The sequence below is a fragment of the Bacillus sp. CH_70 genome (assembly GCF_038007045.1).
Lineage (GTDB): Bacteria > Bacillota > Bacilli > Bacillales > Bacillaceae_G > Bacillus_A > Bacillus_A cereus.
This window is the reverse complement of record NZ_JBBOWL010000001.1, coordinates 5209043-5266713: the sequence shown is the minus strand read 5'-3', so window position 1 is coordinate 5266713 and position 57671 is coordinate 5209043. Positions and strand designations below refer to the sequence as shown.

Genomic DNA, 57671 nt, shown 5'->3' with positions numbered 1-57671 from the left:
GGTCGTGAAATTGGATTAATTAAAGAAGAGCGATATGAGCGATTTACAAATAAAAAATTACAAATTGAACAGGAAAAGGAACGTTTAAGCAGCATTATTATTAAACCACGTCCTGAAGTTCAAGAATTAATTCGCAATATTGGCGGAAGTGAATTGAAAGATGGAATACGTGCAAGTGACTTATTACGTCGTCCAGAGATGACATATGAGCATATTCATCTTTTAGTACCAAGTGAAGTAGAATTAAGTGATGAAGTTACAGAACAAGTTGAAATTCAGATTAAGTACGAAGGATATATTGAAAAATCTTTACAGCAAGTAGAGCGAATGAAGAAAATGGAGAGTAAAAAAATCCCTGTAGATATTGATTATGACGCGATTTCTAGCCTTGCTTCAGAAGCTAGACAGAAATTGAAAGATGTTCGTCCACTTTCAATGGGGCAGGCTTCACGTATTTCTGGCGTAAATCCAGCGGATATTTCCATTTTACTTGTGTATATAGAACAAGGAAAAATTGCGCGCGTATCGAACCAATAACATAGTAAGGAGATATTGCTAGATGAACATAGAACAATTTCAATCTATGCTAGAAGAGAAGGGAATCACCCTCTCTTCTAGACAATTAGAGCAGTTCAAAATCTACTTTGAAACATTAGTAGAGTGGAATGAAAAAATGAACTTAACGGCTATTACAGAAAAAGAAGAAGTATACTTAAAACACTTTTTTGATTCCATTACAGCTGCTTTTTATTATGATTTTTCAAAACCATCCTCAATTTGTGATGTTGGTGCAGGGGCTGGATTCCCAAGTATTCCTTTAAAAATCTGTTTCCCGCACTTAAAAGTAACAATTGTAGATTCATTGCAAAAACGTATTAATTTCTTAAATCACTTAGCACAAAAGTTAGAATTAAGTGATGTTGCATTTTGTCATGATCGTGCTGAAACATTTGGGAAAAAAGAAGGTGTACGTGAATCATACGATATTGTAATGGCACGTGCAGTTGCGCGTCTTTCTGTATTAAGTGAGCTATGTTTACCACTTGTAAAAGTTGGAGGAACATTCATTGCAATGAAAGGTGCAGCAGCAAACGAAGAAATCGAAAATGGCAAGTATGCTTTAGAGGTTCTAGGCGGAGAGTTAAAAGAGATGTCTACGTTCCAATTACCGTTTGAAGAGAGTGAACGTAATATTTTATTAATCGAGAAAAAGCGCAAGACACCAAAGAAATATCCACGCAAACCGGGAACACCCAATAAATTACCTATTGAAAAATAAATCTTATTAGACGTAAGATTAAATTATATAAATGAAAACGTAAATGTTTCATAGGAAACATTTTATGGAGAATAGTCAATAGGCCTAAAAGGTGGTGGAATATGTATGAAAAATACGTTTTCTCGTTTATTTGGCTTTGGAGATAAAGAGAGCGAATTCGAATTACAAGACGAAAGCCATGAAGAGATAGATAAAAAGGTATATGAGGAAATACAAGAAATTCCGATAGTAAATATTACCCCTAACCGTTATCAACCAAGAACAGTTTTTGATGATGCGCGTATTGATGAGCTAGCATTAACGATTCGTACACATGGACTTATTCAGCCAATTGTTGTAAGGCAATATGAGGACGATAAGTATGAGATTATTGCTGGAGAAAGACGTTTTCGCGCGGCAACAAAGTTAGGTTGGGAAAAGGTTCCTGCAATTATAAAGAACTTAAATGATACAGAGACAGCTTCTGTAGCTTTAATTGAAAACTTGCAACGTGAGGAACTAACGGCAATCGAGGAAGCTGTGGCATATCAAAAGCTGATTGAGTTACATAATTTAACACAAGAAGCATTGGCACAACGACTTGGAAAAGGACAATCTACAATCGCAAATAAGTTGCGATTGTTAAAGTTGCCTGAAGAAATAAAAAGTGCATTATTAGAAAAAAGCATTACAGAACGTCATGCCCGCGCTCTCATTCCTTTAAAAAATGAGGAATTACAACTGAAGGTTTTACAGGAAATTGTGGAGAAACAACTGAATGTAAAGCAAACAGAAGAACGAATTGCGAAGTTACTAGAGGAAGCAAAACCGAAGCGTAAGGCAAAGCAAAAAGCAGTAAGTCGAGATACGAGGATTGCTATGAATACAATTAGACAATCTTTACAAATGGTTACTGAAAGTGGTTTAAATGTTAATTCTGAGGAAGAAGAATTTGATGAGTACTATCAAATTACAATTAAAATTCCAAAGAAAAAATAATAATGACGTGTTAGAGACCTTATCCTATTGGAGAGGTCTCTTTTACTATATTTTCTTGTTAAATGAAGAAGGAGTTTAGAAATAAATTTTGAAGTTTAATAAAGGACGTAAAAGAAAAAGTTTTATTTCATGTTACAATAAACGTAATTGTTACTAGAATAAGATAGAAAGGTTGAAAGTAGGTGACATCATGGGAAAAATCATTGCTATTGCTAATCAAAAAGGCGGTGTTGGAAAAACCACAACATCTGTTAATTTAGGGGCTGGATTGGCGCAAGTAGGTAAAAAAGTCCTTCTTGTAGATATTGATGCTCAAGGAAATGCAACGACTGGTGTGGGAATTGAAAAATCTGAATTAGATCAATGTATTTACAACGTTCTTGTGGAAGATGCAGATGTTCAAGGGGTTATACAGAAAACCGCAACTGAAAACTTAGATGTTCTACCCGCTACAATTCAATTGGCTGGTGCTGAAATTGAATTGGTACCGACTATTTCCCGGGAAGTACGTTTGCAAAGAGCATTACAGCCAGTTCGTGATGAATATGATTATATTATTATCGACTGTCCCCCGTCTTTAGGGTTATTAACGATTAATGCATTAACAGCAGCAGATTCTGTTATTATTCCTGTACAGTGTGAATATTATGCACTAGAAGGATTAAGTCAGCTATTAAATACAGTTCGACTTGTACAAAAACATTTAAATAAAAATTTAGCAATTCAAGGCGTATTGTTAACAATGTTGGATGCTCGTACAAATTTAGGGATCCAAGTTATAGATGAAGTGAAAAAGTATTTTAGGGATAAAGTATATCGCTCGATTATTCCGCGTAATGTACGCTTGAGCGAGGCTCCAAGTCATGGGAAACCTATTATGCAGTATGACGCTAAATCAAGAGGAGCAGAAGTATATATAGATTTAGCAGAGGAAGTGATTGCAGGTGGCTAAAGGATTAGGAAGAGGAATTAATGTGTTTTTTCCTGATTTAGATGTGAAAGAAGAGGAAACAATTCAGGAGATTATTGTAACTGAATTAAGGCCAAATCCATATCAACCGCGTAAACACTTTAATAAAGAGGCTATTCAGGAATTAGCAATTTCGATTAAGGAACACGGTATTCTACAACCATTAATTGCTAGAAAGAGTATTAAAGGATATGAAATCGTTGCAGGTGAAAGACGATTTCGTGCTGCAAAAGAGGCTGGTTTAGAAAAGGTACCTGCGGTTGTAAGACAATTAACTGAACAGCAAATGATGGAATTTGCTTTGTTAGAAAACTTACAACGAGAAGATTTAAATCCTATGGAAGAGGCAATGGCATACCAGATGTTAATGAATGAGCTAAATGTAACGCAAGAACAATTAGCGAAACGTCTTGGCAAAAGCAGACCTTACATTGCAAATTATACTCGGTTATTAAGCCTCCCTTCGTTCGTCCAAGATATGATTGCAAATGGTCAACTTTCAATGGCTCATGGGAGAACTTTACTTACGATAAAAGACGAAGAACAATTGAAGTCCTTATTGAAACGCATTGAAAAAGAAGGATTAAATGTTCGTCAATTAGAGAAAATCGTCCAAGAGATTAATCAACACGTTTCACGTGAAACAAAAAAAGTGAAAAAAGAGCGAAATATATTTTTCGTAGAACGTGAAACGTTCTTAAGAGAAAAGTTTGGCACAGATGTGAAAATTAAAGAGACGAAAAAAGAAAAAGGTAAAATCGAAATTGAATTTTTTAATAAAGAAGATTTAAATCGTATTTTAGAACTATTAGCACAGAAAAATTAAAAAGCAAACCATCTTATTATTTATAGATGGTTTGCTTTTTTTAATGCGGATAATTTTTGATCCGTCTCTTTTATACTTTGTGCGATTACATCAGCCATTTTCATGACTAAACTTAATCTTGTATTTTGAAGAACGAAAAACTCCATAAACCCATTTAGATTGACGATACCGTGTATATGCAGATCACCAACTGCAGGTAATTTCTTATTCATAGCAGCACCAGGTTTACTAGGTCCCTTTCCAGTAGTGATTGACCCAATATTTTGGGACTTTCCTAAACATGCATCAACAGCAATTATAAATGCAGTAGGATGTTCTTTCTGTATATTCTGAATTTTTTCTTCTAAATTTAGTGCATGTACTGGCTCATCGAGTGTACCGAATATTTGGAGGTTTTTGATGTCTATTTGTTCAAGTTTTGTACCAACTAACGGGCCGAGTGCGTCACCTGTAGAACGATCTGTTCCGATACAAACGAGAATGAGTGGTATATTAGTTTTAATAGGAATATGGGTAAGTAAGAAATTACTGATTATCTCAGAGGCTTCTAGATCTTGGTGCATAACGTTTTGAGTTTCTTTCTCAAAAAATGGTAAGCGAAAACTTCCAATGTTCATGAAGCACCCATCCTTTTAATAAATTTTCAATATATGTTATATGGTGAGAAAAATGGAAAGCTATAAGTGCGTAATTTTTGCAAAATGTGAATGAAAACGGAAATAATAGTACTAGTATATATATATTCGTTCCATTTTATACCTGAATGGCGGGGATAAAATAGGATTAAAATCATAAAATTTTTTCAGCAATTAGAGGACTTCTGATACAATAATAAGGATAACTAAAAAGAAATTTTAGCTAGAGAGGTAGAGGTACATGGATTTATTAACGAAGTGGTTTAATTCTACGAAACAGTATTTATTAGATGCTGATCGTTGGGCTCATATTGGAGTTGCGACATTAAAAATATGTATTATTTTAATAATTGGTGCAGTTGTTGTGCGAATTGCAAGAGCGGTTGTACGAAATGCGTTTCGTATGGGGAGTCGTTCTCCAATTCAAATTTCAGAACGTCGTACAGTTACAGTGGCGAAATTACTTGAAAATATTGTAGCGTATGTTGTTATGTTCATTATGCTAATTGCGATTTTAGGTGTGTTTGATATTAATGCATCAGGTTTATTAGCGGGTGCTGGGGTAATTGGTTTAGCAGTCGGATTTGGTGCTCAAAGTTTAGTGAAAGACGTTATTACAGGTTTATTTATTTTGCTAGAAGATCAGTTTTCAGTTGGCGATTATGTTAAAATCGGTCAATTTGAAGGAGTCGTTTTAGAAATTGGACTTCGTACAACGAAAGTAAAGAGTTGGACAGGTGAAATTCATACTTTACCAAATGGAAGTATTATTCAAGTTACTAACTACTCAGTTAGTAATAGTGTAGCGTTTGTTGATATATCTATTTCATATGAGGCTGATATTGCGAAAGCAGAACAGGTTATTGAAGATTTATTAGTAGAGTTACCTTCAAAGTATGAAAAAATGGTAACAACACCTCAATTATTAGGTGTGCAAACGTTAGCTGCATCAGAAGTTATATTACGCGTTATCGCTGAAGTAGAGCCGATGCAACATGCAGTTATTGCAAGGGCACTTCGTAAAGAGATTAAAAATCGTCTTGATTTACATGGAATTGAAATTCCATATCCACGTATGGTTTTATACAATCGTGAAGAATTGGTTAGTGGAAAAGCAATTTAGTATGGAGAGGAGTTTGAAGAGTGGAGCAAAAGGAATATAACTTGTACGATGTTGTGGAAATGAAGAAAGCACATCCATGTGGCGAGAATCGTTGGAAAATTATTCGTATGGGAATGGATATCCGCATTAAGTGCGAGGGATGTGACCATTCAGTAATGATTACTCGAAGAGAGTTTGATCGTAAGGTGAAAAAAATACTTGTGAAGCACGAAGAATAGAGGGAGAGTAACAGTTACAGTAGGTAACTGTTACTTTTTTTCGTTTGGCGGAAACTTGTCATTTTTTTCGTTACTATCTATAATGATGAAAGATTGAGACATAGGAGTGAAAAATATGGGATTAACGGCTGGGATTGTTGGATTACCTAACGTAGGTAAGTCCACTTTATTTAATGCAATTACACAAGCAGGAGCAGAATCTGCAAACTATCCATTCTGTACAATTGATCCAAACGTAGGGATTGTAGAAGTACCAGATGAGCGTTTAAATAAATTAACGGAATTAGTAGAACCGAAAAAGACTGTTCCGACTGTATTTGAGTTTACTGATATTGCAGGTATCGTAAAAGGTGCTAGTAAAGGTGAAGGTTTAGGAAATAAATTCTTATCTCACATTCGTCAAGTAGATGCAATTTGCCAAGTTGTTCGTTGTTTTGAAGACGAAAATATTACGCACGTTTCAGGGAAAGTAGATCCAATTGATGATATCGAAACAATCAACTTAGAGCTAATTTTAGCGGACTTAGAGTCTGTTGATAAGCGTATCGAGCGTGTTGCGAAATTAGCAAGACAAAAAGATAAAGAAGCTGTATATGAGCATGAAATTTTAGTTCGTTTAAAAGAGGCTTTTGAAGAGGGGAAACCGGCTCGTACTGTTGAATTTACAGAAGAGCAGATGAAGATTGTTAAAGGCCTTCATTTACTTACAACAAAAGAAATGTTATACGTAGCGAACGTAAGTGAAGACGATGTTATCGATCCTTCGGAAAATAAATACGTACAAATGGTAAAAGAATTTGCAGAAAATGAAAATTCTCAAGTAATCGTTGTATGTGCAAAAATCGAATCAGAAATCGCTGAATTAGACGAGGAAGAGAAAAAAGTATTCCTTGAAGAACTAGGTATTGAAGAGTCTGGTTTAGATCAATTAATTCGTGCAGCATATGACTTATTAGGACTTGCTACTTACTTTACAGCTGGCGTTCAAGAAGTACGTGCTTGGACATTTAAACAAGGTATGAAGGCACCACAATGTGCTGGTGTTATTCATACAGACTTTGAGCGTGGATTTATTCGTGCAGAAACAGTTTCTTACGATGACTTAATGACAAACGGTTCTATGACAGCTGCAAAAGAAGCTGGAAAAGTACGTTTAGAAGGAAAAGAGTATATCGTAAAAGACGGAGATGTTATGCACTTCCGTTTTAACGTTTAATCTAATATTTCCTAGGAAAAATAAAGATATGAGCTTGGCGAATATATTATATGTTTGCCAAGTTTTTTATGTATTGGTGAGTTGATTCATATAACTTACTATGATATAATCTAAACTCGTGAGTAATTACTATAAATTAATTGCTCCTTGCCCATTATGGGCCGTTTAGACCAAAAGGAGGTGAAAGTGTAATGAGAAAGTACGAAATTATGTACATCATTCGTCCTGGCGTTGAAGAAGAAGCTCAAAAAGCTTTAGTTGAACGTTTTGCAGGTGTTTTAACAAACAATGGTGCAGAAATCATTAACACGAAAGAGTGGGGTAAGCGTCGTTTAGCTTACGAAATCAACGACTTACGTGAAGGTTTCTACATGATCTTAAACGTGAACTCTAACGCAGAAGCGATTAACGAATTCGACCGTTTAGCTAAGATCAACGAAGACATCCTTCGTCATATCGTTGTTAAAGAAGAAGAAAAATAATTGATATATAAGGGAGAGTGGTTCGATTGATGAATCGTGTTATCCTCGTTGGTCGTTTAACTAAGGACCCTGACTTACGTTACACGCCCAATGGTGTTGCAGTAGCTACTTTTACGTTAGCTGTGAATCGCGCATTTGCGAATCAACAAGGTGAGCGTGAAGCTGACTTTATTAATTGTGTAATATGGCGTAAACAAGCAGAAAACGTAGCAAATTATTTGAAAAAAGGAAGCTTAGCAGGCGTAGATGGACGTCTTCAAACTCGTAATTACGATGGACAAGACGGTAAACGTGTATATGTAACAGAAGTTCTTGCGGAAAGCGTACAATTTTTAGAGCCGCGTAATGGCGGTGGGGAGCAACGTGGTTCATTCAATCAGCAACCATCAGGAGCTGGTTTCGGTAACCAAGGCTCTAACCCATTTGGTCAATCTAGTAATTCAGGTAACCAAGGTAATCAAGGGAACTCTGGATTTACGAAGAATGACGATCCATTTTCAAATGTAGGTCAACCGATCGACATTTCCGACGACGATTTACCGTTCTAATACAGTAAATTTGTTAGTTTTAACAAAGAATGGAGGGAAATAGACATGGCAGGACGCAAAGGTGGACGTGCGAAACGTCGTAAGGTGTGTTTCTTCACAGCTAACGGCATCACTCGCATTGACTATAAAGATGTTGATTTATTAAAACGTTTCGTTTCTGAGCGTGGTAAAATTTTACCTCGTCGTGTAACAGGGACAAGCGCAAAATACCAACGCAAACTTACAGTTGCAATTAAACGTGCTCGTCAAATGGCACTTTTACCATATGTTGGTGAATAATAGCGTATGAAATGCACAGTAGAGTCGGACTCTACTGTGCATTTTGCTATGCTTTTCTTTTTTGAAAGAGAGGTTAAAATGTGAAACAAACAAAGTTTATTACAGAAGGCGCAGCGTTATTAGCTATATATGCAATTTTATTGCTTATATCTATGTATGTTCCGATTTTAGGTACTGTTGTAACTTTTGCGTTGCCGTTACCATTTATACTATTAACGATAAGACATAAACTATCTAATGTGCTTGTGATTTTTGTAGTGGCACTTTTTGTTACTGTTATTGTGAGTCAACCTATGAATTTAGTGAAGACAATTATGTTTGGATTGATAGGGATTGTTTTAGGATATACGTATAAAACAAGAAAAAAGCCAATGGAAATCTTAATAGCGGGGACGCTTGCATACTTAATTGGTTTTGTACTTATTTATGTTGCGAGTATAAAGTTTTTCAACATAGATATAATGAAGCAAATGCAAAGTGTGTTTAGTGAAAGTATGGTGCAAAGTGAAAAGATAGTAAGTGCTATAGGTATGCCGATTAGTAAGGAACAAAAGAGTTACTTACACAAATGAATGATATATTACAATTGTTATTTCCAAGTATACTTGTTCTAGTTTCAGTATGTTTTTCTTGGATTACAGTGATAATATCAGGTAGTGTTTTGAAAAAGTTAAAACACGACATTATACCTTGGCCTAAATTTAAAGATCTACAATTACCAAAGAGTATTGTTTGGTATTACGTTATATTTATTTTGTTAGCAACTTTTATAAAAGTAGATCCAACATCATATTTACATATGGTATTTTCTAACCTATATGTCATATTTGCACTATTGCTTGTACTGCAAGGGCTGACATTCATTTCCTTTTTAGCGTATAGAAAAGGTTTTACAAAAGGGGTTCCTATTATTAGTTTTATTGTATGCATGTTTATTCCGATGCTGTTTCCTCTTGTGACAATCTTAGGTATAATTGACTTAGGGATTTCGTTGCGTTCTAAAATAGGGGAATAAAATAATATTCCTTATACTATTTTAATCTGTTTAACTAACTGGAAGGTGAGTTAGTTTTACTTTATAGGAGTTGTATACATGCCTGAATTTGATAAGAAACAGTGGTTTTTATATCCTGTTTATGTATTGGCATTTTTTGTGTTTGTGCTCATTTCAATTCTCTGTTATTTTCATTTAATTATGGGGATAGCTGCTTTTATCATTTTTTGTATCGTGTTCTTTATCGTTATACGATTTGAACTTAATTTTCAAAGGAATTTCGAAAAGCATACGACAGATATGATTACGAGGGTAAAGAAAGTCAGTAATGAAGCATTTAACCAAATGCCGATTGGTATTTTGTTATACAATAAGGATTACGGGATTGATTGGGCAAATCCTTATTTATCTTCATGCCTGGGACAGCATGCGTTAGCTGGATGGCACCTTTACGATGTATCAGAAACATTACTTCTTTTCATTAAAGGAGAAACTTCTGATGATATAGTCTCTTTAAATAATCGAAAGTTTCGTGTTTTTGTAAGGAAAGAAGAAAAGTTAATTTATTTCTTTGATGTAACGGAACAAACGGAAATCGAAAAGATGTATGAGGATCAACGCACTGTTTTAGCTGTAATTTATTTGGATAATTATGATGAAGTTACACAAGGATTAGATGATCAATTACGTACGAATATAACAAGTCTTGTGACATCGCGACTAAATGAATGGGCACTTAAGTATGGTGCGTATTTAAAACGTGCATCTTCAGAAAGATTCTTCGTTGTGCTAAATGAAAGTATTCTGACGCAGATGGAGAAAGGGAAATTTAGTATTTTAGATCAGGTGCGTGAAGAAACATCTAAAAGGAATATACCACTTACATTAAGTGTAGGTGTCGGATCAGGTGATTTACCTTTGTCAGAGCTTGGGGCAATGGCTCAATCTGGTTTAGACCTTGCGCTTGGGCGCGGGGGAGACCAAGTAGCTATTAAACAAGCGACAGGTAAAGTTAAGTTCTATGGAGGTAAGACAAATCCGGTTGAAAAGCGTACCCGTGTACGTGCTAGGGTCATTTCGCATGCGTTAAAGGATTTAGTATTAGAAAGTAGTAATGTCATTATCATGGGGCATAGGGCTCCTGATATGGACGCAATTGGTGCTGCGATTGGTATTTTAAAAGTGGCTCAATTAAACGAGCGTAAAGGATATATTGTATTAGATGAAAATGATTCTGATAAGGGAATTAAACGCTTGATGGACAAAGTGAAACAAAATGAGGAGTTATGGTCTCATTTTATTACTCCAGAGCAAGCGATGGAATTTGCAAATGATGAGTCGTTACTTGTTGTTGTTGATACGCATAAACCTTCTATGGTGATGGAGCAAAAACTGTTACATAAAATTGAAAATGTAGTAGTTATTGATCATCATCGTCGTGGGGAAGATTTTATTGAAGACCCATTGCTAGTTTATATGGAACCATATGCTTCTTCAACGGCAGAATTGGTTACAGAATTACTTGAGTATCAACCTAAAAATTTAAAGATGACAATGCTAGAAGCGACGGCATTGTTAGCAGGTATTATTGTCGACACGAAAAGTTTCACATTCCGGACAGGGGCTCGTACATTTGATGCTGCTTCTTATTTACGCTCACATGGTGCAGATACTGTACTTGTACAAGAACTTTTAAAGGAAGATATGGATCAGTATTTACGGGTTGCAAAAGCTATAAAAAATGCGTACATTTATAAAAATGGAATTGCGATTGCTAAAGTTGATAGTGATGATTACTACGATCAAGTGCTTATTGCGCAATCGGCAGACACGTTATTAACGATGACAGGGATTATTGCATCATTTGTTGTTGCGAAACGTGGTGAGAATCTCATTGGAATTAGCAGCAGGTCTTTAGGTGAAGTGAATGTGCAGCTAATTATGGAAAACTTAGGCGGTGGCGGGCATTTGACTAATGCAGCCACACAAATGAAAAATGTTACAGTAGATGAAGCTGAGGAGAAGCTTCGATTTGTTATTGATGACTATTTACAGGGAGGCACACAATCATGAAAGTAATTTTTCTAAAAGACGTAAAAGGTAAAGGTAAAAAAGGAGAAATAAAAAACGTACCGGATGGCTATGCAAATAACTTCTTACTAAAACAAGGATTAGCTGCTGAAGCAACAAATAGCAGTATGAAAACTTTAGAAGCTCAAAAGCGTAAAGAAGAAAAAGATGCAGCAGCAGAGCTTGAAAATGCAAAAGAGTTAAAAGAGACTTTAGAGAAATTAACTGTAGAATTAAAGGCGAAATCTGGAGAAGGTGGCCGTTTATTCGGTTCTATTACGAGCAAACAAATCGTAGATGCGATGCAAAAATCACATAAAATTAAACTTGATAAACGTAAATTTGAAATGGATGATGCAATTCGTGCATTAGGCTACACAAATGTAACAGTGAAATTGCATCCGCAAGTAACAGCGACAGTAAAAGTTCATGTTAGTGAACAATAAAAATAAATTAAGCAAGGAGGATTGCGTATGAGTGATGTACTTGCTGATCGTACCCCTCCGCATAATATAGAGGCCGAGCAGGCGGTTTTAGGTGCCATATTAATTGATCAAGATGCGTTAACGTCAGCATCGGAGTTATTGGTACCTGATTCATTCTATCGAACGAAACATCAAAAGATTTTTGAGGTCATGCTTGGATTATCTGATAAAGGAGAACCGATCGACTTAGTAATAATGACATCAGCGATGGCTGATCAAGGATTACTAGAAGAAGTTGGTGGAGTGTCTTATCTAGCAGAGTTAGCAGAAGTTGTTCCAACAGCTGCTAACGTTGAATATTATGCACGTATCATTGCTGAAAAGGCACTTTTACGCCGTTTAATTCGAACAGCGACTCATATAGTGTCGGATGGATACGAGAGAGAAGATGACGTGGACGGCCTTTTAAATGAGGCCGAGAAAAAAATATTAGAAGTATCCCATCAAACGAATGCAAAAGCATTTCAAAATATTAAAGATGTTCTTGTGGATGCTTATGATAAAATTGAACTTTTGCATAATCAAAAAGGTGAAGTTACTGGGATACCAACTGGATTTACTGAATTAGATAAGATGACGGCAGGTTTCCAGCGAAATGATTTAATCATCGTAGCAGCACGTCCGTCAGTAGGGAAAACTGCATTTTCATTAAACATCGCACAAAACGTAGCGACGAAAACGGATGAAAATGTAGCGATTTTTAGTTTGGAGATGGGCTCCGATCAGCTTGTTATGCGTATGCTTTGTGCAGAAGGAAATATCGATGCGCAAAGACTTCGTACCGGGTCACTAACTTCTGATGATTGGGCGAAATTAACAATGGCGATGGGGAGTCTTTCAAATGCCGGTATATATATTGATGATACACCGGGAATTAAGGTAAATGAGATTCGAGCAAAATGTCGTAGACTAAAGCAAGAACAAGGTCTTGGAATGGTTTTAATTGACTACTTACAGCTTATTCAAGGAAGTGGGAAATCAGGTGAGAACCGTCAGCAGGAAGTATCTGAGATTTCTCGTACTTTAAAAGGGATTGCACGTGAATTGCAAGTGCCTGTTATTGCCTTATCACAGTTATCTCGTGGTGTAGAATCTCGTCAGGATAAACGCCCGATGATGTCTGATATTCGTGAATCTGGAAGTATTGAGCAGGATGCTGATATTGTAGCTTTCCTATATCGTGAAGATTACTATGACCGTGAAACGGAAAATAAAAATACGATTGAAATTATCATTGCAAAGCAACGTAACGGTCCAGTAGGTTCAGTGGAACTTGCATTCGTCAAAGAGTTCAATAAGTTCGTTAACTTAGAACGACGCTTTGAGGATGGGGCATAAAGGCAGTATAAAAAAGAAACACATTTCTTATAATAAGATGTGTTTCTTTTTTTATGGGGTAAAGATAAGGCTTTCATAAGGTGAAAACATAATTCTTACGAACGAAAATGATTTTTAATAAAAAAATGTTCGCTTTTTGGTTGACTTCTTTTTCGGTTTTGGTACAATTATATTGTTTGAATAGATCGTTTGAAAATTGCGGAGGTGCTTTAATAATGTCTTCAGTAGTAGTTGTAGGAACACAATGGGGCGACGAAGGAAAAGGTAAAATCACTGATTTTCTTTCTGAGCATGCGGAAGTAGTTGCAAGATATCAAGGTGGAAATAACGCGGGACATACAATTGTTTTCGGCGGAGTTAAATATAAGTTACACTTAATTCCATCTGGTATTTTCTATAAAGAGAAAATTTGTGTAATCGGAAATGGCTTAGTAGTAGATCCGAAAGCATTACTTGAAGAGTTAAAATACTTACACGACCGTGGTGTAAGTACTGATAATTTACGTGTAAGTAACCGTGCACACGTTATTTTACCTTATCACTTAAAACAAGATGAGTTAGAAGAGGCTAGTAAAGGTGATAACAAAATCGGTACAACGAAAAAAGGTATCGGTCCTGCATATATGGATAAAGCTGCTCGTATTGGTATCCGTATGGCTGATCTTTTAGATCGTGAAGCATTTAAAGAGAAGCTTGAGCGCAATTTAGTAGAGAAAAATCGTTTGTTTGAAAAAATGTACGATACAGAAGGTTTCAGTGTAGAAGAAATCTTTGAAGAGTACTTCGAATATGGACAACAAATCGCACAATATGTATGCGACACATCTGTTGTATTAAATGATGCACTAGATAACAATCACCGTGTATTATTTGAAGGTGCACAAGGTGTTATGCTTGATATTGACCACGGTACGTACCCATTCGTTACATCTTCTAACCCGATTGCGGGTGGTGTAACAGTTGGAACTGGAGTTGGTCCTGCGAAAGTTACTCGCGTTGTAGGTGTATGTAAAGCATATACAAGCCGTGTTGGTGACGGTCCATTCCCTACTGAACTTAATGATGAAATTGGTCATCAAATTCGTGAAGTTGGTCGTGAGTACGGAACAACAACTGGTCGTCCGCGCCGCGTAGGTTGGTTCGATAGCGTTGTTGTAAGACATGCGCGTCGTGTTAGTGGTTTAACGGATCTATCATTAAATTCTATCGACGTTTTAACAGATATTCCAACTCTTAAAATTTGTGTTGCTTACAAATACAATGGCGAAGTTATCGATGAAGTTCCAGCAAACTTAAACATTTTAGCGAAATGTGAGCCTGTATATGAAGAGCTTCCAGGTTGGACAGAAGATATTACTGGTGTAAAATCATTAGACGAGCTTCCTGAAAATGCACGAAAATACGTAGAACGTGTTTCTGAGTTAACAGGAATTCAATTATCTATGTTCTCAGTTGGACCAGATCGTAACCAAACGAATATTGTTCGTAATGTATACGAAGCTTAATTGATATTTTAAGAAAAAACTCATGTCCGCATGAGTTTTTTCTTATCTTTTATAAAAAAATGAAAAAAAGTATTGCGAAGAATACAGAATACATGTTATGATACATCTTGTCGTCACGAAAATATGACGTTGGTGAGTATGAGCCATTAGCTCAGTTGGTAGAGCATCTGACTTTTAATCAGAGGGTCGAAGGTTCGAATCCTTCATGGCTCACCATTTTATTTTTCGTGGCCCGTTGGTCAAGTGGTTAAGACACCGCCCTTTCACGGCGGTAACACGGGTTCGAATCCCGTACGGGTCATGTTTTTTTATGCTTATTTTTGGTCCCGTGGTGTAGTGGTTAACATGCCTGCCTGTCACGCAGGAGATCGCCGGTTCGACCCCGGTCGGGACCGCCACTTTTGTTTATACCACCATTAGTGGTTTTATATATAGTTTTGGCTCGGTAGCTCAGTCGGTAGAGCAGAGGACTGAAAATCCTCGTGTCGGCGGTTCGATTCCGTCCCGAGCCACTCTCAGGATATTAAGTGGGCCCACTTAATATCCTTTTTATTTATGTAATTTTACAAAACTGAGTAGTTATTTTAAAATAGAACGAGGAGCCTCTAGCAGTTGAAGCTAGAGGTTTTTCTATAGATCGTATAGGATTCCGTGTAAAAGTGGATCATACATGAGTCTATGAGAATAGAGGAGAAAATACTTAAACAAAGGATGCGGTCATATAGGACATACTATGTAAACATCAATATGTTTAGGGATTATTGACCATATTTTTATAAGGAGGAAATAGACGATGATGGGAAAGAAAATTTTAGTAGTTGATGATGAAAAGCCGATTGCAGATATTTTGAAGTTTAACCTAGAAAAAGAAGGTTTTGAAATAGTAATGGCGCATGATGGTGATGAAGCAATTGAAAAAGCTAATGAAGAACAACCAGATATGGTTTTATTAGATATTATGCTACCAGGTAAAGATGGCTTAGAGGTTTGTCGTGAAATACGTAAAAGTTCAGAAATGCCGATTATTATGCTTACAGCAAAGGACTCTGAGATTGATAAAGTATTAGGGCTTGAGCTTGGGGCAGATGATTATGTAACGAAGCCATTTAGCACGAGAGAATTACTTGCTCGTGTGAAGGCGAATTTACGCCGTCACCAACAAGGTGGTGCTGCAGAAAAAGAAGAAAATACAGAAATGGTTATTGGACCAATTGTTATTAATCCAAATGCATATAGTGTAACGAAGCGCGAGGAAAATATCGAGCTTACACATCGTGAATTTGAGTTGCTACATTATTTAGCGAAACACTTAGGACAAGTTATGACACGCGAACATTTATTACAAACAGTTTGGGGTTATGACTATTTTGGAGATGTGCGCACAGTAGACGTAACAGTACGTCGTTTGCGTGAAAAAATTGAAGATAATCCAAGCCATCCTACTTTAATTGTAACTAGACGTGGAGTGGGGTATTACTTGCGTGACCCAGAGCAGGAATAGTATATGAAGAAAGTTGGTTTTTTTCAATCTATTCATTTAAAATTTGTGCTTATATATATGCTATTAATATTAATAGCGATGCAAGTTATTGGGGTATATTTTGTAAGGGAATTAGAGAAGAGCCTAGTACAAGGTTTTAGGGATTCTTTAACGCAGCAAACAAACTTATTATCATATAACTTGAAACAAGAATTTAAAAAAAGTTATACAAAAGCAGAAACAGAGTCAACAGATGAAACGATTAAAACTTCTATTCGAAAGTTTGCCTCTGATCAAAAAAAAGTTATACAAGAGGTAAGTGTATTTGATTCGCATAGAAAGTTACTGGCTATTTCAGATGAATCAAAGCAGAATAAGGTGAATAGAACATCAACTGATATAGCTGTTCAGCGAGTGTTGGTGCAAAAAAAGCCAGAAGTGAAAATTGAGAAGGATGGTAGTACAGGCCATCGTGTTCAAGTTATGCTTACTCCGATTCTAGATGATAATGGCAAGGATGCGCTTGGTGTTATATACATCGTTGCATCTATGGAAGATGTATATAAACAAATGAAGGATATAAATCAAATTTTTGCTACGGGAACAGTAATTGCCTTATTAGTAACGGCCGTACTTGGGATTTTATTGGCTCAAACAATTACAAGACCAATTTCAGATATGCGGAGACAAGCAATCGAAATGGCAAAAGGAAATTATTCGAGAAAAGTAAAGGTGCATAGCCATGATGAAATTGGACAACTGGCATTATCCTTCAATAATTTATCAAAAAAATTACAACAAGCTCGTTCTTCTACAGAAAGTGAAAGGCGTAAACTATCATCTGTTTTATCTCATATGACAGATGGAGTAATTGCTACTGACCGAAAAGGGGATATTATTTTACTAAATGACCCTGCGGAAAAAATGTTAAATGTTTCTCGTGAAACAGCGCTCGATCAATCTGTTTTAGAGGTATTAGGGATACAGGAAGAATTTACGCTCGATCATTTATATGAAGAGCCAGATTCTGTTTTATTAGATTTTAGTACGAGAAATGAACCATATATTTTACGTGCTAGTTTCTCTGTTATTCAAAAAGAAACAGGGAAGGCAAATGGTTTAATTGCCGTATTATATGATGTAACAGAGCAGGAGCGTATAGAAAGGGAACGCCGTGAGTTTGTGGCGAATGTCTCTCATGAATTAAGGACGCCATTAACGACAATGCGCAGTTATTTAGAGGCACTTACAGATGGAGCATGGCAGGATCCGAATATTGCACCACAATTTTTAACGGTTACACAAGAAGAAACAGAAAGAATGATTAGACTTGTAAATGCGTTGTTACAGCTATCTAAACTTGATAGTACAGAGCACCGTTTAATGAAAGAATGGGTCGACTTTACTGATTTCTTTAATAATATTATTGATCGCTTTGAAATGTCTAAAGAACAAAATGTAAGTTTCAAACGATCTTTCTCTAAGAAGTCTAGGTTTATTGATATGGATACTGACAAAATTACTCAAGTACTGTATAACATTATTTCTAACGCATTAAAGTATTCACCAGAAGGTGGAACAGTAACATATCGCTTACGTGATCGCGGTGATTTATTAGAAATTAGCGTAAGTGACCAAGGAATGGGTATTCCAAAAGAAAACGTTGATAAAATCTTTGAACGTTTTTATCGCGTAGATAAAGCTCGTTCAAGACAAATGGGTGGTACGGGACTTGGATTAGCAATTGCAAAAGAAATGATCGAGGCACATGGTGGCTCTATTTGGGCGAAGAGTGAAGAAGGAAAAGGGACAACTATTTATTTCACGTTACCAATGGCAGCAGATGAAGAGGACGATTGGGAATGAGTATGGAAAACTTTAAAACAATAGTTTTAATTAACCTAGTTGTAATTAGCCTGTTTCTTACTTTTAACCTATGGACGTATGTGCCAGATTCTACATCCATGCAAAACGCAAAATTTGTACAGGGCAATGAAGGAACGAATCAAACTAAAATTTCCGATGTTGTCCGTCCTACTTCTATCATCGTGCATAAAGATAAAAATCATTATGGGAGCAGAAGCGAGGCAGATATAGAATCAATCTATAAGCCTTTGGAAGTAGGGGAACTACATGAGTTTAGAGAGATATCAATCACTAAGGGTGATTTCCTATCCTATGTGCATGGTGAAGGGAAAATTGAACTTGTTTTCCCTACTGATATCCCATTTGATGCAGTTAAATCTATGTTTAACATGAAAGAGAAAAGTACAGATAAGCCTAAACATTTTAATCGTATTCTCCTTGATCCTTCTAGGAGTAAGGATCAAGAAATTAAAATTAACTTTGTTTCTGATGGTGATAACTTTAAAATATATGAGGCAAAATTAAGTGGTGTGTATTTAAAAGATATTGTAAATGCTCAAAATCAATTTATAGTATCAGCAAAGCCCTATTTTGATTATCAAATCAATGATATGAAAAAGTTATTTTTACCAGATGGCACGACAGAGTTAAACAATATAACATATATTTCATCTAATTTAGCAGTTGATACGTTTAAGAATGCTCTGTTTAGTGATCCTCGTTATTTAAGTCCGATTACTGAGATATCGAAAGAAACATTTACAGATGGTATTAGATCCATGGAAATTGAAAACGATCGTCACATGCTAAAGTATAAAAACTCTTCTGTCTTAACTGAGAAAACGATAGATAATTTAATGCTGTTACAAAAAAGCTTTGAATTTGTAAGTGGTCACAGTGGAAGTTTGGATTCATATCGTTTGGACTATATGAATAAAGGAGAGACAGTATTTCGCTTACATGAAGATGGATATTCCGTATTCAATACAGATGGATTAGCTGAATTGAGACAAAAATGGGGATCAGAAGAAGTAATGGAATATGAAAGACCGTTGCTGTCTTTAAATACTAAAGGCATAGAACAGAAAGTTACTCTTCCGTCAGGGCATGTTGTAATAGCATCCCTAGAAAATAATCCAGAGATAAAGAAACAAGTAATTAAGGATATTGGTATTGGATACAAGTTATCACTAGATGGGCAAGTAGTTCGACTACAACCAATTTGGTATGTAAAGCTTGTTGAAGGTGAAACGGGTAAACAGCAAATCTATGAGTGGAGTGAGGGAGGACTAAATGGATTGGGATCGAATTAAAACCATATTTATTGTGACCTTTTTTGTTTTGGACCTCTTTCTCATTTTTCAATTCATTCAAAAGCAAGATAGTAATCAATTGGAGCTTATTGCAGAAACAAAGATAGATCAAGAATTAAAAGCAAATAAAATTACTATAGGGAATATCCCTAAGGAACCGAAGAAAGAGTCATTCATTAGAGCGGAAAATAAAGCCTTTAAAGAAGATGATATACAGTCTTTGAAAAATCAAACGGCGCATATACAAAATATGTACACAATAGAAAGTAAGCTAAAAGAGCCTTTTTTAAATACGAAATCATTATCAAAAGATAAGTATAATGAATTTTTGAAGAACTATGTATTGGATGGACAAAAGTATGAATTTGGAGCGGTGAAAGACTCTAAAATTTATTTCTTCCAAAAATATAAAGATAAGCCTATTTTCTATAATAATCAGGCGATGATTGTTGTGGAATTAAATGAAAAAAATGAACTTGTTTCATATACGCAGACAATGCTAACTGATTTAAAAGAAATGGGCGAAGGTGAAAAAACGAAAGAGCAAGAAATTATTACGGCTCAAACAGCTTTAGAAAATTTGTATTTAAAAAATAAAATTCATGGAAATACACATGTTAAAGAAGCGCAAATTGGTTATGCCACTCTTACCGCATCTACTTCTAATAACCAAGTACTTGCTCCAACGTGGAATTTAAAAACGGAGCAAAAGCAGGACTTCTTTGTGAATGCAATTGAAGGACAAGTTATGGAATTAGGGGAAAAGGAAAATCAAGTGGTTGATGAACATACTGGAGTGAGAAATAATGGGGTTGCATTTTAGCGTACTTGCAAGTGGAAGTACAGGAAATATGCTATACGTAGGAACCGATGAAAAAAAATTACTAGTCGATGCAGGTTTAAGTGGTAAAGCGACAGAGGCTTTATTTAAACAAGCAGAACTGAATATAAATGATGTATCAGGTATTCTTGTAACACATGAGCATAGTGATCATATTAAAGGGTTAGGTGTATTGGCGCGAAAATATGATTTACCCGTTTATGCGAATGAGAAAACATGGAATGCAATGGAACATTTAATAGGAAATATCCCAACTGAGCAAAAATTCATTTTCTCAGTTGGGGATGTGAAAACATTTGGTGATATTGAAGTCGAATCATTTGGAGTTTCTCATGATGCGGCTGAACCGATGTTTTATGCTTTCCATAATAATAATAGGAAATTAGCGCTTATTACAGATACGGGATACGTAAGCGACCGTATGAAGGGCGTTATTAAGGGAGCTAATGCTTTCGTATTTGAAAGTAATCATGATGTGGAAATGCTTCGTATGGGACGTTACCCATGGAGCATTAAACGACGCATTTTAAGCGACGTTGGGCATGTTTGTAATGAGGATGCTGCATTAGCGATGGCAGATGTAATTACAGATGAGACAAAGCATATTTATTTAGCCCATTTAAGCTTAGATAATAACATGAAAGAACTAGCTCGTATGTCAGTATCACAAGTACTAGAGGAAAAAGGATTTGGAGTGGGTGAATCCTTTGAAATTCACGATACAGATCCAAAAATGCCTACAAAAATTCAATACGTATAATTCTTCATTTTAGTAAACAATAAAGGTGAATATAGTTGTTTTCAGGAAGATGGGTGAACAAATATGTCCTTTATTGATGAAGAAAATTATCGTATGAAACGTGCAGGAAAAAAGAAGCATAAAGGTATAGTTCTTTCTAGTATAGCGGGAACAATTGTAGGAGCTTCTTTATTTGCGTTTGGAGCTCCTTTATTTTCAAATTCTGCTGATACGCTTCCGCAAGCGGAAGCAAGCGGAAGTAATATGGCCGAAGCTCAAGGAATTAAACAGATTAGCTTTGTAGATGCTGTTGATCGTGCATCTGAAGCTGTTGTGGGTGTTATTAACATTCAACGAGATAACTTTTCAGAGGCAGATTCAGAGGCTGGTACAGGATCAGGAGTAATTTATAAAAAGACAGATGGTCAAGCTTATATTGTAACGAATAATCATGTTGTAGCTGGAGCGAATCGTATTGAAGTAAGTCTAAGTGACGGTAAGAAGGTTCCTGGAAAAGTATTAGGAACCGATGTAGTCACAGATTTAGCTGTATTAGAAATAGATGCAAAGCATGTGAAAAAAATAATTGAAATTGGCGATTCTAATACTGTTCGCAGAGGAGAGCCAGTTATTGCGATTGGAAATCCACTTGGACTGCAATTCTCTGGAACTGTTACGCAAGGTATTATTTCAGCTAATGAACGTATTGTCCCTGTAGATTTAGATCAAGATGGACATTATGATTGGCAAGTAGAAGTGTTACAAACAGATGCGGCGATTAACCCAGGGAATAGTGGCGGTGCGCTTGTAAATGCAGCAGGACAATTAATTGGTATTAATTCAATGAAAATTGCTGCAAAAGAAGTAGAAGGAATCGGACTGGCTATTCCAGTGACTAGGGCTGTTCCGATTATGAATGAACTTGAGAAGTATGGAAAAGTAAGAAGACCGTATGTTGGGATTGAACTTAGGTCATTAAATGAAATTCCAAACTATTATTGGTCAAAAACATTACATTTACCAGGTACTGTAACAGAAGGAGTTTGTATTTTGGATGTGAAAAGTCCTTCGCCAGGCGCGGATGCTGGTTTAAGAGAACATGATGTTATTGTGGCAGTAGATGGAAAACCGATTCGCGATATTATTGGATTCCGCACGGCCTTATATGATAAGGAAATTAATGATAAAATGACTCTTACGTTTTATCGTGGTACAAAAAGAGTAACAACAACAGTGAAATTAGGCATTCAAAAGTATTAAAAACAGGAGGGCCTACCTCCTGTTTTCTATTGTAGAAAAGTGAGGTGAAGAAAATGAATTTACCTTGTTGTTTAGAACATGTTGAATTAGCGTTAGATATTATTGTGGATGAGTGTGAAGTTGCACCGGTTATTAACAGTGTGGATAACTCAGAAAAAGAGAAAAAAACATGTGAATTTTGTCAAAATGAGGCGACATATGTTGTATCGAACACAGATTCTCACACAATATGTGGGTAGTGTTTGTGGATATGTGGATAAGTTTTGTGGATAACATGTTTGTAAGGTGGAGGATACGTGTGAATATCTCGATTATTTCAATTGGGAAATTAAAAGAAAAATATTTGAAACAAGGTATAGCAGAATACTTAAAACGATTATCAGCATACGCAAAAGTAGAAGTAATTGAATTGCCAGATGAAAAGGCACCAGAAAATTTAAGTGAAGCAGAAATGTTAATTGTAAAGGAAAAAGAAGGTATACGTATACTGGATAAAATTTCTGATGACACGCATGTGATTGCATTAGCTATAGAAGGAAAGCAAAAGTCATCAGAAGAATTTGCGGTCAGTCTAGATCGCCTTGCTACATACGGAAAGAGTAAAGTCGCATTTGTAATTGGTGGATCACTTGGACTAAGTTCAGAAGTAATGAAGCGTTCAAACGAATCACTTTCTTTTTCAAAGATGACGTTACCACACCAATTAATGCGATTAGTGTTGCTTGAGCAAGTGTATAGAGCGTTTCGGATTAATCGCGGTGAACCGTATCATAAGTAAAATATTCTATGTAAAACAAGGGTAAGACGCTGATATTATCATATTTATTTTATTATGCCTATAACTGGAGGCTATGTGAATGGTAAGTGATCAGACGAGATATTCTAGGCTCGCGAATATAACAAAAATAATAAATACAAAATTAGAACTACGTGAAGTATTACAGCGTGTGACAATGGCGATATCAGAGGAGATTGTTAGGTGCGATGCTGTTGGAATTTATTTACCCCAGGAAGATGGAACATTTAGAGGGTTTGCAGGAAAACCAGAGACCATAAATGGCGTAACGCTCGATACTCAGGTAATTGATCCTGAAGTAGATTTACTGGCAAAAGAAGTTATGGAAACGAAAAAAACCATCTATATTCCTGATACCTCAAAGGATCATCGACCAGATCCGAGACCAGTTGATGCGTTTAAAATTAAGTCCTTATTAGCTCTGCCTATCTCATTTAGGCAAGAGTTATTTGGTCTGGTTTTTTTATTTGATTATGGAATTCCGATGAACTTAACAGATTCAGAAATTCAAAGTGTTGAAGCTTATGTAAATATGGCTGCAGTCGCAATTCAAAACGCAAATAATTTAACACAAAAGGAAAACCTTATTGCTGAGAAGCAGCTGTTACTAAATGTTACCCGTGATTTATCAATGTGTTCCTCGATACAGGAGAGTTTTGATAAATGCTTTTTTTACTTGGAACAGATTTTAGAGAGTAAAAATATGACTGCCCATCTTCTAGATCCGCTAGACAAAGCAACGATTAAAACAACAAAATTAAGTAAGGGTTGTGATTGGAGAGAAGCGGATTGGACAGAGAAAAGCTATGAAGCCAAGATCCAAGAGGTTATTCAAACAAAAAATATAGATAGTAAGGATCTATTGATGATTCCATTAGTTTCAATGGGAGAAGTATTAGGGGTAATCGTCGTGGGCAAAGAAGGAAAAGCTCACAATTACGATAATTCTCAAATTCAACTAGCAAAATCTATCGTTGATGCCACAGCCCCTACGTTTTCGAATTTGTTATATATGGATCAACTAGAAAGCATAGTGGAAGAGCGAACGGGAGAGCTAGCTGCTGCTAATGAAAAAGTTACAAGTGTGATTGAATGTATTACGGATGGATTCTTTACTTTAAATAATAAATGGGAATTTACGTACGTAAATAAGCACCAATATTTTCCGCAAAGAAAAACAGCAAAAGATGTATTAGGAAAGAATATATGGGATGTTTTCCCGAGTGATATCGACACAGTTATGTATAAGGAATTTCATCGTGCGATGTCAGAGCGAACTACAGTTCATTTCGAATTTCTTTCTACTGCAGATGAATATTGGCACGAAGTTATTGCATACCCGTATGATGATGGTATTTGTTGTATTTTTAAAAACATAACGGAAAAAAAGAAATATGAACAGGAATTGAAAAGATTATCTAACATTGATTTAATAGGGCAAATGGCAGCAGGTATCAGCCATGAAATTAGAAATCCAATGACAACGGTACTAGGATTTTTGCAGTTATTAAAAGAAGAGAATACCTATGAGAAACATAATAAGTACTTTCATTTAATGATTGAAGAACTTAACCGTGCCAATTCTATTATTACTGAATTTCTCTCAATGGGGAATACAAGGAAATTGGATTTGCAGATGTTAGATTTAAATTCAATTATCTGCGATATTATTCCTTTAATAAAGATTGATGCGTATAATCAAAATAAATATATTCAAGTTAATACAAATGACATTCCGGAATTACTTTTAAATCGTAATGAGATACGGCAATTATTAATGAATCTATATCGTAATGGCTTAGAAGCGATGAGTACAGGTAAAGTTCTAACCATTAGCACCTACAAGGAAGGTCAAAATTGTGTGGTGCTTGCAGTGCGGGATCAAGGAAAAGGTATCAGGCCTGAAGTATTAGAGAAACTGGGTACGCCATTTTACACGACCAAACATAATGGAACAGGATTGGGGTTAGGTGTATGTTATGCCATTGCTGCCCGCCATAATGCAAAAATAGAAATTCAAACAGGATCGGAAGGCACTACCTTTTTTGTTAAATTTAATTATGAAAATAATAAAAAATAAGCTTATTTAGAATAGTTATGATGAACCGTATCATAAATAAATTTATTCTTTGCATATAAAAAGGATAAAAAGACCATTGGACAAAAATTACCGATGGTCTTTTAAATATTATTAGATGGTATGTAGATTTCCTAAAATAAGTATGTTTCTATTTCCATAAAAATATGCTGTAATATGAAGAGGAAAAAGTATAAGTAGTTAGAGAAGTGAGGAATTAAAGGTGAAGAAGTTTAAGAAGTTTTACTTGGAGATTACGAGTGTATGTAATCTTGCGTGTAGCTTTTGTCCGCCGACGGAAAGGCAGAAGCAATTCATTTCTGTAGAGGATTTTGCTAAAAGATTAGACCAAATTAAACCTCACACAGACTACATTTATTTGCACGTGAAGGGTGAGCCGTTGCTCCATCCGAAAATAGATCAACTGTTAGACTTAAGTCATGAAAAAGGGTTTAAAGTTAATATTACAACGAACGGAACGTTAATTAATAAGAGAAGGCATAGGCTGTTAAATAAGCCCGCATTAAGACAAATGAATTTTTCACTGCATAGTTTTGATGGACACCCAGGTTCGCAAGATAAAGAGGGCTATGTAAGGAGTATACTTTCCTTCATTAGGGAAGCGACAAGTCAATCAGATTTAATTGTATCGTTAAGGTTATGGAATTTAACTCAGGATAATAAAACAAATGCTGAAATTCAGAAAAATAGGGAGTTATTATCCATAATTGAAAATGAATTTGATCTATCTTATCAGATTGAAGAGAAGCTTACACCAGGAAAAGGTATAAAAATTGCAGAACGTGTCTTTATTAATCAAGACTATGAATTCCAGTGGCCAGCATTACATGAAGAAGAGGATGATGGGAAAGGATTCTGTCATGGACTTCGTAATCAAGCAGGGATTTTAGCGAATGGGACGGTTATTCCTTGTTGTTTAGATGGTGAAGGGATTATTAACCTTGGAAATATTAATAATGATTCATTTTCTAACATTATAGAAGGTGAAAGAGCAACAAACATTGTCGATGGATTTTCAAAAAGAGTTGCGGTTGAAGAGCTTTGTAGGAAATGTGGATATCGTAAAAGGTTTGGGAAGTAAATATGAAATAAGCCCTCATAAAGCGAGGGCTTATTTTTTATTCTTGATAAGAATGCTCTAATTCATCAATTAATGAACCAACGTAAGAAACAGCTTGACGGATTGCATCTGGTTTTGACATATCTACTCCGGTATGTTTCATTAGTTCAAGTGGTTTCATTGTACCACCAGCGCGAAGCACATCTAACCAGCGATCAATAGCAGGTTGTCCTTCATCTTTAATCATTTGAGCTACTGCAGTAGATGCAGTGAGGCCTGCGGAATATGTGTAAGAATATAGACCCATATAATAATGAGGCTGACGCATCCAAGCTAAGCCCGCACCTTCATCGATTTCTACAGAATCTCCCCAGAATGTCGAAAGGACCTTTGTTTTAATTTCAGTTAAAGTTGTAGCTGTAAGGGCCTGTCCTTCTTCTGCTAGAGCATATACTCTACGTTGGTATTCACCCTCAAGTAAATGAGTAACAAAGTTGTGATAATATGTGCCGAGTAGTTGTAGAATGACCCATCTGCGCATTCTCTTATCGTCAGTAGTCGTTAGTAAATGCTGAGCTAATAGTAATTCATTCATAGTTGATGGTGCTTCAACAAAGTACATAGATGGGCGTACGTTCATGATACGTTGGTTTTTATTTGCTAAATAGAAATGACCAGCATGTCCAAATTCATGTGCTAATGTGAAGCATCCACGCATCGTATTTTGCCATGTAATTAAAATATAGGGATGAGAGCCGTATGGACTTGAGCAAAATGCCCCTGTTGATTTGCCTACGTTATCTGCAAGATCTACCCATCTTTCTTTGAATCCTTTTTGGATTATGGAACTATATTCATCGCCTAATACTTTTAAAGAATCTTGAATGAGCGTGGCTGCTTCTTCATAAGTAATCGCCGGATTAAATTCGGGATCTAAAGGTGCATGTAAGTCGCAGAAAAGCATTTGATCGAGTCCTAATACTTTCTTTTTTAAATCTGCAAAACGGCGCATATGAGGTGCTAATTCTTTATAAATAATATCAAGTTGGTTGTTATACATTTCAAGTGGAACCTTTTGTGGTTCTAATAGCATATGGGTAACGGATTCATATTTACGTAAACGAGAAAGTGTTACTTGTTTTTTTACTTCAGTAGCATATGTTGTGGCAATTGTATTTTTATATCGTTTTAGTGTGGAAACAAATGATGAGTATGCTTTTCTACGTATGTATGCGCTTGGAGAAAATTCATATTTGCTTTCAAATAATGCGAAAGAAACAGGGAGTTCGTTTCCTTGTTCGTCTTGTATAGAAGTGAAATCCATATCTGCCAATTTAGTCATGCCGTAAATTTTGTATGGAGAACTATGAACTTCGCCAAGTGCAGCAAGTGCTTCTTCTGTTTCAGGAGAGAGTGTGTGCTGCCTTTTTTTGAGTATTTCTAGTAACGACTTACGGAAAGGTTCGAGTTTTGTTTCTTCAGTTAAATATTTTTCAATTGTTCCTTCGTCGAATGAGAGGATTTCATTATGAATAAAGGATAGTGCAGTATGTACTTTCGTCCATAAAGCAGAAATTTTGGAAGAGTTCGCTTGAATAACTGGATTTGTACGATCAGTAGATTCTTTTAAATTTGCATATGAGTACAGTTTTGTTAACTTCATTAAAAGCTCTTCTTCTAAAAGTAGGCAATTTAATAAAGTTGTGGAGTTAGTATGTAAACGTCCTTTAAATGCATCAAGTTTCTGTATATCATTTTCTAATATGTTTAATGCGGTATGCCACTCATCATTGGACTTATACAAATCAGACAAATCCCATTTTAGTTCGTTAGGTACTTCCGCACGAACAAGACGATTCTCAATTATAGTTTTCATGTCTTATATCCTCCTTATTAAAAGCATCTAAAAATATGATACTAGAAAATTCAGTAAAATAAAAATATTTAACATTTTTATATATGAAAAAGAAGGAGAAGCAATTCTATGCTTCTCCTTCTTTTTAATTTTAAGAATTAATATACTTTGTCACCATTAAAAATTGAGTTTTTCACGACAACATAATCTACAGTACGAATAGCATCTAGTTTTGTTCCACCAGCGTAAGAGATTGAAGATTGAAGATCTTGTTCCATTTCGATTAACGTATCTTCTAAAGAACCTTTATGCTCAACGAACATTTTCTTACCTTCAACGTTTTTCTTCTCACCCTTTTGGAATTCAGAAGCAGAACCGAAGTATTCTTTATAAAGTTTGCCATCTCTTTCAATTGTTTCCCCTGGAGACTCTTCGTGACCAGCGAATAGAGAACCGATCATGACCATAGTTGCCCCAAATCGAATAGATTTAGCTACGTCGCCGTGTGTACGAATACCACCATCAGCGATAATTGGCTTACTTGCAGCTTTTGCACACCAACGAAGTGCAGCTAGCTGCCAACCACCAGTTCCGAAGCCTGTTTTAATTTTAGTAATACAAACTTTACCAGGTCCAATACCAACTTTTGTTGCATCGGCACCAGCATTTTCTAATTCTCTTACCGCTTCGGGAGTTCCAACGTTTCCAGCGATAACGAAGCTCTCTGGTAAATGTTTTTTAATATGTTGAATCATGTTAATCACAGCATTAGAATGACCGTGTGCGATATCAATCGTGATATATTCAGGTGTAAGTTGCTCAGCAGCTAATTGTTGTACGAATTCATATTCGTCCTCTTTTACACCAACGCTGATAGAAGCGATTAATCCACGTGATTGCATATCTCTAATGAATGAGATTCGTTTCTCTGGTTGGAAACGATGCATGATATAGAAGTAATTGTTTTCAGCTAAATAAGTTGCGATTCTTTCATCAATAATCGTTTGCATATTTGCAGGCACGACAGGTAATTTAAATTTATGTTTTCCTAAAGTGACAGTTGTATCACATTCAGAGCGGCTATTTACAATACATTTTGCAGGAATTAATTGAATATCTTCATAGTCGAATACGTTTTCCATCATTTACACCCCTAAAATACGAATATTTTATTTTTATTAATCAAAAATGTTCGTCCATAGGATAATTTACATTATTTTTATTAAGAAGTCAAAAGATTTCTTAACATTTTTTTTAAAAGTAGATTTTATATCTGAAAAAAAACGTTAAAAACGAATTTAAAACGTTTTTTCAATTGTATTGTTCGTTTATGAAAAAAGGTTGAAAAATTGAGATAATTATACAAGGTTGTATGTATTCTTTTTATTTTTTGGTAGGGTGAGGGTACTATGAAAGGGTTAATGCTAACAATACGAGCAAAAGATGTTATCAATTAGTTGAACAATATATGAAATGATAAGGTTTATTTCTATATAAAAAGATGAATCTGATATGATCCACCTTTTTATGTGAGGTTTCAAGTATAATAAGTAGGGTGATAGTAACGTATACAAAAGATAAAAAAGAAAATAATACAGAATAAAATGAGGTTAATATATGAGTAAAAAAAGTTTTTCTGATTATAAATTAAGTAAGGAAATTGTAAGGGCGCTTACTGGGTTAGGATATGATCATCCAACAGAAGTACAAGGTGAGGTTATTCCAGTCGCATTACAAAAGAAGGATCTTGTTGTGAAGTCCCAGACTGGAAGTGGAAAAACAGCTTCATTTGGTATTCCGCTTTGTGAAATGGTGGAGTGGGAAGAGAATAAACCACAAGCATTAGTTTTAACACCAACGAGAGAGCTTGCGGTACAGGTAAAAGAAGATATTACAAATATAGGTCGATTCAAAAGGATTAAGGCTGCGGCAGTTTATGGGAAATCTCCATTTGCACGTCAAAAATTAGAATTAAAGCAAAAGACACATATTGTAGTTGGGACTCCTGGTCGTGTGTTGGATCATATTGAAAAGGGCACCCTTTCTTTAGAGTGTTTGAAGTATTTAGTTATTGATGAAGCAGATGAGATGCTAAATATGGGCTTTATCGATCAAGTAGAGGCAATTATTGATGAATTACCTATAAAAAGAATGACAATGCTATTTTCAGCAACACTTCCAGAAGATGTTGAAAAATTGTCTCGTACATATATGAATTCACCAACTCATATCGAAATTAAAGCAGCTGGGATTACAACGGATAAAATTGAACATACTCTTTTTGAGGTAATAGAAGACGAGAAGCTTTCACTACTTAAAGATGTAACAACGATTGAGAATCCAGATAGTTGTATTATTTTCTGCCGTACACAAGAAAACGTAGATCATGTATATAGACAGCTAAAACGAGTTAATTATCCTTGTGACAAAATACACGGTGGTATGGTACAGGAAGATCGTTTTGAAGTTATGGATGATTTTAGAAAAGGAAAGTTCCGTTATTTAGTAGCAACTGATGTAGCTGCGAGAGGAATTGATATTGATAATATTACACATGTTATTAATTACGATATTCCATTAGAAAAAGAAAGCTATGTACATCGTACGGGAAGAACGGGACGAGCTGGTAATAGTGGAAAAGCTATTACATTTATAACGCCTTATGAAAATAGATTTTTAGAAGAGATTGAGGAGTATATTGGTTTTGAAATTCCAAAGGCAATTGGACCTTCAAAAGAAGAAGTTATGAAAGAGAAAGCTGCATTTGAAGAAAAGATATATGCTAAACCAATTATAAAGAAAGATAAAAATGCGGACATAAACAAAGGCATTATGAAGCTGTACTTTAATGGCGGGAAGAAAAAGAAAATTAGAGCGGTAGATTTCGTCGGGACAATTGCTAAAATTAAAGGTGTTACAGCAGAAGATATAGGCATTATTACGATACAAGATAACGTTTCTTACGTTGAAATATTAAATGGAAAAGGACCACTGGTTTTAAAGGTTATGAGAAATACAACGATAAAAGGTAAACAATTAAAAGTTCATGAGGCAATTAAATAAATGAAAATATCCACTTTAAAGGTGGATATTTTTTTGGGGCTTACTTATAGAGTGGATAATGTGAATGGACTTTAACCAATACGTGATTGACGATTGTTTTTTTGTATGTTAGTATTTTTAATTGGTTTTTTCTACCGTTTAATGGGAAAATTGTTAATTCATTTAGGAGTATATTTTTATATAAGTAAATCAATTTTATTTTAATTGTTGTAAGCTATAAAAAATAAGGACGGTGTTTATGAAATGAATTTTACTCAAGATAGGTGGAGTTTTAAATGGCTTCATTTTTATTTGATGGTAGTAGTTGTTGCATCTCTTTTATTACGAATATATTTAGCATTTCATTTAGAAGGATATGAACGAGATCAACTATTTTTCGTGGATTGGATGAACACGGTAGGTAAATATGGATTAGGTGATGTGTATGCACATGGGGATTTAGTAAACTACCCTCCGTTTTTCTTAGCTCTTTTAGGTATTTATGGAGTGATATTGTCATTTTTTAATATATCCGTGGATGCTGCTGGTGTTTTAATTCGAGTCCCATCAATTGCATTTGAAGTAGTGGCTATAATTATTTTTGCTATAGCTTCTAAAAGGATAGAAAATTCGATTGTGAGAGCAGCATTAGTGACATTTTTTGCATTTAGTCCAGCAGTTATAGTGGATGGGACTATTTGGGGTCAAGTAGACATGTTACATAGTATATTGATGGTTAGTTCTATTTTATTGCTAATGTATAAGCCAACTTGGTCTGGTGCTATTTACGCTATAGCGTTACTAGCTAAATTTCAATCAATCGTAATTGCGCCTGTATTTGCTATGTATTTCCTAAAAATCATTTTTGAAAAAAGAGAAGGTAAGCAATTAATTAAATTTATAATAGGGTTCTGTATCCCGTTATTAATATTCGGCCTTTATTTCGCAGCACATGGAACATTTATTACTATGTTGACACAAGCATATTTAAATGCGGTGGGTACTTTCCCAACGGTAACTGTATTTGCTATGAATATTTGGTATTACGCGATTGGTACGGATCCTAATACGGTAGATACTATTCAAGTTTTACCACATATTACATTGAAAACAGTTGGATTAATACTCTTGTCTATTGCAGCGGCATTAACTTGTTTATATGTCTTTTTCCATCGCCATATGAATACGGCAGTTCTATTAAAAGCAGCGACTTTTATAAGTTTTGCATTCTTTATGTTACCTACGCAAATGCATGAGAGATATGCTTTCCCAGCATTAGTATTTGTCATCTTTTTATTGCTATATGAAATGAAGTGGACAGGAATAGCTTTAGGATTAACGTTAACAATCTTTTTAAATCTAGTAATGGTTCTGTATGCAGGCTCTAATACGAATATGGGAATGTTTATCGTTACTATTAATGTTTTTATTTTCTATGCTATGTGTAAATTATTAGTAAAAGAGTATTGTGATCGCTTTGAATTACTAATAAAGAAACAGTAAAAATTATAATTTTAGAGAGAAGTACATTTTGCCAGTATGCAAAATGTACTTTTTTAGTTTGAAAGAGTAAAATTCCAATAGAAAAATAAACATGAGAGGATACTTAGAAAATATAATTTCTAAAATACTACAATCATTCGGATAGTTATTAGGACTCTTTTAAATCATCAATCAACTTCTCAGCTAAGCGTCTGTACATATTACTCATCGACACAAATGATGTTAGTAATAAAAATTTCTCTAGGTTCGGATTTTCTAAGGAAGAAATCTCACTTACTTCTGAAACACGGTTATTTACGTCTTGTGTAAAGTTTTCAACGTTGTTTTCGGTAAGGGTAAGATAATCTTTATATAGCGTATTTAATTCGAAGGAATCATCGCCTAATAAGGATTCATTTATATTTTCTAAGGAGCTTTTTATGTCATTAATGGAAAGGGCCCCTTTTAATTGATAAATTAGGCTAATTAAAATCATATGCTCTTTTGAGTATTTTTTATTTTTGATTGGAATAAACAGTTTCCCTTTTGCATAATTGTTAATCATTGTTTTTGTTAATACTTTTTCATCATCGTTTCTTGTTGTATCCGCATAAGTATTTTCAAATAGTTGGACAACCTGGTCTACATACAAGTCGACATTTGGAATATCCTCAAGCGTAATATTTTTTTCTAAATGTAATGTTTCAAGCAATTTATTTATATTTTTCACGTAGAACCCCTCACTTTTATAACTTAGTGGAGCGTAAAGTTAAATTTATCTCTAAATATGGTATTACGAAACAAATGAATTGTAAATGTTGACCTCTAATAATAATGCGTATATAATTACATGTAGTTATCGAAACTACATGTAATTATATGAGGGGTGTTTATATGAATGCTTATATAAGGGAACCGGTTAATGCTTTTACCCACTTGGGGGGAGCTGTATTATCATTTATTGCATTATTAGCTATGCTTGTAAAAGTTTCTAGTAAGATGCCATCTTTTGCGGCAATTACAGCTGTTATTTTGTTTGGCATCGGAATGATGGTTCTGTATACAGCATCAGCTGTATATCATAGTGTGGTAGCCAGTGAACGAGTTATTTATTTCTTTCGAAAGCTTGATCACTCTATGATTTTTATATTAATTGCAGGTACATATGCACCATTTTGTTTAATTACATTACATTCCGCAAACGGTTTATTATTATTTTGTTTAGTTTATGCAACGGCCATTTGTGGTATTGTTTTTAAAATGTTTTGGTTTAGTTGCCCGAGATGGTTATCAACAGCAATTTATATTACAATGGGCTGGTTAATTGTTCTGTTCTTTGCACCGTTAGCTGCTAACTTAAGTGCAGGAGGTATCGTGCTTCTAGTACTTGGAGGCATTCTTTATACAATTGGTGGATTTATTTATGGAACAAAGCCAAAATGGTTAGAGTTTAAACATATGGGGCATCATGAAATTTTTCATGTTTTTGTATTATTAGGTAGTCTTGCGCATTTTCTAAGTGTATATTGTTACGTAATTTAATAAAAAAACGCCACATAATAAAAATTATGTGGCGTTTTTTTGTTACCTGATTAGAATCGTATATGTTATAAAATCATTATGGGATAAAATGTAAGTTTCTGTGTTCGCATGTTAAACATAGGATAAGAAATATGTGATATACTTTGAGAAGTTTATAATGAATGAAATATGGAGGACTATAATTATGGCAATACTTGTAACAGGTGGAGCAGGATATATTGGTAGTCATACATGCGTAGAATTACTAAATAGCGGTTACGAAGTTATAGTAGTGGATAATCTTTCGAATAGCTCGGTAGAATCTATAAATCGAGTGAAAGAAATAACAGGAAAACAATTTAAGTTTTATAAAGAAGATGTTTTAAATCATGAAGCGCTTGACGCAATTTTTGAAGAAAATGCAATTGAAGCAGTTATTCACTTTGCAGGATTTAAAGCTGTAGGGGAGTCAGTAGCGATTCCATTAACATATTATCATAACAACATTACAAGCACGTTAGTGCTATGTGAAGTAATGCAGAAACATAATGTTAAGAAGATGATCTTTAGTTCATCTGCAACTGTATATGGTATCCCGGAAACGTCACCGATTACGGAGGAGTTTCCATTAAGTGCAACAAATCCATATGGTCAAACGAAATTAATGATTGAGCAAATTATGCGTGATGTAGCATTTGCAGATGCAGAATGGAGTATCGCGTTACTTCGTTATTTCAATCCATTTGGTGCACACGAGAGTGGGCGTATTGGAGAAGATCCAAATGGAATTCCAAATAACTTAATGCCATATGTAACGCAAGTAGCAGTAGGTAAGTTAAAAGAATTAAGTGTATTCGGAAATGACTATCCAACGAAAGATGGAACGGGAGTCCGTGATTACATTCATGTTGTGGACTTAGCAAATGGTCACGTAAAGGCGCTTGAGAAAGTACTGAATACAACAGGAGTAGATGCTTATAACCTAGGCACAGGCATGGGCTATAGTGTACTAGAGATGGTTAAAGCGTTTGAAAAAGTTTCGGGCAAGAAAGTTCCTTATAAAATTACAGAGCGTCGCCCAGGTGACGTGGCAGTGTGTTTTGCTGATGCATCTAAAGCGAAGCGTGAATTAGGCTGGGAGGCAACACGCGGATTAGAAGAGATGTGTGCAGATTCTTGGAAATGGCAATCAAATAATAAAAATGGCTATTTAGAAGTTTAATGATGAATAAAAAAATGACCTTTGCATAAAAGCAAGAGGTCATTTTTTATTAAGTTTATTAGCGAACCTAGAAAAGAACGTTTGCTGTTTTAAATGATATGATTTTACAATATCTTATGCTAGAAGATAGTAGAATGAGATAGAGGAATGTATTATTTTATTAATTTTTTATAGAAATTGAAAGCGTATTATTGAAAAGTATTCCAACACTTGTATCATTGCTAGAGTCCGTTTATAATCAAGGAATCCTATTTCATATTTTGATAGGATTATTTATTGTTGAAAGCGTTTTAAGTTTCCTCTTTTTTGAGGTAGGAGGTCTGACTTATTCAGATGAAAAATTATGTATGTAGTTTTAAATGGGAAGAAAAATAATATCAGTATCACTTTATAGTGTGGGGAGGTTAAAAGTGTGAAAGGTAAAGATTTTCACACGAATATATATGGGTTATATAGGATTATTACTTTCAGGGGCAGCTTTATTTTTAAATAGTCTTGTTATATTAGGGAAAGCAGAGATGAAAAGTGCGGGTGTTTTTAATTTATTTGTGGGTGCACTACAAATTATTATTCCGTTTTATTTGATCATGATTTCTGACCAAAGCAATTGGACAGTGTATTCATATGCGGCTACTTTCTTATTTGGATTAACTTATTTATATGTAGGTGTTACTTTTATAAAAGGAATGGATAGTAGTGGTCTAGGATGGTTTTGTATTTGGGTAGCAATTATTGCTTTATTCTATATGGTTGTTTCATTTGTTCAATTCCATGATGTTGTTAATGCATTAACGTGGTTTATGTGGGCATTACTTTGGTATTTATTCTTTGTATTAAATACACAAAAGAAGAACATCAATCAATATCTTGGAAGGATTGCCTTCGTACAATCATGGGTAACATTGACTTTACCTTCACTATTTTATTTTATGGGAGTATGGGGAGAGGGATTCGTATATGAACTATGGGTTTATGTATCAGTAATTTCTATTTTGTACTTCTGTTATTGTATTTATAAATATCGAGTACGTTAATATATAAAAAAGCATGGAATCGTTAAACTGATTTCATGCTTTTTTATATATTAGCGTTTTATAATAAAAGAGGTGGTATCTCATAAATCATGAAAATGGGGATGATGAAATTGAAGAAAGTGTTGGTGCTAGGAGGAACAAGGTTTTTTGGTAAACATTTAGTAGAGTACCTTTTGCAAGCTGAACACGATGTAACAATTGCCACAAGGGGAGTTACTGAAGATTCTTTTGGTAGCGCAGTAAAAAGAATAATTGTCGATAGAGAAGATAGAAAGCTACTAGAAGAGCGTCTAGAAGGAAAAAGTTATGATATTGTATACGATAATTTATGCTATAGTTCAAATGCAGCGAAAATGGTATGTGAAGTTTTGAAAGGAAAAACGAAGAAGTATATTATGACATCTTCAATGGCTGTCTATGAACCTGCATTAAGTTTGTTAGAAGAGGACTTTAATCCATACGAATATGCAATTACATATGGAGATAGAAATGATTTTAATTATAGTGAAGGAAAGCGATTAGCCGAAGCGGTTTTATTTCAATATGCAATATTCCCAGTCGTTGCAGTGCGTTTTCCAGTTGTTATTGGAGAAAATGACTATACGAAAAGGTTACAATTTTACGTTGAATGTGTTGTGAACCAAAAACCTATCGTTGTGGATCATGTAGATGGAACTTTGTCATTTATACATGAAAAAGAGGCAGGAGAGTTTCTAGCTTGGTGCGGAATGGAAAATGTGAAAGGACCAATTAACGCCTGTAGTAACGGGGTAGTTTCTACGGAAGAAATTATTCATTTCATAGAAGAGAAGACGGGAATAAAAGCACTCATCCAGGAAGCTGGAGAAAATATAGCTCCTTATAATGAGGTAACTAACTGTACGTTACATAATGGAAAGGCTCGTAAATTTGGATTTTTGTTCCGAGAGCTGAAACTAGAAATAAAAAATGTTTTAAAACATTATATAAATACAATGAAGTAATCATAAATCCCCCGGTGGCAATCCGGGGGATTCTGGAGGATTTCGACAATACTGATTTTACATTACCAAATTTACCTTATACATACGACTAATGTTTTTGTGATTGAATTGCTTGTAAATACTTCTCGTTTACTTGGTCCCAGTTTACTGTATGCCACCAATTGGTAACAAACTCTGGGCGCCGATTTTGATACTTTAAATAATAAGCATGTTCCCATACATCAATTACGAGTAAGGGGATTTTCCCTTCTTGCAAAGGCGTATCTTGATTTGGTGTACTCATAACAGAGAGTTCCTCACCGTCAAGAACAAGCCATCCATAGCCACTTCCAAAACGACTAATAGCTGCTTTGGAAAGTTGATCTTTTAAGTTGTCAAAGGTATTGAAATAATAATCAATTACTTTTGCAACGTCTCCATTAGGCTCACCGCCACCTCGTGGGCTCATCACTTCCCAAAAAAGACTATGACAATAGTGACCACCACCGTTATTTCTTACAGCTGTAACAATTTCCTTCGGTAAAGCATCTAAATTACATAGCAATTCTTCTAAAGATTTATTATGTAATTCAGTATAATTTTCTAAAGTAGCATTTAAATTGTTTACGTATGTCGCATGGTGCTTTCCATGATGAATGGAAAGTGTATTGCTATCGATATGTGGCTCTAGTTCATCATAGTCATATGAAAGCTTTGGCAATTGAAATGAAGACATAACATTACCTCCTTTCTATTTAAAAAAGTTGGTCTAGGTAAAAATACTTTACCTAAGTCAAAAATACACCCATTTTCCATATAAGTCAATAGTAAGTCTGTTAATTTTCTGAAAAATATTACAATAAAAGTAACACTCTCAATTTCATTTGTGACTCCTATCCTTTTTGCTTATACTGTAAAGTAGCAAGGTTTTGTTGAAATAGAAGGAGATTGTTTATGAGTAAAACGAAACAATTAATAGAGGAAGCAAGTAATTTTATTACGATTTGTTATAAGGAGCTTCATAAAGAACAATTGATAGAAGAACGTATAAAAGAAATTCAAATTGAGATAGAGAAGACAGGGACATATGAGCATACATTTGAAGAACTTGTTCATGGTTCACGAATGGCATGGCGTAACAGTAATAGATGTATTGGAAGACTATTTTGGAGTAAGATGCACATATTAGATGCGCGCGAAGTAAATGATGAAGAGGGTGTATATAATGCATTAATTCATCATATTAAATATGCAACGAACGATGGAAAAGTTAAACCAACCATTACGATTTTTAAGCAATATCAAGGTGAGGAAAATAATATACGAATTTATAATCACCAATTGATTCGATATGCAGGATATAAAACAGAAATGGGAGTGATCGGTGACTCGCATTCCGCTACATTTACGGACTTTTGTCAGGAGCTTGGCTGGCAAGGAGAAGGTACGAATTTCGATGTATTGCCACTTGTATTTTCTATAAACGGGAAGGCGCCTACATATAAAGAAATTCCGAGGAAAGAAGTAAAAGAAGTACCAATTGAACACCCAGAATACCCTATTTCATCACTTGGAGCAAAATGGTATGGGGTTCCAATGATTTCAGATATGCGCTTAGAAATTGGCGGTATTTCTTATACAGCCGCTCCGTTCAATGGATGGTATATGGGAACAGAAATTGGGGCGCGCAACTTAGCGGATCATGATCGTTATAATTTACTTCCGGCTGTTGCGGAGATGATGGATTTAGATACATCGAGAAACGGTACGTTATGGAAGGATAAGGCGCTAATTGAGTTGAATATTGCCGTACTACACTCTTTTAAAAAACAAGGAGTTAGTATTGTTGATCATCATACTGCTGCACAACAATTTCAGCAATTTGAGAAGCAAGAAGCTGCTTGTGGTCGTGTTGTAACAGGTAATTGGGTGTGGCTTATTCCACCATTATCTCCAGCTACCACTCATATTTATCATAAACCGTATCCGAATGAAATTTTGAAGCCAAATTTCTTTCATAAATAATATTTAGTGCAGTTTTTTTCTGCAAAATATATTTTTTTTAATTACTGTTATGTAGCAAATGGAAGCCTTTACTCTCGGTTATTTTTGGAAGAGGATTTTTGAACCAAGGAGTTCCTTATGTTATAATCAAATTTCTGTTTCGAAGACCTTATAGAAATATAAGGTCTTTTGTTTTGCTTTTTTATGTAAGAGAAAGAGATTTTTTTCTTTTTAATAAGGGATTTGGCATATTTTTAGGGACAACATAAGTATGTGGGAAGTCGATAAAATGTTATGCATATATAATTATTATGTTTTGGGTTTAAACAATAAAACATAATAGAGTTGTTTTTTTAGATTGCTGAGGAAGGAGGAAGTGTAAATGAGGATGAAGAGTCGAAAAACTGATTGGCCTGTATTTATTATTAGCGGTGGTTCACTTTTATTATTTGTAATTGCAGTTTTTTTGAACAAGGATTATGTAGAGAGTGCGATTAATAACAGTTTCGCTTTTTCAATTAAATATTTTGGTGCCTTCTGGCAAGTTTTATTATTAGGTACATTTATTGTTGCGATGTGTATGGCGTTCTCCAAATATGGGAGAGTTAAACTTGGGGGATTAGAAAAACCTGAGATTAGTACGGCAAAATGGCTTGCTATTATTATGTCTACATTACTTGCCGGAGGTGGCGTTTTTTGGGCAGCAGCAGAGCCAATGTACCATTTGATGACGGTGCCACCAATACATGATGGTATATCTGCTGGAACGAAAGAAGCAGTTATGCCTGCTTTAGCACAAAGTTATATGCATTGGGGATTTTTAGCATGGACGATTTTAGGTACAATTAGTGCGGTAGTTATGATGTATGGACATTATCATAAAGGTATGCCGCTAAAACCTCGAACGCTTTTATATCCTATTTTTGGGGAAAAATTAAGAAAGAGCCTGCTTGGAACGATAATTGATGCAGCTGCAATTATTGCAGTAGCTGCAGGTACAATTGGCCCAATTGGATTTTTAGGTTTACAAGCAAGTTATGGGTTACAAGAATTATTTGGAATTTCTGATGTATTCACTACTCAATTGGCAATTATTGTTTGTGTAGTGGCCGTGTCTACCATATCGGCAGTAACAGGTATTGATAAAGGGATTCAAATTATAAGTAATTTAAATGTTAGATTAGCAATTTTGTTAATGGCATTCATATTACTATTTGGGCCAGGTGGATTTATTATTGATTCGTTTGTTTCTTCGTTTGGATTTTATGTAAGTGAGTTTATACCGATGAGCACATACCGTGGTGATACAAGTTGGTTAGGATCTTGGACAATCTTTTTCTGGGGATGGTTTATTGGATACGGACCAATGATGGCAATTTTAGTGAGTCGAATTTCAAGAGGGAGAACGATTCGAGAAATCATCGTTGCAATTGGAATTATCGCACCTATTATTACAACGTTTTGGTTTACTATATTAGGTGGATCAGGTGTGTTTTATGAGTTAATGAATCCTGGTTCTATCTCGGACGCATTAAGTGAATCTGGTATGCCGGCAGCTATGATTGCAATTACAGGACAATTGCCACTTTCTAATATTATTGGACCAGCATTTCTTTTATTAACAATTTTATTTGTAGTGACAACAGGAGATTCAATGGCGTATTCCATTTCAATGGCAGTGACTGGAGACGGAGATCCTAGAATTAGTTTGCGAATTTTTTGGTCGCTTATTATGGGAGCAGTTGCAGCAATTCTTTTATATATGGGTGAAGGAAGTATTAATGCGCTACAATCGTTTATCGTAGTGACGGCAGTTCCGGTATCAATTTTGTTATTCCCGATGCTATGGTTAGCGCCTAAAGTTGCGGGAGAATTAGCATTAAAACAAGGTATTGTAAAAGAAGAAGATAAAACTGCATTCTTATTTCAGAAGGCTAGTAAATCAAAATAAATAAAAACGTAAAAGAGGAAGCATCTTAAATGAGATGCTTCCTCTTTTACGTTTAATCTAATACTTTTCCCTTTGTTTCTGGTACACATAGTAGCATTGTAATTAACCCGATTGGGTAGATGATAAAAATCAGGGACAATGCTCCAAGTAGGTTTCCACCTGTAGCGAGTAAGCCGATAATAACAGGCCCAAATCCAGCTAATCCACGCCCTGTACCGAAAATAAAGTTTTCTGCGGTAGAGCGAGCTTCAGCAGGATAGTTTTCAGCTAAAATTGCCCCAAATCCTCCCATCATTCCATTTGCAAAGAATCCAAGCAATGCACTTCCCCATAATAATAATGTTGAATCTGTGAATAAGAAGAAGTAAATGAGACAGTATACTGTACCGCCAATATAATAAATTGCAAAAGTTTTACGACGACCAATTTTATCAGCTAGAATACCAAAGGTTGCAATTCCAATTAGCATACCGATGGTAGAAATGAACATCCAGCCACTTGCTTTTGCTAATGTATAGTTATATTTATTTGCTAAAATAGTTGGCATCCATGTGAAGATTCCGTAATATCCGAAGTTCTGGATAAATGACATAATAATAAGACCGATTGTTGTGATTGTTACTTTTTTACTGGAAAATAACTTTCGAAGTGGGAATTTTTTTATATGTTTTAGTTGTTCTGCTTCAGTAGGTGTTAATTTACCTGCAGCTTCTTTTTGTAATAGTTCTTTTTTGTAGCGTTGTTTTTGCTCCCATATTTTCGGTTCACTTAAACTTTTACGGACATAGACAGCTAGTAAAGCTGGAATTAATCCAAATAAGAAAACGGCTCTCCATCCAAAATGCGGGACAATAAATGCTGGAAGGAGTGAAGCAACCAGTACACCAAATTGCCATCCAAGTGCAACAACAGATGTCGCTTTAGCGCGCATTTCTTTAGACCATGTTTCTGTTACAATGGCCATTCCGATTCCGAATTCACCACCAACTCCCATTCCAACTAAAAAGCGAAGAATTAATAATTGCCAGTAGTCTGTTGCGAAATAAATGAGTGCGGTTGCTAGTGAAAACAGTAAGATTGTGAAGGCCATTGTACGAATACGTCCAAATAAATCAGCAATAAATCCAAATAAATAAGAACCAATTAACATCCCTATTGTGGTAGCTAATGTTAAGTTTCCACCTTCAACAGGACTTAAGTGAAACTCTTTTAAAATATAGACAAGTACGAAAGATAATAGCAACATATCTAAACCTTCTGCTGCATATCCTAGCGCAGAACCAAATAATGTTTTATATCTTTTCGCTTTCGTCTCCTCTGTTATTTGTTGTACATCAGTAGTGACGTTCATTATTACTCCTCCTTATTTTCTACAGTCGCTATGGAAGAATAACAAAAGGCCTTCTCACCTGATATGATGAGAAGGCCAAAAAAGCATACGTATCCCTAAGAAAAGAACATACGTATATTGTATTCCGACTTCCTTCTCAACCTCACGGGGTTGGGTTAAAGGACTGTATTATATTACTTTATTTTTAGCACTCTTCTATTGTATTGTCAAATAAAGAGGAAGTTATTATGTGTAAAATATTTCAAAAAACATTTCGTTCTTCTTGACGCCGACTTCATTATTTTCCCATAATAAAACTAACTAAATAAAAAGGAATGAATCAAAGATGCTAAATTTAGTACTCATGATGATTGAACGAGTCGGACTTATAGTTATTTTAGGATTTTTACTCTCTCATATTAAAACTTTCAGACGTCTCCTTCATAAACAGGATGGCTATGTAGATAAGCTTAAGCTTATTTGTATTTTTTCGGTATTTACAATTGTAAGCAATTACACTGGGATTGAAATAGCAGGAAATACGATTATGAATGAAAATTGGTTACAAGGTGTTTCTTCGTCAAGTACAATTGCGAATACGCGTATTATGGGTGTTGGTATTAGTGGCTTACTTGGTGGCCCTATCGTAGGGGTTGGAGTAGGGTTTATTGCTGGTATTCATCGTTATATGCTTGGTGGTACGACAGCGCTAAGCTGCGCAATCTCTTCTATTTTAGCGGGGATTATAACGGGTTATATCGGATATATTTTCAAAAAATATAATCGTACAATTACTCCTAAGTTTTCAGCAGTTTTAAGTGTTTTTATCGTATCTTTAGAAATGGTTATGATTTTATTAATTATAGAGGATGGAATTAGCGTTGTGAAAACAATAGCGATACCGATGATTCTTGTAAATAGTTTTGGAAGTTTTATTTTACTTTCTATGATACAAGCTATTTTGCGTCAGGAGGAGAATGCAAAAGCACTTCAGACTCATAAAGTATTGCGTATTGCTGATAAAACGTTACCGTATTTTCGTCAAGGTTTAACAGAAGAATCGTGTAAGCATGTGGCACAAATTATTCACCGCTTTACAGGAACGGATGCGGTATCTTTAACAGATACAGAGAAAATATTAGCGCACGTTGGATTAGCATCAGATCACCATATTCCTTCACATAGTTTAATAACTGGTTTATCAAAAGAGGTTTTACATACAGGGCAAATAATGAAGGCGAAATCACGTGAGGTTATTAATTGCCAACATGAAAGCTGTCCCTTACAAGCCGCTATTGTTATTCCACTAACTTCACATGGAAATACGATAGGTACATTAAAACTGTATTTCAAAAATTCTAACCAGTTAAGTCGCGTTGAAGAAGAATTAGCAGAGGGGTTAGCAAAGATATTCTCCACGCAGTTAGAGTTAGGAGAAGCTGAGTTGCAAAGTAAATTACTTCAAGATGCGGAGATAAAAGCATTACAAGCACAAATTAACCCGCACTTTTTATTTAATGCGATTAATACAGTATCAGCTTTATGCCGAACAGATGTAGAAAAAGCAAGGAAGTTATTATTACAGCTGAGCGTGTATTTTCGTTGTAATTTGCAAGGGGCACGTCAGTTATTGATTCCACTAGAGCAAGAATTAAACCACGTACAGGCATACTTATCATTAGAACAAGCAAGGTTCCCAAATAAGTATGAGGTAAAGATGTATATTGAGGATGAGCTAAAGACAACTTTAGTACCACCATTTGTTCTTCAACTATTGGTTGAAAATGCACTGCGACATGCTTTTCCGAAGAAGCAACCAATATGCGAAGTGGAAGTGCATGTTTTTGAAAAAGAGGGTATGGTTCACTTTGAAGTAAAAGATAATGGACAGGGAATTGAGGAAGAACGTTTAGAACAATTAGGAAAGATGGTAGTTTCATCAAAGAAAGGGACTGGAACAGCTTTATATAATATTAATGAACGTCTTATTGGGTTATTTGGGAAAGAAACGATGCTTCATATCGAAAGTGAATTAAATAAAGGGACGGAGATTACCTTTATTATTCCAAAAAAAGTAGGGGAGGAAGAGCCGGGTGTTAAAAGTATTAGTAGTTGACGATGAAATGTTAGCACGTGATGAACTAAAGTATTTATTAGAGAGAACGAAAGAAGTTGAGATAGTTGGTGAGGCTGATTGTGTGGAAGACGCATTAGAAGAACTAATGCAAAGTAGACCAGATATTGTGTTTTTAGATATTCAATTATCCGATGATAACGGATTTGAAATCGCGAATATATTAAAGAAGATGAAAAATCCACCTGCAATTGTATTTGCTACTGCCTATGATCAATATGCGCTGCAAGCATTTGAAGTAGATGCGTTAGACTACATTTTAAAACCATTTGATGAAGAACGTATTGTGCAAACATTAAAGAAGTATAAAAAACAAAAACAAGCGCAAATAGAAACGAAGCACGAAATAAAGGGGACAGATGTAGCAGCAGAGATGCATAAATTAGCATTACCAATTGAAGAATCAATCGTACTTGTGAATATTGAAGACATTATATATGTAGGGCTTGTAGATGGGAAAGTAACAGTAAAAACAATGAGGGAAACGTATGTAACACATGATACACTTGTAATTTTAGAGAAGAAGTTACCACAAGCAAGCTTCATGCGCATCCATCGTAGCTTTATTGCGAATATTAATCATATTACTGAAATTCAGCCATGGTTCAATTCTACTTATAATTTAATCATGAAAGAAGGATCGAAAGTACCTGTTAGCCGTACATATGCAAAAGAACTCAAGAAGCTGCTTCGTATTTAAGAAGCAGCTTTTGTATTTCATCCTTTTATATTTGTAACTGATTCTGTATATTTGACGTTCTGTTATGTAAACGCTTACTTTAGTGTTTATATCCTATACAATAAAGGTACCAAATCGAAAGAGGTGGCCAAAATGAGTACGAAAAAAGTATATAGTTTCTTATCACAAGCATTTATATTCTCAGCTATTATGTTAATTTCAAATATTATTGCAACGCATTTACCAATTCCAATGCCTTCATCGGTAATCGGGTTAGTTATTTTATTTAGTCTATTATGTTTAAAAGTAATTAAATTGGAGCAAGTTGAATCACTTGGAACAGCTTTAACCGGCATTATCGGATTCCTTTTCGTCCCATCAGGTATTTCAGTTATTAATTCTCTTGGTGTAATGGGGCAATACTTTGTACAAATTTTAACTGTAATTGTTGTAGCAACAGTTATTTTACTCGCTGTAACAGGATTATTTGCACAATTCATTTTAGGAAAAGATGAAAAAGAAACAGAAGATACAAAAGAATTGAAAATAGTAAATAAAGGACGCAAGCACGGAAAGGTTGCGTAACCATTGAATTTATATATTGTTAGGAGGTAATTAACATGGCAAGCACAATGACTCCATATTTCGGAATCGTCGTTTCATTAATCGCATACGGAATCGGAACATTATTATTCAAGCATTCAAAAGGGTTCTTCCTATTTACACCATTATTCGTAGCGATGGTATTAGGGATTGTCTTTCTAAAGGTAGGTAACTTTACTTTTGAAGAATATAATACTGGTGGAAAAATGATTAGTTTCTTCTTAGAGCCAGCAACAATTGCATTCGCTATCCCACTATATAAACAAGTTGATAAGTTGAAAAAATATTGGTGGCAAATTTTATCAGCTATCGTGGTTGGATCTATTTGTTCAGTAATTGTCGTGTTCATTGTTGCAAAAGCAATCGGTTTAGATACAGCAGTAATGAATTCAATGCTACCACAAGCAGCAACAACAGCAATTGCGTTACCAATTTCAGAAAGTATTGGTGGTATTCCTGCAATTACATCGTTTGCGGTTATTTTCAACGCAGTTATCGTATACGCATTAGGAGCATTATTCTTAAAAACATTTAGAGTGAAGCATCCGATTGCAAAAGGTTTAGCACTTGGAACAGCGGGCCATGCATTAGGAGTTGCAGTAGGAATTGAAATGGGTGAGGTAGAGGCAGCGATGGCAAGTATCGCTGTAACGGTAGTTGGGGTTGTAACAGTAGTTGTCATCCCGATGTTCATGCCATTCATTGGATAGTAAAACTTACTTAAAAAATAAGAAAAGCAAGCTATTTGTAGGACAGATTTCTACTGATAGCTTGCTTTTTATGTTACAGTAGTGGTAAGACCTATTTAAAAAAATGTAAGTTTCCTTAAATCTTCATTAATACTATGTAGAATACGTTTTGAATTAGGTCATTGTATTGTAAAATAAGAAGTAAGCTACTATATACCTGTTAAGGTAGGCATATAATGAGTTTATAAAAATCTTAATATGAATGAATAATTAAAAGTAGAAAAGAGAGAGAAATCTACTTATTAACGTTTTAGTTTATAGGACAGGAGAGAGTATTCGTCGATTATGCAAATAAAAAACCTGTTTCAAAGCAAAGGATTTCAGAGGTTACTCGTATTAGTAATACTTGCTCTCGTGTTATACGGGCTGCAAAGTATGTTGAATTTAATATTAATTACGTTTATTCTCACGTATTTAATGGATCGATTCCAAAAGTTTATTTCCCGCAAATTAGATCATTTCATGCCTATTAATCGAAAAATTATTATAGCATTTCTATATGTAATGTTAATTGGTGGAATTGCTATTACACTATTTAAATATTTACCAGTATTAACGATACAAATTTCACAATTGATTTACCAATTCAATGTATTTTTAAGAAACCCACCAGATAGTGAACTAATTAAGTATGCAGTTAATGCTGTCAATCATATGGAGCTTTCTAAATATGTAGGACAAGGCGTAGACATTTTGTATAAATCAATTACGAATGTTGGTAAATTTGGTCTTCAAGTTTTACTTTCTTTAATTTTGAGTTTGTTTTTCTTACTAGAAAAATCTCGTATTGTTGGTTTTACTGCAAAGTTTAAAGAAAGCAGGCTTGCAATTTTCTATACTGAAATTGAGTACTTCGGTAAGAAATTTGCACGTTCATTCGGAAAAGTAATCGAAGCACAATTTTTAATTGCAGTTGTTAACTGTGTTTTATCCGTGATTGCACTATGGATATTAGGATTCCCGCAATTATTAGGTTTAGCATTAATGATTTTCTTGCTTGGATTAATTCCAGTAGCGGGGGTTATCATTTCGTTATTCCCACTTTGTATGATTGCTTACAATATTGGCGGTATTATGTACGTTGTTTATATTTTAGTTATCGTAACAGTGATTCATGCGCTTGAAAGTTACGTATTAAATCCGAAGTTTATGTCGCAAAAAACAAATTTACCGATTTTCTATACTTTTATGGTATTAATTTTCTCAGAGCACTTCTTAGGTGTATGGGGACTGATTATCGGTATTCCAATCTTCATTTTCTTACTAGATGTTTTAGACGTGACAAGTGATGAAATTGAGAAGGATGTTGGAACAAAATAAAGTGAAGTAGAGAAAAAGCATCGATGTTCGATGCTTTTTCTTTTATAACATTATGTTTCTTATGCCATACTGTAAGGAGAATATAGAATAGGGGTGAAGTAATGGCTGTAAATGAAAAGGTAGAATTGGCTACATTTGCTGGAGGGTGTTTCTGGTGTATGGTTTCTCCATTTGAAGAGATGGAGGGAATTATACAGGTTGTTTCAGGTTATACAGGCGGTCATAAAGAGGACCCAACGTATAAAGAAGTGTGCTCAGAAACAACAGGACATTATGAAGCAGTACAAATTACATTTGATGCAAATAAAATGCCGTATGAGGAATTGTTAAATATATATTGGAGACAAATTGATCCGACTGATATTGGGGGACAATTCCACGACCGCGGGCAGTCTTATGAAACGGTGATTTTTTATCATAATGAAGAACAACATAAAAAAGCTGAGGCCTCAAAAGAAGAGCTTGAGCAGAGTGGACGCTTTTCAAAACCAATTGCGACAAAAATATTACCAGCAGCTACATTTTATGCAGCTGAAGAATATCACCAAGGATATCATAAGAAAAACACATTCCGCTATGAGTTATATCGTAAAGGCTCAGGACGAGATGCTTTTATTAAGCAACATTGGCCAAAGGATAATGCTCATTTAAAAGAAAAACTCAATGAGATGCAGTTTTATGTAACACAGGAAAATGGTACAGAACCACCATTTCGAAATGAGTATTGGAACCATAAAGAGGAAGGTCTTTATGTAGACATCGTTTCAGGTGAGCCGCTGTTTACTTCTCTAGACAAATTTGATAGTGGATGTGGATGGCCTAGTTTTACAAAACCAGTTATGTCAGCAAGTGTGAAAGAAAAGATGGATGTGAGTCATAATATGACACGTACAGAAGTGAGAAGTAAAGAAGGAGACTCACATCTTGGGCACGTATTTCCAGACGGTCCAGGACCAAATGGCCTTCGTTACTGTATTAATTCCGCAGCTCTTCGATTTATTCCAAAAGAGGAATTAGAGAAAGAAGGCTATGGCGATTTCCTAATCTTGTTTGGAAATAAAAAATAACCTCGCAGTTAGCGAGGTTATTTTTTTGTTATTTTGCTTTTTTCTTTTTGAACTTGCTTAATACTTCATAAACGATTGGAACAATAAGAAGTGTTAATAACGTTGAACTTGTTAATCCACCAATTACTGTTACACCAAGTCCTTTAGAAATTAAGCCACTACCTTCAAATCCTAATGCAAGCGGGATAAGAGCACCGATTGTTGCAATTGCAGTCATTAAAATTGGACGAAGGCGTGTTGCACCAGCTTCTAATAAAGCTTCACGTGTTGATAGACCTTCATTTTCTTTATGAATAACGCGGTCGATAAGCACGATTGCGTTTGTTACAACGATACCGATTAACATAAGCGCACCAATCATTGCAGATACACTTAATGTTTCACCAGAGATTAATAAGGCAACAAGAGCCCCAATAATTGTGAATGGTAGCGAGAATAAAATTGCGAATGGTGCAAGAGCACCGCCAAATGTAACGACAAGAACGAAGTATACAATGGCAATCGCAGCTAACATCGCTAAGCCCAGTTGTTTGAATGATTCTTCAATATCTTTAGTAACACCGCCCATAGAAACATCTACACCGGAAGGAAGATCCATTTTATCTACTTCTTTTTGGACTGCAGCAGATGCTTTTGAAACGTCATCAGATGTTAGTTTTGCACTAACCTCTGCATAAACACGTCCATCTCGGTGTGTTACTGTATTCGATGTTTCACCTTCTTTTACAGTCATAACATCTTTCACAGCTACTTCATTACCAAGTGGTGTTGTAATTTTGCGATTTGTTAAGTCATCGATTGTTTCATAATTTTGTTTTTCAGCTTCTACATATACATTGATATCTTTACCGTCTTTTTTAATTGTTGTCAGAACAGGGCGATCATGTTGATTAGAAAGTCCCATTCCAATTTGAGCAGCCGTTAAGCCCATTTTACTTAGCTTTTCTTGATCTGCGACTAAAGTGTACTCTGCATATGTTTTTGCAATACTAGAATCTATATCTTTTAAGTCTTTATTTTTCTTCATGATATTTTGAATATCTTTTACGACAGGCTTAATGTCTTCTGAGCTATCTCCGTAAACGTATAGTTTAATTTCATTACTACCGCCACTTGCTCCGAAGTCTTGGTTTTTCCATTCGCCTTTGCCAGACATCTTCTGTAAATCTTTAACGACTTGTTCTTTCTCTTTTTCGAAGTTTTTCGTGTCGTTATCATATTGCACGAAGAACATTGCTTGGTTTGATTGACCAGGACTCATTGGATTCTCTCCACCTAATGAGAACTGAATTGTTTTGACGTCTTTATTATCTTGGAAGTGCTTCTCAGCTTTTGTTGCAATTTTTTCAACGTCTTCTAACGTTTGACCTGGTTCAGGATTATATGTTGCAATAATCATTTTTTCTTCTTCAGAAGGTAAGAAACTTACACCGATAACTGGTACAAGTGCAAGACTACCAACCAATAGAAGGACAGCGATACTTGATGTAATAATTTTGTGATTTAAAGCCCATGCAAGTATGCGTTTATAACCATTTGCTAATTTACTTGGTTTTTCTTCATGATGTACTTCTTTTTCCCTCATACTCTCTTTCTTAAATAAAGAGTGAGCTAGCATCGGTACGATTGTAACAGCTACTAGTAATGATGCTAATAAAGCGAAGACGATAGTTAAGGCAAATGGTAAGAACATTTCACCAATCATACCTTTTACTAGTCCAAGTGGTAAAAATACAGCAATTGTTACAATGGTAGAAGACATAATTGGGATAAACATTTCTTTCGTAGCTTCACGAATTAAATCTTTTCCGCGCAATTTCTCTTCTGATAACGACATACGTCGGTAAATATTTTCAATAACAACAATTGAGTCATCGACAACGCGGCCTATAGCAACGGTCATTGCTCCAAGTGTCATAATGTTAAGTGTAATATCCATTTGCTTTATGACTAAAACAGCAATTAATAAAGAAAGTGGTATTGAAACGACAGAGATTAACGTTGTTCGAATATTTCGTAGGAACAGCATAATAATAACAATCGCAAAGATAGCACCGAAAATTGCTTTGCTTAGCATTGTTTCAACTGATTTTTCAATAGGTGCACCTTGGTCGAATGTTGAAATGATCTCTAAATCTTTATATTTTTTCTCAAGATCTTTTACTTTATCTTTTACTGCATTTACAACATCAACTGTATTTGCATCGGAGGCCTTCACAATTTGAATTCCAATTGCTTCTTTTCCATTTGTTCGAGAAATGGATTCTGCTTTCCCAATTTCTTTAATGTCAGCAATTTCGTCTAATGTAACTGTTGGAATCCCGTTCATAGCAGCTGGATTCATTTGCGGCGTTTGTGCACCAGCGCCAGCATTTTGACTACCTTGACCGTTAGGTGAGGAAGGTATAGCTGGGATTTTAAGTTCTTTTAATGCTTTAATCGTTGTAATATTGCCATCTACAACAACTGATTTTTCCGTGTCTTTAAATGTGTATAAGCCAAGTGGTAAAGATACATCCGATCCCTTAATCACATTTTTTACAGTATCTTCACTTAGTCCTAGTTCTTTCATTTTATCTTTCTTGAAGACAAGCTGTACTTCATCTACTTGTTGGCCAGCAATTTGGACAGATGCAACACCATCAAGTCCTTTTAATCCTGGTACAACATTTTTTTCTACATTTTCAGTTAAGGTAGCTAAAGATTCATTCTTGCTTGCTACGCTTAACGAAATAACTGGGAAAGCATTGAAGTTTACTCGTGAAACTTTAGGATCTTTAACACCTTCTGGGAGTTTTACATTTGTGAGAGCTTCTTTAATTTCTGTTTCTGCTTTTTCCATATTTTTATCAAAATCGTATTCTACTTGAATAGAAGATGCGTTTTGAAAAGATGATGAGCTTACAACGTTAACACCGCTTAAATTTTGTAGTTGTTCTTCCATCGGCTTTGAAACTTTATCAGCTACTTCTTCTGGTGTAGCACCAGGATAGACCGTAGTTACTGTTACAATCGGTGTTGTAATATCAGGAATTGTTTCCAGCTTCATATTGAGTCCAGAGTAGATCCCTGCAATAGTAACAATAATGGTTAGTAGCCAAACTGCGAACTTATTTTTTAACGAGAAATTGATGATTTTGTTCATGTTTGCGCTCCCTTTTTATTGTATTGACCAACTGGTCAGTCTAATACATAATATAACTGACCAGTTGGTCAATCGTCAATAAAAAGAGATGGTATAATACATTTATAATAAGATGCGAGATTAAATTTAGGAGAGAAGATATGAAAGAAAAAGAGCGTTTAATTATAGAAGCGGCTATGAAGTTATTTGCGACTAAGGGTGTAAATGCAACGTCGGTACAAGAAATCGTCACCACTTGTGGTATTTCAAAGGGAGCTTTTTATTTGTACTTTAAATCGAAAGATGAGCTTTTATTAGCGACGCTTCGATATTATTATGAAAAAATCCAAAAGAAAATGCTGGATATTGAAAAAGAGTCTTTACTACCACGTGAAAAATTTGAAAAGCAATTATACTTTCAGTTTACTGATGTGCAAAAACATAAAGAGTTTATTATTATGCATGCAAGAGAAAATGCCATTCCGTTTAATAAAGAAGTGGAAGAATTTATGATGCGGATGAAGTTAGAGTCTCATGCATTTTATCGGAATAGTTTATTGTCCATTTATGGTGAAAAGGTTATGCCATATTTATTGGATTTAGTAATTATGGTAGAAGGTATATGCCGTGGGTATTTAGAATTAATTATTTTACAAGCACTAGAAATTGATTTGTCCTATGTATCGATATTTATTTTAAAAAGGATAGATCATTTAGTAGATGGGCTCATAGAATCTTTGGAAGAACCTGTTCTACACGAAGAAGGGCTTGGGGAGTTTGTTTGTAAATCAGAGCTTATTAAGGAGCAAGTTAAAGAACGTTTTTTAAAAGAAATCATTGTGTTTAAGCGAACATTAGCTGATCAATTAGAAGATGATGAATTGCTTGTTACATTAGATGTTTTAGAGTCAGAAATGAGGTCAAACCCTAGAATTCCAGTCATTCAAGGGATGTTATCTAACTTAGAGGTATATCCAAATTTAAAGGAATTTCGCTTGCGGATTATGGAGTATTACAATATAAAAAGGTAACAATGATGGCTTTCATTGTTACCTTTTTATTATATATTCACTATTTCTTTTTTCTGTACAGTCTCTTCTTTTTCAAGGTTAATTGTTTCTTTCACGATATAAATTGGACGGTTTTTACTTTCGTCATAAATACGAGCAATATATTGACCGACGATTCCAAGGCCAAGTAACTGAATACCGCTAAAGAATGTAATAGCGACCATAATAGATGCCCAACCTGTTTGCGTACCAGAGCCAATAATTTTCACAGTAATTGTATATACTAAGACAATTATTGAAATGAGAACTGATAATAAGCCTAAAGTCATAACTATACGTAACGGTTTTGTTGAAAACGCAATAATGCCATCAGATGCAAATTTAATCATTTTCTTCAATGGGTATTTTGTTTCACCAGCAAAGCGCTCGTCACGTTCATATTCAACATACGTTTGGCGGAAGCCAACCCAAGACATCATCCCACGAATGAAACGATTGCGCTCAGTCATTTGATTGAAAACATCAGCTACTTTACGATCGATGATTCGGAAATCACCAGTATCTTTTGGGATATCGATATCGGACATGTAATTTAAGAATTTATAGAAATACTTAGCTGTTAAAAGTTTAAACCAAGTTTCACCTTTACGTTGTTTACGTTTTGCATAAACAACTTCATATCCTTCTTCCCATTTTGCAATAAGTTCAGGAATAACTTCAGGTGGATCTTGTAAGTCTGCATCTATAATTACAATAGCATCACCTTTTGCAGCAGCAATACCAGCTGTAACGGCTACTTGATGTCCAAAGTTACGCGCGAAATTAACGATTTTTGTACGGTAATCATTTGATGCAATCTCAGATAAGATTTCCATTGTACGGTCTGTGCTACCGTCGTTTACAAAGACAAACTCGTAATTAATATCATTTTGAAGCATAACGGACTTTAAACGGTTATAACATTCCTGCGCTACTTCTTCCTCGAAGTACATAGGAACTACAACCGAAATTAATTTTTGCATGTTATATCCTCCGTAGTTTTAATAAGTTGTTTAAGTTTAATTAGTAGCCTTTTCAGTTTGGTTGAATGTCCAAATTTTATTAAGGACAAAATTGATAACCATTCCGACACCAATTGCGAAAATCTGTGCAATTAGCGCATTAAAGGCAAGTTTATCTACTAATATAAATAAACATAATGTATTAAAAGCCAATACAATTAAATTTACAGTTAGAAATTTAAAGAACATTGACGTGCTTTTATTATTAGGTTTAAACACCCAATTTTTATTCCAATAGTAGCTATTGGCAACACCAATTAAATAGGCAATGGTATTCGCAATAAGGTAGTTCATCCCAAATTTTAATAATATCCAAAAGCTAATAATTGTAATGAGCGTATTAAAGATTCCTACTAAACCAAACTTTAAGAGTTTCTCCATAATATTATCCTCATTTTTATAAAATATATAAATTTAGGTGGTATAGGAAAAAAGATACCAGTAGATAGTATAACATATTTTTGAACTTCATATTATTTATTTATAAGAAAGTATCTCCAAGGTTGAAAAGGAGGTACTTTGCACTTAATTTCTTTTGAATTTTCGAACGTATTGAAAACATACGTATATCCCATAACTTTGTATTATGCTGAAACTTGGTATTATGAAATACCTGTATCTAGTTTGGTATTCAATTAATAGATGAATTAATACATATCCAACAATTAGTAGTAAGAATAATGTGTAATGAAGATTGTCTTGTTTTGTTACTATAAGGTAAAGAATCGCTATTATTCCGAAGAACATCGCAGCTGTATACATATAGCGCTCATATAGAATAGCATTCTCTTTTAAATCTTGCATCCCATCCAGAATTTCAAAGTTAGATGTATATAAGCTCCATGATGGTGAAGAATCGGTATCACCCCACATAAGTGCAAACTTCTCTTCAAATAATGATATAACCTTGTCCTTGTCAGCTAATCGTTCTTTAATAATTTTCTTTTCTTCTAAAGTGCGTTCTTCGCCAACCTCTAGAGACATAATATGGCCTGCGTCTTCATGGGAATACCCACCCTTTGTTTCATGGTTAAGACCGACTACAAATTTCCAAAGAGGATCGCGATTCGATAATGGATATTGTGTAATTCCAGAGGAGATAAATGCAAAGCTTATCATGTAGTGAACTAAGTAGAAAACAATAAAAATCCCACATAATTTCTTAAAAGAATTGAAAATGATTTTTTTAGGTTTCCCCAGCATTCCATGTAGGAAGATGTAAATAGCGACAGCAATTAAAATTAACATACCAAGTGGTCGCATAATGTCCCCTAAAGATAATAAGATACCAATAAAAATCCACATGTATTTACTTTGCAATCCTTTAGTTACTAATAAATAAAATCCAAAGTAAAAGAAGAAAGTAGCTAGATGTTGATTTGTTAACACAGAACTTAGCATAATACTTGGAATATATAATGCATACATCAATCCAGCGATACGTCCGGACCATTCATTAAATGTTTTCGCAGTGATTTTATAAACAAATATTGTAGTTCCCGTACAAAATAGGACATTTAAAAATTGTAAAGCGAATATTCCTTCTCCAAAAATCTTTATAATGAGCGCTTCATACATCGTAAATCCAAGTTGATACACCCACGAAGTGAAATATGTAGTATTTGTAAAACTAAAATCACCGTGGGCAGCTTGAATAGCGCTATTATACATTATTGCAAAATCTGATAAAGGTACGCTTGGTATTTGTAGAATCCAAATTAAGCGAACGATAAAAGCTAATAAAGTAAGTGAAATCACGAATGTTAGCGATGACATATATTTATTTATTAAGCACGCTACTATAAGAAAAACGAGCCCAATTCCAATCATAATAGGAAGACTTACTGAATTTGGAATGTCTAGTTTATCGCTAATTGTGAGATATGATTCCCACGTAATCCATGACAAGATAATGAGACATAGTATTAATAAAGATTTAGTCAAAAAAGAATTGATTCTATTAAATGCTGTAATCGGCATTAAATTTATACACTCCTTCAAATCAATTATATTTTAGTAGTTGAGAATATTCTATTCTTGGTATGTAGAGTATCACCTAAAAGAATACCATGATTAGTTTACTTATCAAAATACGCCCGGGGCTATATAGGAGATGTATTTTATATTTTTATTAGGACGGAATATAAAAATACATTTTTCTTACATAGAAATTAATATGTAAGAAAAATGTAGTGGAAAGTTATGAATTGTGTTGCGACCATTCTTCAACATTCCAAACTTTTGTTATCCAATCTTCATAAAAGTCTGGTTCATGACACACTAAAAGAATTGTTCCTTTGTAAGCTCTCATCGCTTTCTTCAATTCTTCTTTTGCTGTAACATCAAGGTGATTTGTTGGCTCGTCAAATAGTAACCAGTTGCTCTCTTCCCCCATTAGCTTACATAAACGGACTTTCGCTTGTTCGCCACCACTTAATTGGCTTAGAGGACGAGAAATATGTTCGTTTTTTAAACCGCACTTTGCCAACATTGCACGTATTTGATGTTGGTCTAGGCTAGGGAACGTGTTCCAAACATCATCAATCGGTGTTATATTATCAGCTTTCACTTCTTGTTCGAAGTATGATGGGTTTAAGAAATCACCAAGGCTTGTTTTTCCGCTTAAGGGTTTGATTTTACCTAAAATCGTCTTTAATAGTGTAGACTTACCTACGCCATTACATCCGACGATTGCAATTTTTTCACCGCGTTCAATTGTCATTGTTAGTTTTGGTAATAACGGGTGTGTATATCCAATTTCTACATTTTCTCCTTCAAAGACGAATCGGCTACTTGCGCGACTTTCTTTAAACGAGAATTCAGGTTTAATTGCCGTCTCAGGACGATCGATACGTTCCATACGATCGAGTTGTTTTTGACGACTTTTTGCACGACCTGTCGTTGAGTAGCGCGCTTTATTCTTCGCAATAAAATCTTCTTGTTTTTTTATAAATTCTTTTTGTTTTTCATAAGCATTAATATGTTGGTTTTTATTAATTTCCGCTAGCTCTAGGAATTTTTCATATGTCGCTGTATAACGCGTCATCTTTGTAAATTCTAGATGGAAAATAACATCGACACATTTATTCATAAATTCCGTATCATGGGAAATTAATAGGAAT

At 34.9% G+C, this 57671-nt stretch carries 51 protein-coding genes, 4 tRNA genes and 1 pseudogene (2 of these 56 running past the window's edge); 45 read left to right on the top strand and 11 right to left on the bottom strand.

Annotated features, from left to right (window positions below):
• The 5 genes from mnmG to spo0J form a co-directional block, all read left to right on the top strand.
• Positions 1 to 537: the end of a tRNA uridine-5-carboxymethylaminomethyl(34) synthesis enzyme MnmG gene (gene mnmG / locus N2V79_RS26925; RefSeq protein ID WP_000541052.1), read on the top strand. Its footprint begins 1353 nt before the window's first position; only the last 537 of its 1890 coding nucleotides appear in the window; its start codon lies off the left edge, out of view; the stop codon is at positions 535 to 537.
• Positions 538 to 559: 22 nt separating this feature from the next.
• Positions 560 to 1279 carry a 16S rRNA (guanine(527)-N(7))-methyltransferase RsmG gene (gene rsmG / locus N2V79_RS26920; protein WP_001019633.1) on the top strand — a complete coding sequence of 240 codons (720 nt, stop codon included), beginning with the start codon at positions 560 to 562 and terminating at the stop codon, positions 1277 to 1279.
• Positions 1280 to 1384: 105 nt separating this feature from the next.
• Positions 1385 to 2257 carry a nucleoid occlusion protein gene (gene noc, locus N2V79_RS26915; protein ID WP_000799016.1) on the top strand — a complete coding sequence of 291 codons (873 nt, stop codon included), beginning with the start codon at positions 1385 to 1387 and terminating at the stop codon, positions 2255 to 2257.
• A gap of 190 nt (positions 2258 to 2447) precedes the next feature.
• Positions 2448 to 3209 carry a sporulation initiation inhibitor protein Soj gene (gene soj / locus N2V79_RS26910; protein WP_000516114.1) on the top strand — a complete coding sequence of 254 codons (762 nt, stop codon included), beginning with the start codon at positions 2448 to 2450 and terminating at the stop codon, positions 3207 to 3209.
• The gene (spo0J, locus tag N2V79_RS26905; RefSeq protein ID WP_078400658.1) at positions 3202 to 4053 is read left to right on the top strand and encodes a stage 0 sporulation protein Spo0J; all 852 of its coding nucleotides are present in this window, start codon (positions 3202 to 3204) and stop codon (positions 4051 to 4053) included. The genes soj and spo0J overlap by 8 nt, the downstream gene beginning before the upstream one ends.
• Positions 4054 to 4073: 20 nt before the next feature.
• Here spo0J and yyaC read toward each other — a convergent pair whose 3' ends face one another.
• Positions 4074 to 4670: a spore protease YyaC gene (yyaC, locus tag N2V79_RS26900; RefSeq protein ID WP_053563259.1), complete on the bottom strand. Its 597-nt coding sequence runs from the start codon at positions 4668 to 4670 to the stop codon at positions 4074 to 4076.
• Between the two features lie 259 nt (positions 4671 to 4929).
• Between yyaC and N2V79_RS26895 the strand changes: the two genes are divergently transcribed.
• The 25 genes and pseudogenes from N2V79_RS26895 (at position 4930) to N2V79_RS26775 (ending at position 26420) form a co-directional block, all read left to right on the top strand.
• Positions 4930 to 5811 carry a mechanosensitive ion channel family protein gene (locus N2V79_RS26895; protein ID WP_340720336.1) on the top strand — a complete coding sequence of 294 codons (882 nt, stop codon included), beginning with the start codon at positions 4930 to 4932 and terminating at the stop codon, positions 5809 to 5811.
• A gap of 20 nt (positions 5812 to 5831) precedes the next feature.
• Positions 5832 to 6029 carry a DUF951 domain-containing protein gene (locus N2V79_RS26890; protein ID WP_000435486.1) on the top strand — a complete coding sequence of 66 codons (198 nt, stop codon included), beginning with the start codon at positions 5832 to 5834 and terminating at the stop codon, positions 6027 to 6029.
• A gap of 115 nt (positions 6030 to 6144) precedes the next feature.
• Positions 6145 to 7245, top strand: coding sequence for a redox-regulated ATPase YchF (ychF, locus tag N2V79_RS26885; protein ID WP_000524670.1), 1101 nt, complete (start codon positions 6145 to 6147; stop codon positions 7243 to 7245).
• A gap of 191 nt (positions 7246 to 7436) precedes the next feature.
• Positions 7437 to 7727 (top strand): 30S ribosomal protein S6, encoded by a 291-nt coding sequence (rpsF, locus tag N2V79_RS26880; RefSeq protein WP_001233781.1) that lies wholly within the window; start codon positions 7437 to 7439, stop codon positions 7725 to 7727.
• Positions 7728 to 7753: 26 nt separating this feature from the next.
• Positions 7754 to 8275, top strand: coding sequence for a single-stranded DNA-binding protein (gene ssb, locus N2V79_RS26875; protein WP_002094213.1), 522 nt, complete (start codon positions 7754 to 7756; stop codon positions 8273 to 8275).
• Positions 8276 to 8320: 45 nt separating this feature from the next.
• The gene (gene rpsR / locus N2V79_RS26870) at positions 8321 to 8554 is read left to right on the top strand and encodes a 30S ribosomal protein S18 (RefSeq protein ID WP_000918873.1); all 234 of its coding nucleotides are present in this window, start codon (positions 8321 to 8323) and stop codon (positions 8552 to 8554) included.
• A gap of 80 nt (positions 8555 to 8634) precedes the next feature.
• Positions 8635 to 9569: pseudogene (locus N2V79_RS26865) on the top strand (YybS family protein).
• A 78-nt stretch (positions 9570 to 9647) separates the two neighbouring features.
• The gene (locus N2V79_RS26860) at positions 9648 to 11621 is read left to right on the top strand and encodes a DHH family phosphoesterase (RefSeq protein WP_001113779.1); all 1974 of its coding nucleotides are present in this window, start codon (positions 9648 to 9650) and stop codon (positions 11619 to 11621) included.
• Positions 11618 to 12064 (top strand): 50S ribosomal protein L9, encoded by a 447-nt coding sequence (rplI, locus tag N2V79_RS26855; protein WP_000864223.1) that lies wholly within the window; start codon positions 11618 to 11620, stop codon positions 12062 to 12064. The genes N2V79_RS26860 and rplI overlap by 4 nt, the downstream gene beginning before the upstream one ends.
• Before the next feature lie 27 nt (positions 12065 to 12091).
• Positions 12092 to 13441 carry a replicative DNA helicase gene (gene dnaB / locus N2V79_RS26850; protein WP_001286147.1) on the top strand — a complete coding sequence of 450 codons (1350 nt, stop codon included), beginning with the start codon at positions 12092 to 12094 and terminating at the stop codon, positions 13439 to 13441.
• Positions 13442 to 13656: 215 nt separating this feature from the next.
• Positions 13657 to 14946: an adenylosuccinate synthase gene (locus N2V79_RS26845; RefSeq protein ID WP_000100230.1), complete on the top strand. Its 1290-nt coding sequence runs from the start codon at positions 13657 to 13659 to the stop codon at positions 14944 to 14946.
• 140 nt (positions 14947 to 15086) lie between these two features.
• Positions 15087 to 15162: transfer RNA gene (locus N2V79_RS26840), tRNA-Lys, on the top strand.
• 13 nt (positions 15163 to 15175) lie between these two features.
• Positions 15176 to 15247 (top strand) — tRNA-Glu (locus tag N2V79_RS26835).
• A 21-nt stretch (positions 15248 to 15268) separates the two neighbouring features.
• Positions 15269 to 15344: transfer RNA gene (locus N2V79_RS26830), tRNA-Asp, on the top strand.
• A gap of 41 nt (positions 15345 to 15385) precedes the next feature.
• Positions 15386 to 15458 (top strand) — tRNA-Phe (locus tag N2V79_RS26825).
• 281 nt (positions 15459 to 15739) lie between these two features.
• A complete protein-coding gene (gene walR / locus N2V79_RS26820; RefSeq protein ID WP_000971865.1) occupies positions 15740 to 16447 on the top strand; it encodes a cell wall metabolism DNA-binding response regulator WalR in 708 nt (235 codons plus the stop codon).
• A gap of 3 nt (positions 16448 to 16450) precedes the next feature.
• A complete protein-coding gene (walK, locus tag N2V79_RS26815) occupies positions 16451 to 18292 on the top strand; it encodes a cell wall metabolism sensor histidine kinase WalK (protein ID WP_000755367.1) in 1842 nt (613 codons plus the stop codon).
• Entirely contained in the window at positions 18289 to 19605 is a 1317-nt protein-coding gene (locus tag N2V79_RS26810; protein ID WP_098678484.1) for a YycH family regulatory protein, read from the top strand. The genes walK and N2V79_RS26810 overlap by 4 nt, the downstream gene beginning before the upstream one ends.
• Positions 19586 to 20428, top strand: a complete 843-nt coding sequence (locus tag N2V79_RS26805) for a two-component system regulatory protein YycI (protein ID WP_000383720.1) — start codon at positions 19586 to 19588, stop codon at positions 20426 to 20428. The genes N2V79_RS26810 and N2V79_RS26805 overlap by 20 nt, the downstream gene beginning before the upstream one ends.
• Complete coding sequence (locus tag N2V79_RS26800; RefSeq protein WP_000522837.1) at positions 20412 to 21206, top strand: MBL fold metallo-hydrolase; 795 nt, start codon at positions 20412 to 20414, stop codon at positions 21204 to 21206. The genes N2V79_RS26805 and N2V79_RS26800 overlap by 17 nt, the downstream gene beginning before the upstream one ends.
• 63 nt (positions 21207 to 21269) lie before the next feature.
• Entirely contained in the window at positions 21270 to 22445 is a 1176-nt protein-coding gene (locus N2V79_RS26795; protein ID WP_000008031.1) for a S1C family serine protease, read from the top strand.
• Between the two features lie 53 nt (positions 22446 to 22498).
• Positions 22499 to 22684 (top strand): CxxH/CxxC protein, encoded by a 186-nt coding sequence (locus tag N2V79_RS26790; RefSeq protein WP_001052833.1) that lies wholly within the window; start codon positions 22499 to 22501, stop codon positions 22682 to 22684.
• A 59-nt stretch (positions 22685 to 22743) separates the two neighbouring features.
• Positions 22744 to 23223, top strand: coding sequence for a 23S rRNA (pseudouridine(1915)-N(3))-methyltransferase RlmH (gene rlmH / locus N2V79_RS26785; protein WP_001027003.1), 480 nt, complete (start codon positions 22744 to 22746; stop codon positions 23221 to 23223).
• A gap of 79 nt (positions 23224 to 23302) precedes the next feature.
• The gene (locus tag N2V79_RS26780) at positions 23303 to 25321 is read left to right on the top strand and encodes a GAF domain-containing sensor histidine kinase (protein WP_340720335.1); all 2019 of its coding nucleotides are present in this window, start codon (positions 23303 to 23305) and stop codon (positions 25319 to 25321) included.
• A 220-nt stretch (positions 25322 to 25541) separates the two neighbouring features.
• A complete protein-coding gene (locus N2V79_RS26775; protein WP_000713633.1) occupies positions 25542 to 26420 on the top strand; it encodes a radical SAM/SPASM domain-containing protein in 879 nt (292 codons plus the stop codon).
• Positions 26421 to 26457: 37 nt separating this feature from the next.
• Here the strand turns inward: N2V79_RS26775 and pepF are convergent, their stop codons facing one another.
• Together pepF and guaC are read right to left on the bottom strand one after the other, a co-directional pair.
• Positions 26458 to 28275 (bottom strand): oligoendopeptidase F, encoded by a 1818-nt coding sequence (gene pepF / locus N2V79_RS26770; RefSeq protein ID WP_340720334.1) that lies wholly within the window; start codon positions 28273 to 28275, stop codon positions 26458 to 26460.
• 137 nt (positions 28276 to 28412) lie between these two features.
• Positions 28413 to 29396 (bottom strand): GMP reductase, encoded by a 984-nt coding sequence (gene guaC / locus N2V79_RS26765; protein ID WP_000432447.1) that lies wholly within the window; start codon positions 29394 to 29396, stop codon positions 28413 to 28415.
• Positions 29397 to 29871: 475 nt separating this feature from the next.
• Between guaC and dbpA the strand changes: the two genes are divergently transcribed.
• On the top strand, positions 29872 to 31317 hold the full coding sequence (gene dbpA / locus N2V79_RS26760; RefSeq protein WP_340720333.1) for an ATP-dependent RNA helicase DbpA: 1446 nt from the start codon (positions 29872 to 29874) through the stop codon (positions 31315 to 31317).
• A gap of 243 nt (positions 31318 to 31560) precedes the next feature.
• The gene (locus N2V79_RS26755; protein WP_053563265.1) at positions 31561 to 32799 is read left to right on the top strand and encodes a hypothetical protein; all 1239 of its coding nucleotides are present in this window, start codon (positions 31561 to 31563) and stop codon (positions 32797 to 32799) included.
• Between the two features lie 148 nt (positions 32800 to 32947).
• Here the strand turns inward: N2V79_RS26755 and N2V79_RS26750 are convergent, their stop codons facing one another.
• Complete coding sequence (locus N2V79_RS26750) at positions 32948 to 33508, bottom strand: DUF1836 domain-containing protein (RefSeq protein WP_088022546.1); 561 nt, start codon at positions 33506 to 33508, stop codon at positions 32948 to 32950.
• Between the two features lie 164 nt (positions 33509 to 33672).
• Between N2V79_RS26750 and trhA the strand changes: the two genes are divergently transcribed.
• From trhA to N2V79_RS26730, 4 genes are all read left to right on the top strand, one after another.
• Positions 33673 to 34320 carry a PAQR family membrane homeostasis protein TrhA gene (gene trhA / locus N2V79_RS26745; RefSeq protein ID WP_090978341.1) on the top strand — a complete coding sequence of 216 codons (648 nt, stop codon included), beginning with the start codon at positions 33673 to 33675 and terminating at the stop codon, positions 34318 to 34320.
• 184 nt (positions 34321 to 34504) lie between these two features.
• Positions 34505 to 35521 carry a UDP-glucose 4-epimerase GalE gene (galE, locus tag N2V79_RS26740; protein WP_340720332.1) on the top strand — a complete coding sequence of 339 codons (1017 nt, stop codon included), beginning with the start codon at positions 34505 to 34507 and terminating at the stop codon, positions 35519 to 35521.
• A gap of 443 nt (positions 35522 to 35964) precedes the next feature.
• Positions 35965 to 36555 carry an AmiS/UreI family transporter gene (locus N2V79_RS26735; RefSeq protein WP_000540540.1) on the top strand — a complete coding sequence of 197 codons (591 nt, stop codon included), beginning with the start codon at positions 35965 to 35967 and terminating at the stop codon, positions 36553 to 36555.
• Between the two features lie 89 nt (positions 36556 to 36644).
• On the top strand, positions 36645 to 37538 hold the full coding sequence (locus tag N2V79_RS26730) for an NAD-dependent epimerase/dehydratase family protein (protein WP_340720331.1): 894 nt from the start codon (positions 36645 to 36647) through the stop codon (positions 37536 to 37538).
• A gap of 88 nt (positions 37539 to 37626) precedes the next feature.
• Here N2V79_RS26730 and sodA read toward each other — a convergent pair whose 3' ends face one another.
• Complete coding sequence (sodA, locus tag N2V79_RS26725) at positions 37627 to 38253, bottom strand: superoxide dismutase [Mn] (protein ID WP_000094037.1); 627 nt, start codon at positions 38251 to 38253, stop codon at positions 37627 to 37629.
• A gap of 218 nt (positions 38254 to 38471) precedes the next feature.
• On the opposite strand from sodA, the gene N2V79_RS26720 reads away from it, so the two are divergent.
• The gene (locus N2V79_RS26720; RefSeq protein WP_000047620.1) at positions 38472 to 39542 is read left to right on the top strand and encodes a nitric oxide synthase oxygenase; all 1071 of its coding nucleotides are present in this window, start codon (positions 38472 to 38474) and stop codon (positions 39540 to 39542) included.
• A gap of 361 nt (positions 39543 to 39903) precedes the next feature.
• The gene (locus tag N2V79_RS26715) at positions 39904 to 41472 is read left to right on the top strand and encodes a BCCT family transporter (RefSeq protein ID WP_001242450.1); all 1569 of its coding nucleotides are present in this window, start codon (positions 39904 to 39906) and stop codon (positions 41470 to 41472) included.
• A 52-nt stretch (positions 41473 to 41524) separates the two neighbouring features.
• On the opposite strand, the gene N2V79_RS26710 is transcribed toward N2V79_RS26715, so the two are convergent.
• Positions 41525 to 42823, bottom strand: a complete 1299-nt coding sequence (locus tag N2V79_RS26710) for an MFS transporter (RefSeq protein WP_197242339.1) — start codon at positions 42821 to 42823, stop codon at positions 41525 to 41527.
• A gap of 325 nt (positions 42824 to 43148) precedes the next feature.
• Here N2V79_RS26710 and lytS point away from each other — a divergent pair, with 325 nt between their 5' ends.
• The 6 genes from lytS to msrB all read left to right on the top strand — a co-directional run bounded on the left by lytS (position 43149) and on the right by msrB (position 49354).
• Positions 43149 to 44918, top strand: a complete 1770-nt coding sequence (gene lytS, locus N2V79_RS26705) for a two-component system sensor histidine kinase LytS (protein WP_000933592.1) — start codon at positions 43149 to 43151, stop codon at positions 44916 to 44918.
• A complete protein-coding gene (locus tag N2V79_RS26700; RefSeq protein ID WP_000921848.1) occupies positions 44896 to 45636 on the top strand; it encodes a LytR/AlgR family response regulator transcription factor in 741 nt (246 codons plus the stop codon). Before lytS ends, N2V79_RS26700 begins: the two co-directional genes overlap by 23 nt.
• A 132-nt stretch (positions 45637 to 45768) precedes the next feature.
• Positions 45769 to 46200, top strand: coding sequence for an antiholin-like murein hydrolase modulator LrgA (gene lrgA, locus N2V79_RS26695; RefSeq protein WP_053563271.1), 432 nt, complete (start codon positions 45769 to 45771; stop codon positions 46198 to 46200).
• A 35-nt stretch (positions 46201 to 46235) separates the two neighbouring features.
• A complete protein-coding gene (gene lrgB, locus N2V79_RS26690) occupies positions 46236 to 46928 on the top strand; it encodes an antiholin-like protein LrgB (RefSeq protein ID WP_000168869.1) in 693 nt (230 codons plus the stop codon).
• Positions 46929 to 47252: 324 nt separating this feature from the next.
• Positions 47253 to 48287 (top strand): AI-2E family transporter, encoded by a 1035-nt coding sequence (locus N2V79_RS26685; RefSeq protein ID WP_001166009.1) that lies wholly within the window; start codon positions 47253 to 47255, stop codon positions 48285 to 48287.
• A 101-nt stretch (positions 48288 to 48388) separates the two neighbouring features.
• The gene (msrB, locus tag N2V79_RS26680) at positions 48389 to 49354 is read left to right on the top strand and encodes a peptide-methionine (R)-S-oxide reductase MsrB (RefSeq protein WP_340720330.1); all 966 of its coding nucleotides are present in this window, start codon (positions 48389 to 48391) and stop codon (positions 49352 to 49354) included.
• Positions 49355 to 49382: 28 nt separating this feature from the next.
• Here the strand turns inward: msrB and N2V79_RS26675 are convergent, their stop codons facing one another.
• Complete coding sequence (locus tag N2V79_RS26675) at positions 49383 to 52499, bottom strand: efflux RND transporter permease subunit (protein ID WP_053563274.1); 3117 nt, start codon at positions 52497 to 52499, stop codon at positions 49383 to 49385.
• Between the two features lie 140 nt (positions 52500 to 52639).
• Here N2V79_RS26675 and N2V79_RS26670 point away from each other — a divergent pair, with 140 nt between their 5' ends.
• Complete coding sequence (locus tag N2V79_RS26670; protein ID WP_069356582.1) at positions 52640 to 53509, top strand: TetR/AcrR family transcriptional regulator; 870 nt, start codon at positions 52640 to 52642, stop codon at positions 53507 to 53509.
• 29 nt (positions 53510 to 53538) lie between these two features.
• On the opposite strand, the gene N2V79_RS26665 is transcribed toward N2V79_RS26670, so the two are convergent.
• The 4 genes from N2V79_RS26665 to N2V79_RS26650 form a co-directional block, all read right to left on the bottom strand.
• Positions 53539 to 54510 (bottom strand): glycosyltransferase family 2 protein, encoded by a 972-nt coding sequence (locus N2V79_RS26665; protein WP_001170716.1) that lies wholly within the window; start codon positions 54508 to 54510, stop codon positions 53539 to 53541.
• A gap of 36 nt (positions 54511 to 54546) precedes the next feature.
• Entirely contained in the window at positions 54547 to 54930 is a 384-nt protein-coding gene (locus tag N2V79_RS26660) for a GtrA family protein (RefSeq protein WP_000413280.1), read from the bottom strand.
• A gap of 144 nt (positions 54931 to 55074) precedes the next feature.
• A complete protein-coding gene (locus N2V79_RS26655) occupies positions 55075 to 56529 on the bottom strand; it encodes a glycosyltransferase family 39 protein (RefSeq protein WP_069356581.1) in 1455 nt (484 codons plus the stop codon).
• Between the two features lie 220 nt (positions 56530 to 56749).
• Positions 56750 to 57671, bottom strand: partial view of an ABC-F family ATP-binding cassette domain-containing protein gene (locus tag N2V79_RS26650; protein ID WP_000055383.1) — the 3' portion only. 632 nt of this gene lie beyond the right edge of the window; the window shows 922 of its 1554 coding nt (coding positions 633–1554); its start codon lies beyond the right edge, outside the window — the gene reads right to left on this strand; the stop codon is at positions 56750 to 56752.

Coding starts and splice junctions, on each gene's coding strand:
- yyaC (WP_053563259.1), bottom strand. CDS start 4,670: ATGAACATTGGAAGTTTTCGCTTACCATTTTTTGAGAAAGAAACTCAA.
- N2V79_RS26675 (WP_053563274.1), bottom strand. CDS start 52,499: ATGAACAAAATCATCAATTTCTCGTTAAAAAATAAGTTCGCAGTTTGG.
- N2V79_RS26655 (WP_069356581.1), bottom strand. CDS start 56,529: ATGCCGATTACAGCATTTAATAGAATCAATTCTTTTTTGACTAAATCT.
- N2V79_RS26735 (WP_000540540.1), top strand. CDS start 35,965: ATGGGTTATATAGGATTATTACTTTCAGGGGCAGCTTTATTTTTAAAT.
- N2V79_RS26800 (WP_000522837.1), top strand. CDS start 20,412: ATGGGGTTGCATTTTAGCGTACTTGCAAGTGGAAGTACAGGAAATATG.
- msrB (WP_340720330.1), top strand. CDS start 48,389: ATGGCTGTAAATGAAAAGGTAGAATTGGCTACATTTGCTGGAGGGTGT.
- rpsF (WP_001233781.1), top strand. CDS start 7,437: ATGAGAAAGTACGAAATTATGTACATCATTCGTCCTGGCGTTGAAGAA.
- sodA (WP_000094037.1), bottom strand. CDS start 38,253: ATGTCTTCATTTCAATTGCCAAAGCTTTCATATGACTATGATGAACTA.
- lrgB (WP_000168869.1), top strand. CDS start 46,236: ATGGCAAGCACAATGACTCCATATTTCGGAATCGTCGTTTCATTAATC.
- lytS (WP_000933592.1), top strand. CDS start 43,149: ATGCTAAATTTAGTACTCATGATGATTGAACGAGTCGGACTTATAGTT.
- walR (WP_000971865.1), top strand. CDS start 15,740: ATGATGGGAAAGAAAATTTTAGTAGTTGATGATGAAAAGCCGATTGCA.
- soj (WP_000516114.1), top strand. CDS start 2,448: ATGGGAAAAATCATTGCTATTGCTAATCAAAAAGGCGGTGTTGGAAAA.
- galE (WP_340720332.1), top strand. CDS start 34,505: ATGGCAATACTTGTAACAGGTGGAGCAGGATATATTGGTAGTCATACA.
- N2V79_RS26660 (WP_000413280.1), bottom strand. CDS start 54,930: ATGGAGAAACTCTTAAAGTTTGGTTTAGTAGGAATCTTTAATACGCTC.
- N2V79_RS26715 (WP_001242450.1), top strand. CDS start 39,904: ATGAGGATGAAGAGTCGAAAAACTGATTGGCCTGTATTTATTATTAGC.
- pepF (WP_340720334.1), bottom strand. CDS start 28,275: ATGAAAACTATAATTGAGAATCGTCTTGTTCGTGCGGAAGTACCTAAC.
- rplI (WP_000864223.1), top strand. CDS start 11,618: ATGAAAGTAATTTTTCTAAAAGACGTAAAAGGTAAAGGTAAAAAAGGA.
- rpsR (WP_000918873.1), top strand. CDS start 8,321: ATGGCAGGACGCAAAGGTGGACGTGCGAAACGTCGTAAGGTGTGTTTC.
- N2V79_RS26720 (WP_000047620.1), top strand. CDS start 38,472: ATGAGTAAAACGAAACAATTAATAGAGGAAGCAAGTAATTTTATTACG.
- noc (WP_000799016.1), top strand. CDS start 1,385: ATGAAAAATACGTTTTCTCGTTTATTTGGCTTTGGAGATAAAGAGAGC.
- N2V79_RS26895 (WP_340720336.1), top strand. CDS start 4,930: ATGGATTTATTAACGAAGTGGTTTAATTCTACGAAACAGTATTTATTA.
- N2V79_RS26685 (WP_001166009.1), top strand. CDS start 47,253: ATGCAAATAAAAAACCTGTTTCAAAGCAAAGGATTTCAGAGGTTACTC.
- N2V79_RS26755 (WP_053563265.1), top strand. CDS start 31,561: ATGAATTTTACTCAAGATAGGTGGAGTTTTAAATGGCTTCATTTTTAT.
- dbpA (WP_340720333.1), top strand. CDS start 29,872: ATGAGTAAAAAAAGTTTTTCTGATTATAAATTAAGTAAGGAAATTGTA.
- dnaB (WP_001286147.1), top strand. CDS start 12,092: ATGAGTGATGTACTTGCTGATCGTACCCCTCCGCATAATATAGAGGCC.
- N2V79_RS26860 (WP_001113779.1), top strand. CDS start 9,648: ATGCCTGAATTTGATAAGAAACAGTGGTTTTTATATCCTGTTTATGTA.
- N2V79_RS26710 (WP_197242339.1), bottom strand. CDS start 42,823: ATGAACGTCACTACTGATGTACAACAAATAACAGAGGAGACGAAAGCG.
- trhA (WP_090978341.1), top strand. CDS start 33,673: ATGAATGCTTATATAAGGGAACCGGTTAATGCTTTTACCCACTTGGGG.
- N2V79_RS26810 (WP_098678484.1), top strand. CDS start 18,289: ATGAGTATGGAAAACTTTAAAACAATAGTTTTAATTAACCTAGTTGTA.
- walK (WP_000755367.1), top strand. CDS start 16,451: ATGAAGAAAGTTGGTTTTTTTCAATCTATTCATTTAAAATTTGTGCTT.
- ychF (WP_000524670.1), top strand. CDS start 6,145: ATGGGATTAACGGCTGGGATTGTTGGATTACCTAACGTAGGTAAGTCC.
- N2V79_RS26665 (WP_001170716.1), bottom strand. CDS start 54,510: ATGCAAAAATTAATTTCGGTTGTAGTTCCTATGTACTTCGAGGAAGAA.
- N2V79_RS26795 (WP_000008031.1), top strand. CDS start 21,270: ATGTCCTTTATTGATGAAGAAAATTATCGTATGAAACGTGCAGGAAAA.
- N2V79_RS26670 (WP_069356582.1), top strand. CDS start 52,640: ATGAAAGAAAAAGAGCGTTTAATTATAGAAGCGGCTATGAAGTTATTT.
- rsmG (WP_001019633.1), top strand. CDS start 560: ATGAACATAGAACAATTTCAATCTATGCTAGAAGAGAAGGGAATCACC.
- N2V79_RS26790 (WP_001052833.1), top strand. CDS start 22,499: ATGAATTTACCTTGTTGTTTAGAACATGTTGAATTAGCGTTAGATATT.
- N2V79_RS26780 (WP_340720335.1), top strand. CDS start 23,303: ATGGTAAGTGATCAGACGAGATATTCTAGGCTCGCGAATATAACAAAA.
- N2V79_RS26845 (WP_000100230.1), top strand. CDS start 13,657: ATGTCTTCAGTAGTAGTTGTAGGAACACAATGGGGCGACGAAGGAAAA.
- N2V79_RS26805 (WP_000383720.1), top strand. CDS start 19,586: ATGGATTGGGATCGAATTAAAACCATATTTATTGTGACCTTTTTTGTT.
- N2V79_RS26730 (WP_340720331.1), top strand. CDS start 36,645: ATGAAAATGGGGATGATGAAATTGAAGAAAGTGTTGGTGCTAGGAGGA.
- lrgA (WP_053563271.1), top strand. CDS start 45,769: ATGAGTACGAAAAAAGTATATAGTTTCTTATCACAAGCATTTATATTC.
- guaC (WP_000432447.1), bottom strand. CDS start 29,396: ATGGAAAACGTATTCGACTATGAAGATATTCAATTAATTCCTGCAAAA.